Source organism: Stenotrophomonas sp. Pemsol (assembly GCF_003586545.1).
Lineage (GTDB): Bacteria > Pseudomonadota > Gammaproteobacteria > Xanthomonadales > Xanthomonadaceae > Stenotrophomonas > Stenotrophomonas sepilia.
Genome location: NZ_CP025780.1, coordinates 1,428,926 through 1,486,596 on the forward strand (window position 1 = coordinate 1,428,926; position 57,671 = coordinate 1,486,596).

Here is a 57,671-nt window from a genome sequence, read left to right on the forward strand (position 1 = left end):
GCGGCCCACGCCGGCTCTCGACACCTACGCTGACAGATTTCCATCAGATAAGGCTTGGCAGCCGCATCCATGCGGCTGACACCCCGCACTCCGACACCGCCCCACCTCCGACAGATTCCGGCGGCTGTTGGTTGGTGTCGACCTTGGTCGACACGGTAGATCCAGGCCATGCGTGGATGCTCTTCATTCAATTCTCGAAATATTCGATTTCGATGGAGATTCATCCGCGCATGGCGTGGATCCACGACAGATCGCAGGACTCTGTCGAAGGCGGGGTAGGTCCGGTTGCGGGGGCGTGAGCCGCATGGGCCCGAGGCACGCCTCGGGCGGGTTGGGCAGGACGCCCAACCCCGGTCTTGCCGTGTGCGCAGGACAGCGCACACGAGCAAGCGGCGACCGAGCTTACATGGGTGAGGGCGCTTTGCTTGCGACGCACTGCTTCGCAAGCGCCCGAACGCACAGCCGCCAGCGGCTGGGCCGGGCCCCGGAGGGGTACTTGCAGCGGCCCCCGCCACCGGACCCACCCCGCCATCTCACAGAATGCACGCTGTTGCTGTTGCCGTGGAGGTTGCCGGCCAGCGGCCGGCACTACCGCAGGTGCCGGGCGCAGCCCGGCCGAACACCCCCAACAGGCAGCCGGCGCCCGGAACGGGTACCCTATGCCGCCATCAGATAGCCAATGTGACATGACCGACGCCATCGTCGCTCCGCAGTGGGCCTCCCGCCTGCGCGACATCGCCGACTTCCCCAAGCCCGGCATCCTGTTCAAGGACATCATGCCGCTGCTCGCCCACGGCGAGGACTTCCGCGGCGCGATCACCGCGATGGCCGACCGTTGGCGCGACCAGAAGCTGGACGCGGTGGTCGGCATCGAATCACGTGGTTTCATCCTCGGCGCCGCGATGGCGCTGGAGCTGGGCGTCGGCTTCGTGCCGGTGCGCAAGCCGGGCAAGCTGCCGGGCCAGGTGCTGCGCGAGGAATACACGCTGGAGTACCGCAGCGACTGCATCGAAGTGCACGCCGACGCGCTGCCGGGCGGTGCCCGTGTCGCGATCATCGATGACGTGCTGGCCACCGGCGGCACGCTGGTCGCTGCGTTGTCGCTGGTGCGCCGCCTGGGTGTTGAAGTGGTCGGCGCCGGTGTGCTGGTCGAGCTCGATGGCCTGGGCGGCCGGGCCCGCTGGGAGGCGGGCTTGCCACTGCACACCGAACTGGTGTTCTGATCGAAGGGTGAATGCCAACCAAGGTTGGCATCTACCAGAGCGAAGAGCCGGGAGCCGGTCGTTGCCAACCGTGGTTGGCAACCCGGCTTCAATCACATCATCCGCACGCGGAAGCGACGGCCCTTGATCTTGCCGGCTTCCAGCCTGGCGACGGCCTTGTTGGCCTGTTCACGCGCGATCGCCACGTAGGAGCGGGTCGGGAAGATCGCGATCTTGCCGATGAACTTGCTCGACAGGCCGGCATCGCCGGTCAGTGCGCCGAGGATGTCGCCCGGGCGCAGCTTGTCGGTCTTGCCGCCGTCAATCCGCAGGGTGCGCATCGCCGCCTGCGGCAACTCGGCCGGGCGCGAGGTCGCCAGTGGCGTCTTCTGCCAGTCCAGTGGCTGACCCAGCTGTGCTTCGATGGCTTCGGCGCGGGTCTTCTCGCGGCCGGCCACCAGGCTGATCGCCAGGCCGCTGGCACCGGCGCGACCGGTACGGCCCACGCGGTGCTGGTAGCTCTCCACGTCGGTCGGCAGTTCGTAGTTGATCACCGCCGCCAGCTCTTCCACGTCCAGTCCGCGCGCGGCGACGTCGCTGGCGACCAGCACGTTGCAGCTGCGGTTGGCCAGCCGCAACAGCACTTCCTCACGGTCGCGCTGCTCCATGTCGCCGTGCAGGGCGAGTGCGGAGAAGCCGAACTGCTGCAGCGAGTTGGCCACTTCGTCCACGTCCTTGCGGGTGTTGCAGAACACCACCGCCGATTCCGGCGCGTACTTCAGCAGCAGGCCGGCCAGCGCCTTCTGGCGATGCGCCGGTTCCACCTCGCAGAACAGGTGGCGGATGGCCGGTGCCTGGTCGGCACCTTCCACGGTCACCTCCACCGCGTCGCGCAGCAGGTCACGCGCCATGGCGCGGATGCTGTCGGGGAAGGTGGCGGAGAACAGCAGGCTCTGGCGATCCCTGTGGGTGCGGCCGGCGATCTCGCGGATCGGCTCCTCGAAGCCCATGTCGAGCATGCGGTCGGCCTCGTCCAGCACCAGCGTGCGCACCGCGCCAAGATTCAGCGCGCGCTTGCGTGCCAGCTCCTGCACGCGGCCGGGCGTACCCACCACCACGTGCGGGTCGTGGCCTTCCAGCGAGGCCAGCTGCGGGCCCAGCGGCACGCCGCCTACCAGCAGCAACAGCTTCAGGTTGGGAATGCCGGTGGCCAGCTTGCGGATCTGCTTGCCGACCTGGTCGGCGAGTTCGCGGGTCGGGCACAGGACCAGCGCCTGCACGCGGATCAGGCTGGGGTCGACGGCCTGCAACAGGCCCAGTCCGAAGGCGGCGGTCTTGCCGCTGCCGGTCGGCGCCTGTGCGATCACATCGTGGCCATCGAGGATGGCCGGCAGGCTCTGCGCCTGCACGGGGGTGAGGGTGGTGTAGCCGAGGGCGTCCAGGCCGGGCTGCAGGGCCGGGCTCAGCGGCAGGGTCGAGAAGTCAGTCATGGCGCATTGTACCTGCCTGCGCGGCAGCGCCCGTCCTGGGCCGCCATCCACGCATGGCGTGGATCTACGGGTGGGTGCCGACCGTTGGTCGGCACGCCCTGCTCAGCCCAGCACCGCCAACACACCCTGGTGGATCGCCAGGCCACCGAACAGCAGCCAGGCGAACAGGATCAGCGCCAGCAGCAGTGGCTTCAGGCCGGCCTGGCGCAGCGCCGAGACATGGGTGGTCAGGCCCAGCGCGGCCATCGCCATCGCCAGCAGCACGGTATCCAACTGCACCAGCCCGGCCTGCAGGCTGGCCGGCAGCAGGTGCAGTGAATTGAAACCGGCCACTGCCACGAAACCGAACGCGAACCACGGCACTACGATGCGCGCCTTGCTGCCGTCGGCGCCGGCCTTGCCGCCACGCGCCAGCCACAACGACAACACGACCAGGAACGGCGCCAGCAGCATCACCCGCACCATCTTGGTGATCACCGCGGTATCGGCGGCGGCTTCGCTGACCGCGCGGCCGGCGGCCACCACCTGCGCCACTTCGTGCACCGTCGCACCAGTGAACAGGCCGTACTGCCGCGCGTCCATCGCCAGCCAGCCGTGCGACTGCACCAGCGCATACAGCGCCGGGTACAGGAACATCGCCAGCGTGCCGAACACCACGACGGTAGAAACCGCGACAGTGACCTGCGCAGCGCGGCCACGCACCACCGGTTCGGCGGCCATCACCGCTGCCGCACCGCAGATCGCGCTGCCGGCGCCGATCAGCATTGCCGCCTCGCGTTCCATCTTGAACACACGTACGCCCAGCCAGCAGGCCAGGCCGAAGGTGCTGGCGACCACCAGCACGTCCATCAGCACGCCGCTGACGCCGACATGGCCGATGTCCTGGAAGGTCAGGCGCAGGCCGTACAGCACGATGCCGGCGCGCAGCAGCCAGTGCTTGGAGAAGCCGACACCGGCCGCGCTGCTCGGCGCCAGCCGCGGGTAGAGGGTGTTGCCGACCACGATGCCGGCCACGATGGCGACGGTCAGTGCACTCAGGCCATGCGCCTGCAACCAGGGAAGCTCGGCCAGGTACAGCGATGCCGCCGCGATCAGGCCCACCAGCAGAAGGCCGGGCAGGCGCGGCTGCCAGCGTTGGCGCAGGGCGGGCAGGGACCAGGAGGAGAGAGCGGGGGCGTTCATGGCAGGGGTAGGGCTGTAGTGACGGGGCAAGCGTGCGCCTTCGTCCATGACCTGTAAAACGAATAATATGGGTGAAACCTACCTATCAAGCGGGTAAATGCCATGCGCTTGACCTTGCGCCAGCTGCAAGTCTTCGTCGCAATCGCCGACCACGGCAGCACCACCGCCGCCGGCCAGGCCATCGCGCTCTCGCAGTCGGCCAGCAGCGCCGCCCTGCAGGAACTGGAGGCGCACTTCGGTACGCCGCTGTTCGACCGCATCGGCCGTCGCCTGGCGCTGAACGGGCACGGCCGCGCACTGCTGGAGCCGGCGCGCACCCTGCTGGTCAATGCCGCTGATCTGGAGCGGCAGCTGGCCGCCGGCGGAGACCCGTCGCAAGGGGCACCGCTGCGGTTGGTACTGGCCGCCAGTACCACCATCGGCAACTACCTGCTGCCGCAGCGCATCGCTGAACTGCTGCGGCAGGCGCCGCAGGCCGAAGTCGACCTGCGCATCGACAACAGTGCTGGCGTAGTCGCCGCCGTGCAGCGCCTGGACGTCGACGCCGGCCTGATCGAAGGCCCGTGCCATGAGCGCGGTTTGCAGGTCACGGCCTGGCAGCAGGATCCGCTGGTGATCGTCGGCGCCGCCGACGCCCCCCCGCGCTGGTCGCTGGACGAACTGCGCCGTGCCCGCTGGCTGCTGCGCGAACCCGGCTCCGGCACCCGCGGAGCAGTGGAACAGGCGCTGTTGCCGCACCTGCGCGGCTTTGCCCAGACCCTGCAGCTGGGCAATACCGAAGCGATCAAGCAGGCCGCCATCGCCGGTCTCGGCCTGGCCTGCCTTTCCCGCCACGCGCTGGAAGAGCCGCTGGCCCTGGGCCGGCTGCGCGTGCTGGAGACCCCGCTGCCGCCCCTGCAGCGCACCCTGTGGTTGGTACGGCATCCCGGCAAGCAGTGGCTGCCGGGGTTGCAGGCGTTGCTGGGGGACGTGGAGTAGCAGGGATCGGTCTTGCACTGCGCGAATTCCACGAAGGGGTCAGAGCCCGTTGCGCAGCAACGGGATCCGACCCCGACAGATCGACAGGCCTTGCAGCGCTCATCCACGCGTGGCCTGGATCTGCCGTGTCGACCAAGGTCGCCACCCACCCGCGCAGAATGCCGTTCCGACAGATCGCGGGAAACTGTCAGAGGCGGGGCGGTGTGGGTCTGCAGGACCGTTGGCGCCATGGATGGCGCCATCGAGCCCCCAAGGAGGGGTTTACGGCGTGTCCTGCAGACCCGCACCGCCCCGGCATCCCACAGGAAACCAGCTTTTGACGTTGCCGTTGAAGTTGCCGGCCAGCGGCCGGCACTACCGCCGGTGCCGGGTGCAACCCGGCCGACGCCCCCAACCCGTACAATATCCGGATGCCTCTGATTACTCTGCAGAACGTCGACTTCAGCGTCGGCGGCCCGTTGTTGCTGGAAAAGGCCGAACTGTCGATCGAGCCGGGCGAACGCATCGCCTTGATCGGCCGCAACGGCGCCGGCAAATCCACCCTGCTCAAGCTGCTGTCCGGCGATCACAAGCCCGATGACGGGGAAGTCCGCGTGCAGCAGGGCGTGCGCGTCACCCGCCTGGAGCAGGAAGTGCCACATGGCGCCGCCGGCTCGGTGTTCGACGTCGTCGCCGATGGCCTCGGTGAACTGGGCCAGTGGCTGGCCGAATTCCATCACCTGAGCCACGCCGAAGTATTTGATGGCGAAGCACTGGGCAACGTGCAGGCCAAGATCGACGCCGCCAACGGCTGGGGCCTGGATCAGCGCGTCAGCGAAACCCTGACCAAGCTCGACCTGGACGGCGAAGCCGAGTTCGGCCGCCTGTCCGGCGGCATGAAGCGCCGCGTGCTGCTCGCCCGTGCGCTGGTGTCCAGCCCCGACGTGCTGCTGCTGGACGAACCGACCAACCACCTCGATATCGAAGCCATCGACTGGCTCGAAGCGTTCCTGAAGGGTTGGAGCGGCAGCGTGGTGTTCGTTACCCATGACCGCCGCTTCCTGCGTGCACTGGCCACCCGCATCGTCGAGATCGACCGTGGCCAGGTCACCAGCTGGCCGGGCGACTGGGCCAACTACGAGCGTCGCCGAGAGGAGCGCCTCAACGCGCAGGCGCAGGAAAACGCGCGCTTCGACAAGCTGCTGGCGCAGGAAGAAGTCTGGATCCGCCAAGGCATCAAGGCGCGCCGCACCCGCGATGAGGGCCGCGTGCGCCGCCTGAAGGCGATGCGCGTGGAGCGTTCGCAGCGCCGTGATCTCAGCGGCAACGTCAAGATGGAAGCCGCACAGGGCATCAGCTCTGGCAAGAAGGTCATCGACGTCAAGGATATTTCGTTCGCCTTCGGTGAGCGCACCATGGTCCGCGACTTCACCACCACCATCATGCGCGGCGACCGCATCGGCCTGATCGGCCCCAACGGCAGCGGCAAGACGACGCTGCTGAAGCTGCTGCTGGGCGAGCTGCAGCCGGCCAAGGGCGAAGTCAACGCCGGCACCAACCTGCAGATCGCCTATTTCGACCAGTACCGCGCGGTGCTGCGCGAAGACTGGAGCGCGATCGAGAACGTGGCCGAAGGCCGCGATTTCCTCGAGTTCAACGGCAAGCGCAAGCACGTGCATGCCTACCTGCAGGACTTCATGTTCACCCCGGAACGCGCGCGTGCGCCGATTACCCGCCTGTCCGGTGGAGAGCGCAACCGCCTGCTGCTGGCCAAGCTGTTCGCGCAGCCGTCCAACCTGCTGGTGATGGACGAACCGACCAACGACCTTGACGTGGAAACCCTGGAGCTGCTGGAAGAGCTGCTGGGCGAGTACACCGGCACCCTGCTGCTGGTCAGCCATGACCGTGACTTCATCGACAACGTGGTGACCTCCACGCTGGTGATGGAAGGCGACGGCGTGATCGGCGAGTACGTCGGTGGCTACAGCGACTGGCAGCGTTATGCGGCCAGCATCGCGGCGCCTGCCTCGGTCCCCGCAGCCCAGCCGCCGGCCGCCGCCCCGGCCGCTGCCCCCCCGGCTGCCCCCAAGCGCAAGCTGGCCTACAAGGAAGCACGCGAGCTGGAGCAGCTGCCGAAGACCATCGAGAAACTGGAAGGCGACGTCGAAGGGTTGACCTCGGCGATGAACGACCCAGCGTTCTATACCCGCAGCAGTGCGGAAGTGACCGCGCACACCCAGCAGCTGGCCAAGGTGCAGGCCGAGCTGGATGCCGCGTACGCGCGCTGGGAAGAGCTGGAAGGCTGAGTATCGGTCGGCGCCAGCAGTGCGCCGATTGATCGGATGAAGAATCAGTAGATCCACGCCATGCGTGGATATGCGGATCTGTGCGGACCAACGGTCCGCACCCACCAATCAACGGTCCGTGCGGACCAGGGTCCGCACCCACCGGGGCCGGCCGTCATTTGACCCCGTGCAGATCCCGCAACTGGCTCGGCCGGCTACCGAAATACGCGGCCAGATCGGCGATGTCCTGATCGCTCAGGTCCTTCGCCTGCGGCGTCATCAGCGCATGCTGGCGGTCGCCGGCGCGGTAGGCCTGCAGCGCATGCGCCAGATAGTCGCCGTACTGCCCACCCAGCTTCGGATAGGTCGGATCGATCGGCGCATTGCCATCGGCCCCGTGGCAGTCGATGCAGCTCTGGTTGGTGGCCTTGCCCTTCACCTTGGCGCGGGCTTCACCGGCGGCCTCGTGGCCTGCCGGCAGGCCGGCGGAGGACGAAGAGCCGTGTTCGCCGCTGGCATGGCCCGGGTCGGCGGCGGATTTCTCGCTGTTTTCCACCTGCGACTGCGAACAGGCCGCCAGCAGCAGGGCAACGGACAGGGCGATGGCGTGACGCGTCGGATGCGCGGCTTTCGACATGGGCGGGCCTTACTTGACGGTGGACAGGTAAACAGAGAGATCGGCGATCTCCTGTTCGCTGAAACTCATCGACTGCGCCTGCATCGTCGGATGCCGGCGCTTGCCCTGGCGGTACTCGGTCAGGGCCTGGGCCAGGTACTGCTGGGTCTGGCCGCCGATCTTCGGCACCCGGTAGCTGGGGTAGGCGTTCTTGTAGCCGGTGATGCCGTGGCACCCCTGGCAGGTGTAGGCCAGGACACGGCCATTGTCGAAGTTGCCGGTGGGCGTGGCAGGCGCCGGCGCGGCGGCAGGCGCCGGGGTGGGTGTGGCAGGAGCGGGAGCGGGCTGTGCGGCGGCCCCAAGGGGCAGGAGGACGGCCAGAGCGAGACAAGCGGCGAGCGGCTGCGGGCGCATGGTGTCGTTTCCGGGGATTCGGGTCTGGTCGTTCCGGCGTGGGGTACGGAACGACCCGAGTATAGCCTCAGGTTTCATCTAGCTGAAATGGGGGCGGGCCGACCAGCGGCGTGAAGACACCATGACCTTTGGGATATGGTGTTGCCGTGAAGTGGTGCATTACTTTGCTACCACACCTGTCCACGCATCCTCCAGGGACCTGACGATGTCGCACCCAACCTTCCTGTCCGGCCGTCGCAGCGGAATCTGCGCTGCCGCACTGCTGATCTCCACCTCCCTGCTGCTGGGCGGTTGCGCCGCAGGGCCCAATTCCGAAGCCAAGGCTGCCGAGACCAAGGAGGAGAAGAAGGTCGACGCAGTCCCGGTCGAAGTGGCGGTGGCCAGCCATCGTGCGGTCGCAGCCAGCTACACCGGCACCGCGGCGCTGGAGCCACGTGCAGAGTCGCAGGTGGTCGCCAAAACCTCCGGCGTGGCCTTGGCGGTGCTGGTCGAGGAAGGGCAGCGGGTCACCGCCGGCCAGCCGCTGGTGCGGCTGGACCCGGACCGCGCGCGCCTGGCCGTGGCGCAGAGCGAAGCGCAGATGCGAAAGCTGGAAAACAACTACCAGCGCGCACAGAAGCTGGTCGGCCAGCAGATGGTCAGCGCTGCCGATGTCGACCAGCTGCGCTACGACCTGGAGAACGTCCGTGCGCAGTACCGCCTGGCTACGCTGGAGCTGTCCTACACCACGGTCGTGGCACCGATCTCGGGTGTGATCGCCTCACGCTCGATCAAGACCGGCAACTTCGTGCAGATCAATACACCGATCTTCCGCATCGTCGACAACTCGCGGCTGGAGGCCACGCTCAACGTACCCGAACGTGAGCTGGCCACCCTGCGTGCCGGCCAGCCGGTGACGCTGGCGGCCGACGCACTGCCGGGCCAGAGCTTCACCGGCACCGTTGACCGCATCGCGCCGGTGGTGGACTCGGGCAGCGGCACGTTTCGCGTGGTCAGTGCCTTCGATGGCGCCGCCCACGCGCTGCAGCCCGGCATGTTCGGCCGCATCCGCATCGATTACGACCAGCGTGCCGATGCGCTGGTGGTGCCGCGCCTGGCGTTGCTCGATGACGGTGAACCTGCGGTGTTCCGCGTGCGCGAAGGCAAGGTCGCACGCATTCCGGTCAAGCTGGGTTACGCCGAGGGCCCGTGGGTGGAGATCCGTGATGGCCTGGCGGCCGGTGATCAGGTGGTCACCGCCGGCAAGGTCGCCCTGCGCGACGGCACCACGGTGCAGGTGATCGCCGATCCGAAGGCGAAGGCGGTCGCGGCGGCCGCCAAGCCCGCAGACAAGGCCGGGAGCAAGCAATGACTGCCCCGGGCCACGACCACGGTGCCTCGCCGGCGAGCGACGGCGCCGCCGCCGGCATGCGCGGCGGCCTGGTGGAATTCGCCACGCGTCGCCGTGTGACCATCGCCATGTGCACGGTCACGCTGCTGCTGTTCGGCCTGATCGCGCTCGGCAACCTCAAGGTCAACCTGCTGCCCGACCTGAGCTACCCGACGCTGACCGTGCGCACCGAATACACCGGTGCGGCGCCGACCGAAATCGAAACCCTGATCACCCAGCCGGTTGAAGAAGCGGTGGGCGTGGTCAAGAACCTGCGCAAGCTGAAGTCGGTCTCGCGCACCGGCCAGAGCGATGTGGTGCTGGAGTTCGCCTGGGGCACCAACATGGACCAGGCCAGCCTGGAGGTGCGTGACAAGATGGAAGCGCTGAACCTGCCGCTGGAGGCCAAGGCTCCGGTGCTGCTGCGCTTCAATCCGTCCACCGAGCCAATCATGCGCCTGGTGCTGTCGAACAAGACGGCGCCGACCAGCGATGCCGATGCGGTCCGCGAGCTGACCGGCCTGCGCCGCTATGCCGATGAAGACCTGAAGAAGAAGCTGGAGCCGGTCACCGGCGTGGCAGCAGTGAAGGTGGGCGGTGGCCTGGAAGACGAGATCCAGGTCGACATCGACCAGCAGAAGCTGGCGCAGCTGAACCTGCCGATCGACACCGTCATCAAGCGTCTCAAGGACGAGAACATCAACATCTCCGGCGGCCGCCTGGAGGAGGGCTCCCAGCGCTTCCTGGTGCGTACCGTCAACCAGTTCGCCGACCTCGAGGAAATCCGCAACCTGCTGGTGACCACCCAGGCCGCCAATGGCAGCGCAGCCGACTCGGCGTTGCAGCAGATGTTCAACATCGCCGCGTCGACTGGTTCGGCTGCAGCCATCGCCGCCGCGTCGGCGGCACAGAGCGCATCGTCCGGTGGTGGCTCCAGCGTGGTCGCCAATGGCGTGCCGGTACGCCTGAAGGACGTGGCCACGGTGCGGCAGGGCTACAAGGAGCGTGAAGCGATCATCCGCCTGGGCGGCAAGGAATCGGTCGAGCTGGCCATCTACAAGGAAGGCGACGCCAACACCGTGTCCACCGCCGAAGCGCTGCGCAAGCGCCTGGAGCAGATCAAGGGTACGTTCCCGTCCGATGTCGAGCTGACCACCATCGAGGACCAGTCGCGCTTCATCGAGCACGCCATCGCCGACGTCAAGAAGGACGCGGTGATCGGTGGCCTGCTGGCAATCCTGATCATCTTCCTGTTCCTGCGCGATGGCTGGAGCACGTTCGTGATCAGCCTGTCGTTGCCTGTATCGATCATCGCCACGTTCTTCTTCATGGGCCAGCTCGGCCTGAGCCTGAACGTGATGTCGCTGGGAGGCCTGGCCTTGGCCACCGGCCTGGTGGTGGATGACTCGATCGTGGTGCTGGAGAGCATCGCCAAGGCCCGCGAGCGTGGCCTGGGCATCCTGCAGGCGGCCATTGCCGGCACCCGCGAAGTGAGCATGGCGGTGGTTGCCTCAACCCTGACCACCATCGCCGTGTTCCTGCCGCTGGTGTTCGTCGACGGGATTGCAGGACAGCTGTTCCGCGACCAGGCGCTGACCGTGGCGATCGCCATCGCGATCTCGCTGCTGGTGTCGATGACCCTGATCCCGATGCTGAGCTCGCTGAAGGGGCGGCCACCGCTGGCGTTCCCGGAAGAGGCGCCGAACGAAGCATGGCAGCCGCAGAAGCGCTGGCAGAAGCCGGTCGCGCTGGGCCGCCGTGGCGTGGTTGCCAGCGTGCGCTGGAGCTTCTATGCGCTGGCCTGGCTTGTCGTGCGCGTGTGGCGTGGCGTGGTGGCAGTGGTCGGCCCGGTGATGCGCAAGGCCAGCGACCTGGCGATGAAGCCCTATGCAGGCGCCGAGCGAGGCTACCTGCGCCTGCTGCCGAGTGCGCTGGCGCATCCCGGCAAGGTGCTGGGCGTGGCAGCCATCATCTTCGTGGCGACCATGGCGCTGGTACCGATGCTTGGCGCGGACCTGATTCCGCAGCTGGCGCAGGACCGGTTCGAAATGACGGTGAAGCTGCCGGCCGGCACGCCGCTGAAGCAGACCGATGCGCTGGTGCGCGAGCTGCAGCTGGCGCACGGCAAGGGGGAGGGCGTGGCCTCGCTGTATGGCGTCAGTGGCAGCGGCACCCGGCTGGATGCCAGTCCGACCGAAAGCGGCGAGAACATCGGCAAGCTGACTGTGGTGATGGAAGGCGGTGGCAACGCGCGCACTGAAGCGGCAATCACCGAACGCCTGCGCGGCACCATGAGCCAGCACCCGGGCGCCCAGGTCGACTTCGCGCGGCCGGCGTTGTTCAGCTTCTCCACGCCGTTGGAAATCGAACTGCGCGGGCAGGACATGGCGACCCTGGAAGTGGCCGGCCAGCGCTTGGCGGCGATGCTGCGCGGCAATGCGCACTACGCCGACGTGAAGTCGACGGTGGAAGAGGGCTTCCCGGAAATCCAGATCCGCTTCGACCAGGAGCGCGCGGGTGCGCTGGGCCTGACCACCCGCCAGATCGCCGACGTGGTGGTGAAGAAGGTGCGCGGCGACGTCGCCACCCGCTACAGCTTCCGTGATCGCAAGATCGACGTGCTGGTGCGTGCCCAGGAAGGTGACCGCGCCAGCGTCGAGAGCATCCGCCGGCTGATCGTCAATCCGGGCAGCACCCGCCCGGTCACCCTTGACGCGGTGGCCGACGTGGTCGCCACCACCGGCCCCAGCGAGATCCATCGTGCCGACCAGACCCGGGTGGCGGTGGTATCGGCCAACCTGCGCGACATCGACCTCGGCGCAGCCATGCGCGAAGTGCAGCAGATGGTGGCCGAGCAGCCGCTGGGTGCGGGCGTTGGCCTGCACATCGGTGGCCAGGGCGAGGAGCTGGCGCAGGCGGCGAAGTCGCTGATCTTCGCCTTTGGTTTGGCGATCTTCCTGGTCTACCTGGTGATGGCCTCGCAGTTCGAGTCGCTGCTGCACCCGTTCGTGATCCTGTTCACCATCCCGCTGGCGCTGGTCGGCGCGATCCTAGCGCTGATGCTGACCGGCAAGCCCATCTCGGTGGTGGTGTTCATCGGCTTGATCCTGCTGGTCGGCCTGGTCACCAAGAACGCGATCATCCTGATCGACAAGGTCAACCAGCTGCGCGAAGCCGGCGTGGCCAAGCATGAGGCGCTGGTGGAAGGTGCGCGCTCGCGCCTGCGCCCGATCATCATGACCACGCTGTGCACGCTGTTCGGCTTCCTGCCGCTGGCGGTGGCCATGGGCGAGGGCGCCGAAGTGCGTGCACCGATGGCGATCACCGTGATCGGTGGCCTGCTGGTGTCGACGCTGCTGACGCTGCTGGTGATCCCGGTGGTGTACGACCTGATGGATCGTCGCGGCGACGCCTACTACCGTGAGCGCGGCCGCAAGCATGCCGGTGAAGGCCTGCATGGCGACGAGGGCGGCACGGCAGGTGTGGAGGAGCCGGCATGAGCGTTGCCGAGTTCTCCATCCGCCGCCCGGTCACCACCATCATGTGCTTCGTATCGCTGGTGGTGATCGGCCTGATCGCTTCGTTCCGGCTGCCGTTGGAGGCGCTGCCGGACATCTCCGCGCCGTTCCTGTTCGTGCAGATCCCATACACCGGTTCGACGCCCGAGGAAGTGGAGCGGACCATCATCCGCCCGGTCGAGGAGTCGCTGGCGACGATGACCGGCATCAAACGCATGCGCTCATCGGCCACCTCCGAGGCGGCGCTGATCTACATCGAGTTCAGCGACTGGGACCGCGACATTGCCATTGCCGCGTCCGACGCGCGCGAGCGTATCGATGCGATCCGCAGCGACCTGCCCGACGACCTGCAGCGCTACAACGTGTTCAAGTGGTCCAGCAGTGACCAGCCGGTACTGAAGGTACGCTTGGCCAGTACCACCGACCTGACCACTGCCTATGACATGCTCGACCGTGAATTCAAACGGCGCATCGAGCGTATTCCCGGTGTGGCCCGCGTCGATATCACCGGTGCACCGCCGAACGAGGTGGAGATCGCCATCGATCCGAACCGGCTCAACGCGCATGGGTTGAGCATCAACGAGCTGAGCGAGCGCCTGCGCACGCTGAACTTCTCGATCTCGGCCGGTCAGATCGACGACAACGGCCAGCGCGTGCGCGTGCAGCCGGTGGGCGAGATCACCGACCTGCAGGAGATGCGCGACCTGGTGATCAACGCCAAGGGCCTGCGCCTGGGCGATATCGCCGACGTGCGCCTGAAGCCGGCGCGGATGAACTACGGGCGCCGTCTGGACGGCAACCCGGCGGTGGGCCTGGATATCTTCAAGGAGCGCAGTGCCAACCTGGTGGACGTGTCGCGCGCGGCGCTGGCCGAGGTCGAGGCGATCCGTGCGCAGCCGTCGATGCGCGACGTGCAGATCAAGGTGATCGACAACCAGGGCAAGGCGGTGACCTCGTCGCTGCTGGAGCTGGCCGAAGCCGGTGCGGTCGGCCTGATCCTGTCGGTGACGGTGCTGTTCTTCTTCCTGCGCCATTGGCCGTCGACGCTGATGGTGACCCTGGCCATTCCGATCTGCTTCACCATCACCCTGGGCTTCATGTACTTCGTCGGGGTGACGCTGAACATCCTGACCATGATGGGCCTGCTGCTGGCCGTGGGCATGCTGGTCGACAACGCCGTGGTGGTGGTGGAGAGCATCTACCAGGAGCGCGAGCGCATGCCGGGGCAGCCACGGCTGGCCTCGATCATCGGCACCCGCAACGTGGCCATCGCGCTCAGCGCCGGTACGCTGTGCCACTGCATCGTGTTCGTGCCGAACCTGTTCGGCGAGACCAACAACATCAGCATCTTCATGGCGCAGATCGCGATCACCATCTCGGTTTCGCTGCTGGCCTCGTGGCTGGTCGCGGTCAGCCTGATTCCGATGCTGTCCGCACGCATGGCCACACCCAAGCTGGTGCACTCGCAGACCGGCCTGATCGCGCGCCTGCAGCGGCGCTATGCACAGCTGCTGGACTGGTCGCTGCACCACCGCGGCTGGAGCCTGCTCGGCATCCTGCTGGTGGTACTGGTCAGCCTGGTGCCGATGAAGCTGACCAAGGTCGACATGTTCGGGGGCGAGGGCGGCAAGGACATCTTCATCGGCTACATGTGGAAGGGCGCCTACACCTACCGGCAGATGTCCGAGGAAGTGGCGCGCGTGGAGAGCTGGATCGACCAGAACCGCGAGCGCCTGCACGTGAAGCAGGTGTACTCCTGGTACAGCGAGCAGGAAGGCAGCTCCACGGTGGTCACCCTGGACGAGAAGTACGCCAAGGACATCAAGGCGCTGCAGGAAGAGTTGCGCAAGGGCCTGCCGAAGTCCGCCCGCACCGACTATTTCGTCGGTAACCAGGGCGGCGATGGCGGGGGTGGCGGCAACCAGGGCGTGCAGGTGCAGCTGGTGGGCGATTCCAGCTCGATGCTGCAGGAGATCGGCCAGGAAGTGGTGCCGTTGCTGGCGCAGCGTGCCGAACTGCGGGACGTGCGCATCGACAACGGCGAGAAGGGCGGCGAGCTGAAGGTACGCGTCGACCGTGAGCGTGCAGCAGCGTTCGGTTTCAACGCCGAACAGGTGGCCAGCTTCGTCGGCCTGGCGCTGCGCGGCGCACCGATGCGCGAGTTCCGTCGCGGTGACAATGAAGTGCCGGTGTGGGTGCGCTTTGCCGGCGCCGAGCAGAGCAGCCCGGAAGACCTGGCTGGTTTCAGCGTGCGTACCGGCGATGGCCGCAGCGTGCCGCTGCTGAGCCTGGTCACCGTGGACGTTGGTTCGTCGGCCACCCAGATCGGCCGTACCAATCGTCAGACGACATTGACCATCAAGGCCAACCTGGCCGGGAAGGTCACCGCACCGGACGGGCGCAAGGCGATAGAGGCCGTGCTCAAGCCGATGAACTTCCCGGCCGGCTACGGCTTCACCTTCGATGGCGGCGACTACGGCAACGATGATGAAGCCATGCAGCAGATGGTGTTCAACCTGCTGATCGCGCTGGTGATGATCTACGTGGTGATGGCGGCGGTTTTCGAGTCGCTGCTGTTCCCGGCGGCAATCATGAGTGGCGTGCTGTTCTCGATCTTCGGCGTGTTCTGGCTGTTCTGGATCACCGGCACCTCGTTCGGAATCATGTCCTTCATCGGCATCCTGGTGCTGATGGGCGTGGTGGTGAACAACGGCATCGTGATGATCGAGCACATCAACAACCTGCGGCGCAGCGGCATGGGCCGTACCCAGGCGCTGGTGGAAGGCTCACGCGAACGCCTGCGCCCGATCATGATGACCATGGGCACGGCGATCCTGGCGATGGTGCCGATCTCGCTGACCGACACGCAGATGTTCGGCAATGGCCCGGAGTACTCGCCGATGGCGCGCGCGATTGCCGGCGGCCTGGCGTTCTCGACCGTAGTCAGCCTGCTGTTCCTGCCGACGATCTACGCGGTGCTCGATGACCTGCGCAATGCCGTGACGCGGCTGATCCGCCGCGCGCGTGGAGTGGAGATGGTAGAGCCGGGCGCTGCCCGGCTGTAATGCACGTCAACGTGTTGTGGTGTGGGGGAGGCCGGTCGTAGTGGGGCGGCCTCCCCCTTTTTTCGGCTTGGGTCAGGCCTTGCGCAGGAACCAGGTCCGGCGCGTGTACTCGTGACCGAAATCCACCTGCCCGAACCGTGCGATCTCACGCTGGCCACGCCGGTAATAGCGCCACGGTGCTTTGGACAGCGGAGGAGTTTGCCCGTAGAAAACATCCATGTGGCCCACCGGCATCGACTTCGGCGTTACGTGCATGACCACGCTGCGACGCGTTCCGGCAGAGGGATGTGGCGCGCCGCCGTGGAACAGCTGCGGGTGCCAGACGATCACATCGCCAGGCTGCACGTGCACCGACTGCGGCTTCAGGCCAGCGTCTTCGCATTGACGCGCCACCGCATCCTGATAGGCGGTCCAGCCTTCCGGCGACATGGCGCTGATCGGGCCGTCGCCGAAGACAGTGCGTCGCAGCGCCTGCACGTCAATCGGCGGCAACAGGTGGCTGCCCGGAACCACGCGAAGGGGGCCATTGCTTTCATCAACCGCATCCAGTGCGGTCCACACTCCCATGTAGCGCTCGCCCGGAGAGGTGCAGAACACTGGCGTATCGCGATGCAAAGACTGTTCCGATCCGCGCTCGTAGTAGAGGCTGGTGTAGAGCGTGGTCGGTTCGCCGAGGAACCGGTCGCAGACGTCGATGGCCGGGTTGTCAGTGAGCAGGCGGGTCATCGCATCCACCGCCAGGTGCAGGTTGACGACCCGATACATGCGCTTGTGTTCGTCCAGGTTGCGCGACACCGCCTTTGGATTGCGCTGCTTGAAGCGCGCGATGCGCGCGTTGATGTCCTGGACCAGCGCGGGTGCGATGGCCTGGCGCACCACCACGAAACCATCGCGCATCAGCGCATCGTATGCATCCATTGGAGTGTTCCTTCCTAAAACGCTGAGTATAGGCACGAGCGCTGGGACGTCATCCCGCCACCTTTCCCCACACCTTGAACGTGGTCAGCCACAGGCCAAGCATGCTGCCGATGTTGGTCAGCATGAAGGTCAGCACCACGCGGGTAACGCGATTGCGGTACCAGCCCTTCAGGCTCTGCGCATCGTCGCGCAGCTTCAGGAAGTCCTCGTAGGCTGGCTTGCGCACACGCGCTTCCACCAGTGCCGAGAAGGCGCCGGTCGGGATGCTCAGGCGGAACGGCTTGAACGGGGCTACCGCGATCGCGGTGAGGATGCTCAGCGGGTGACCACCGGCCAGCAGGCAGCCCAGGCCGGCCAGGCCGCCGGTATACATCGCCCAGGTTGCCAGCAGCTCGGTGCCTACGCCCAGGCCGCCGCGGTAGAAGCCTACGCCGATGCCGGTCGCCACGATCGCCAGGATGCCCAGCGTGAACCACGGGATGTTGCGCTTCTTCGGCACCGCCTCCAGCTCGGCGCGCAGCGGCGCCGGTGCCTCGGTGTCGGTTTCCAGGTGGCGTGCCAGACCCGCCAGGTGGCCGGCTCCGACCACTGCCAGCACTTCGCGCTGGCGCGGGTCGTGTTCTTCGCGCAGGCGGGTGGCCATGTAGCGGTCGCGCTCGCCGATGATGGTTTCGTACAGCGCCGGGCTCTCGCTGGCGAACTCACCGAAGCTCGATTCCAGCATGTCGCCCTGTTTGAGCTTCTCGATCTCGTTCTCGCCCACTTCCTCGGACGAGAACAGGCCGGCGCCGAGGCCGGCAACCAGCTTCAGCTTGCCGAAGAAGCCCAGCCGTTGCGACGCGCGGCGGAAGGTCAGGCCAACCTCGCGGTCGATCAGGTGCACCGGCAGGTTGCGTTCGCGGGCGAGTTCCACCGCACGTTTCAGCTCGGCGCCGGGCTCGATGTCGAGTTGCTCGGCCAGGCGGCGCTGATAGGCGGACAGAGCGAGGTTGGCGGCGAACAGGGCGACGCGGCCCTTGCGGATCACCTCGACCAGGTCGAGCTTGGCGAGCGTGTCGGGGTCGCTCAGCGCCTGCAGGCGCTGCGGGTCCAGCTCGACGGCAACGGCATCGAAGCGGCCGCTGTCGATGGCTTTTTCAACGGCCTCGACGCTGGCGCGGGAGACGTGGGCGGTGCCCAGCAGGGTGTAGCGCACGCCGTCGCGTTCGACGACGCGCACCGGCTGGCCGGCGAACAGGTCGTCGCCGGTCTCGGGAAGGGTTTCGGTCATGGGTTCATTCATTGGAGGGTGCGGTGTCGGCGCCATCGCCGAGCGCGCGCTGCATCTGTACGGTGTCCAGCCAGCGGCCATGCTTGCGGCCGAGGCCACGGAACACGCCCACCAGCTCGAAGCCGAAGCGTTCGTGCAGCTTGATCGAGGCGGTGTTGGTCGGTTCGCCGATCACCGCCACCATCTGCCGGTAGCCACGTGCCACGCAGGCGTCGATCAAGGCCTGCAGCAGGCCGGTGCCGACACCCTTGCCCTGGAACGCGGCATCGACGTAGACCGAGTTCTCCACGGTCCACTGGTAGGCAATGCGGGTGCGATAGGTGTTGGCATAGGCATAGCCAGCCACCTGGCCGTCGATCTCGGCGACCAGGTAGGGGAAGCCACGATCAATGATGTCGCGCATGCGGCGCAGCATCTCGGTCGCGTCCGGGATATCGTACTCGTAGGTGTTGACGAAATCGGTCACTTCCACCGCGTAGATGGCGGTGATCGCGTCGATGTCGGCCGGGCCGGCATCACGGATGAGGACGGCCATGCGCGGGCTCCGGCTCAGTCGATGTAGCGCTTGAGCAGGTCGCCGTATGCATCGATGCGGCGATCACGCAGGAACGGCCAGATGCGGCGCACATGCTCGCTGCGCTGCAGGTCGACGTCGCACAGCAGCACGGTGGCCTCGGTGCCGGCCTCGGCCAGGAACTCGCCCTGCGGGCCGAGCACGTGGCTGTTGCCCCAGAACTGGATGCCCGACGCGCCCAGCGGCGAGGCCTCGTGGCCGACGCGGTTGCAGCTCAGCACCGGCAGGCCGTTGGCCACGGCGTGGCCACGGTGGCTCAGCACCCAGGCGTCGCGCTGGCGGGTCTTCTCGTCCTGCACGTCGTCCGGGTCCCAGCCGATCGCGGTCGGGTACAGCAGCAGCTCGGCGCCGGCCAGTGCCATCAGGCGTGCCGCTTCCGGGTACCACTGGTCCCAGCACACCAGCACGCCCAGGCGGCCCACCGAAGTATCGATCGGCTTGAAGCCGATGTCGCCCGGGGTGAAGTAGAACTTCTCGTAGAAGCCCGGGTCGTCCGGGATGTGCATCTTGCGGTACTTGCCGAGCAGGCTGCCGTCCTTTTCAAACACCACGGCGGTGTTGTGGTACAGGCCGGCAGCGCGGCGCTCGAACAGCGAGCCGACCAGCACCACGCCATGCTTCTTCGCCAGTGCGCCCAGGCGCTCGGTGCTCGGGCCCGGAATGGATTCGGCCAGGTCGAATTCGTCCACCGATTCGTGCTGGCAGAAATACGGGCCGTTGTGCAGTTCCTGCAGCAGCACCAGCTTGGCACCCTGCGCAGCCGCCTCGGCCACGCGTGCTTCGATCACCGCCAGGTTGGCGGCGGCATCACCGTGGTTGCGCTCCTGGATCAGGGCGACGGTAAGGGGGCTGCGCGAGTTCATGCGGGGCGTTCCTGCGGGGGAAAACCTGCATGTTAGCGCGGATGGGCGGCGACGGCGTGTTGCGCGCTGAATGGGTGATGGTCGTGCCGGCCGCTGGCCGGCATCCCCATCAATCCGTCAGGCATTGCCTGGTTGCCGGCCAGCGGCCGGCACTCCCTTTTCTCAGACCTTCAACAACCCGGCCGGCAGCTGCATGGTGATGCAGTGCAGGCTGCCGTTCTGCCAGATCAGCGAGCGGCAAGGCACCTGCACGATCTCGCGACCCGGATGCGCCTGGGCCAGCACATCACGGGCCAGGTCGTCGGCCGGGTCGCCATAGGCCGGCATCAGCACCGCGCCGTTGACGATCAGGTAGTTGGCGTACGACGCAGCAAGACGGCGGCCTTCGTCGATCACCGGCCGCGCCCACGGCAGCGGGAACAGGCGATACGGCTGGCCGTCCTTGGTGCGCAGCGCGGCCAGCTCGTTGCCCATCGCCTGCAGCTCGGCGTAGTGCGAATCGCTCTCGTCGTCGCAGGCCTGATAGACGATGCTGTCAGCGGAGGCGAAGCGGGCGAGGGTATCGATGTGGGCGTCGGTGTCGTCGCCTTCCAGGTAGCCGTGGTCCAGCCACAGCACGCGGTCCTGCTGCAGCCAGTCGGCCAGGTCGGCGCTCAGGCTGGCGCGGTCGCGGTCCGGGTGGCGTTCGTGCAGGCACTTCCAGGTGGTCAGCAGGGTGCCTTCGCCGTCGGTCTCGATGCCACCGCCTTCCAACGCGAACGGAATGCTGCGTACCGGGGCGTCGTTGAACACGCCAGCCTGGTCGAGCACACCCACCAGCTGGTCATCCAGGGTGGCGTCGAACTTGCCGCCCCAGCCAGTGAATCGGAAGTCCAGCAGCTGGAAACCGCCGTCGGCGCGGCGCAGGGTGATCGGGCCGGAGTCGCGCAGCCAGGTATCGTCGTAGGCGGCCGTGGTGAAGTGGACCTTGTCCATGTCGATGCGGTTGGAGCGCAGCCGCATTTCGGCATAGGTCTCCACATCGTCGTCGGCCACGCAGATCAGCACCGGCTGGAAGCGGGTGATGGCCGCGACCAGGGCGATGTAGGTCTCTTCCACCTGGCCCAGGCGGTCGGCCCAGTCGGTGTCGGCGGTAGGCCAGGCAATCAGGACGCCGCTCTGGGCTTCCCACTCGGCAGGAAAACGAAGGGTCTGGTTCATGGTCTCGCTACACAGGCCCGCCCAGGGCGGGTAAAGGGATCAACGGATCGGTGGTTTCGGGCCGATTTCGTTCGGGTCCGCCTGGTTGGCCACCACGTCGATCACCTTCTGCTTCTCGAAGTAGACGGTGAACTGCGGGTACACCCAGCGGTTGATGGTCGGCCATTGCCGCTTCTGCCCGCCACGCGGCTGCAGTTGTTCGCTTGGCGCGCCGAACTGCGCCTGCACCTGCTGCATGCTCTGGCCGCGCACGGGCAGGGCACCGGCCGGCTTCTCGCGGGCACGGTCGACAAGCAGGGTATCGGCCAGTGCCGGTGTGGCGGCGGCCAGGGTGGCCATCACGGCCAGGGCGGACAGGTAACGCTTCATCTCGATCTACTCCCCAGTGGTCAAGAAAGGCGATTACAGCAAAAACGGCAGGAAAAAGCCGCATAAACAAAAAACCGCCCGAAGGCGGTTTCTTGCATCGGGTCGGCCCCGCGTAGGGCCAGCCGCAGCCGGAAGGCTGTGAGGCTTAGCGCTGACGCGCCTTGAAACGCGGGTTCGACTTGCAGATGACGAAGATCTTGCCACGACGACGCACGACCTTGCAGTCACGGTGACGGGCCTTCGCCGACTTCAGGGAGGACAGGACTTTCATGGCATACCTCGGCGTAAACAGTAGTTGTTCGGGTGGAGCGTGGCCGCGATATGCGAAAGACAATCGGCAGTTGACGCTCGTTCAAGCCCGCCATTCTACCGGGCTTTTCCTCGTGGTTTCAAGTGGTTGCACAAAAGATCCCGCTGGGGGCGTCTGGCAGGGGCTAGAATGGCCTCTTCACACGCTCTGGGACCCCCATGAATCCACTCGCTCCCGTCCTGACCATCGACGGCCCATCCGGGGCCGGCAAGGGTACCATCAGCCGCATCATCGCGCGCAGGATGGGCTGGCATTACCTGGATTCGGGTGCGCTGTACCGGGCGGTGGGCGTGGCCGCAAGCTGGGCCGACATCGACACCTCCGACGCCTCCGCGCTGGTCCGCTGCACCTTCGACACCCACGTTCAGTTTGTCGAGCAGGGCGATGCCATGCGGGTCATGGTCAACGGCACCGATGCCACCGACGAGCTGCGCCTGGAGACCACCGGGGCGCTGGCCTCGGCCATTGCCGCCATCCCGGAGGTCCGGGCCGCCCTGAAGGAGCGCCAGCGCGCATTCAGGGAGCTGCCGGGCCTGGTCGCCGACGGCCGCGACATGGGCACGGTGATCTTTCCGGACGCCCCCTACAAGGTCTTCCTGACCGCCAGTGCCGAGGAGCGCGCAGAGCGCCGGCATAAGCAGTTGAAAGACAAGGGGGTTTCTGTTAACTTTGATGACCTCCTGCGCGAGATCATGGCCCGCGACGCCCGTGATGCTCAGCGTACCGTGGCGCCCCTGAAGCCGGCAGACGATGCTGTCCTCATCGACACCACAGGCATCGGCATCGATGATGTCGTTGCCCGAGTGATGGATCTGCTTCCGGTTCCGGCTGCCTGATCCGTTCGCGCGGGAGCACTGCCAGTCGCATCGGCAGTGGTCGCGCAAAGCAGTGCTGTACCCGCTCCGTCGCGCAATGATGCGTGGCGGTTTTCTTACTACACACGACCTGCGTTTCCGGGGTCGACCAACAGGCGGGCGGTCGCCATTCCCCTGAAGGGGACGCCACCGACCCATGTGTCCAACAGAGTAAATCTAATGACCGAATCATTTGCCGAACTGTTTGAAGCCAGCCAGGCCAACCTGGCCAAGCTGAAGCCGGGCGCCATCGTCAGCGGTACCGTTGTTGAAGTCCGCGGCGACGTCGTGGTGATCAACGCTGGCCTGAAGTCCGAAGGCATCGTGCCGATCGAACAGTTCCGTAACGACGCTGGCGAAATCGACGTCGCCGAAGGCGATATCGTCAAGGTCGCCCTCGACTCGATCGAGAACGGCTTCGGCGAAACCGTCCTGTCGCGCGAGAAGGCCAAGCGCGCGATGGTGTGGGACGAGCTGGAAGAAGCGTTGGAAAAGAACGAAACCATCACCGGCCGCATCAGCGGCAAGGTCAAGGGTGGTTTCACCGTGGACATCAAGGATGTCCGCGCCTTCCTGCCGGGTTCCCTGGTCGATGTGCGCCCGGTGCGCGATCCGGCCTACCTGGAAGGCAAGGAACTCGAGTTCAAGCTCATCAAGCTGGACCGCAAGCGTAACAACGTCGTGGTCTCGCGCCGCGCTGTCGTCGAAAGCGAGCACTCGGAAGAGCGCGAGCAGCTGATGGACAAGCTGCAGGAAGGCGCGATCCTGAAGGGTGTCGTCAAGAACCTGACCGATTACGGCGCGTTCGTGGACCTGGGCGGTATCGACGGCCTGCTGCACATCACCGACATGGCGTGGAAGCGCGTGCGTCACCCGTCGGAAGTCGTGAACGTCGGCGACGAGCTGGACGTCCGCGTGCTGAAGTTCGACCGCGAGCGCAACCGCGTTTCGCTGGGCCTGAAGCAGCTGGGCGAGGATCCGTGGGACAACATCGGCCGTCGTTACCCGGCCAACAGCCGCGTCTTCGGCAAGGTTTCCAACGTCACCGATTACGGTGCGTTCGTTGAGATCGAGCCGGGCGTCGAAGGCCTGGTGCACGTCTCCGAGATGGATTGGACCAACAAGAACGTCAACCCGTCCAAGGTTGTCCAGGTGGGTGATGAAGTCGAAGTGATGGTGCTGGACGTCGATGAAGAGCGTCGCCGCATCTCGCTGGGCATGAAGCAGGTTGCCGCCAATCCGTGGGAAACCTTCGCTGCCACCCACAAGAAGGGTGACAAGGTGTCGGGCCAGATCAAGTCGATCACCGACTTCGGCATCTTCATCGGCCTGGACGGCGGCATCGACGGCCTGGTCCACCTGTCCGACATCAGCTGGAACACCACCGGCGAAGACGTCGTTCGCAACTTCAAGAAGGGCGATACTCTGGACGCCGTCGTCCTGGCCGTCGATCCGGAGCGCGAGCGCATCTCCCTGGGCGTGAAGCAGCTGGAGCAGGATCCGTTCGGCCAGTACATGGCTGCCAATCCGAAGGGTTCCAAGGTCGAAGGCGTGGTGAAGGAAGTCGACGCCAAGGGCGCGATCATCGAGCTGGCTGACGGCATCGAAGGTTACGTCTCGGCCCGCGACATCGCCAACGAGCGCGTTGACGACGCCACCCAGCACCTGAAGGTCGGCGACAAGGTCGAAGCCAAGTTCGTGGGCATGGACCGCAAGGGCCGTACCCTGCAGCTGTCGATCAAGGCCAAGGACGACGCTGAAATGCGCGAAGTGCTGGAGGAATACCAGTCCTCTTCGGCTTCCAGCGGCACCACCCAGCTGGGCGCGCTGCTGCGTGCACAGCTGAACGGCAACAAGTCCGAGTAATCGGCCTTAGGCTGTTCGTTGTTTCCTGGACGGCCCGGGCATTGCCCGGGCCGTTTCAGGCTGAGATGCCCCTGATGTGAGCCGGTAATGACCAAATCCGAACTGATCGAAATCCTTGCGCGCCGCCAGGCGCACCTGAAGGCCGATGATGTCGATCTGGCGGTGAAGTCGTTGCTGGAAATGATGGGCGGATCGCTGTCCGCCGGGGATCGCATCGAAATCCGTGGATTTGGCAGCTTCTCGCTGCACTATCGTCCGCCGCGCCTGGGTCGCAACCCGAAGACCGGCGAATCGGTTGCCCTGCCGGGCAAGCATGTCCCCCATTTCAAGCCGGGCAAGGAACTGCGCGAGCGGGTCAGCAGTGTGCTGCCGCTGGACGCCGATCCGGCCTGAGCCTGCCGTCGCGCCACCGCGTGCGAATCCAGCCGCGAGTCGGATAAGCTACGGACTCCTGCCACTGGAGCTGTCGCATGAAGGTTTTTCGTCTGCTGGTCCTGCTGGCGGTACTCATTCTTGGGTTGATCATCGGTGCCATGAACATGGACGAGATGACCATCAACCTTGTTTTCACCCAACTGAAGACCTCGGTCGGCGTGGCAATCATTGCCGCATTGCTGATCGGCGTCATCGTCGGTGCTGGCCTGGTGCTGGTGAGCGTGGTCATTCCGCTCTACGGCCAACTGCGTCGCGCCAACAAGTCCGCTGCCGCTTCGCCGGCACCGGTTGCTTCCCCCCAATCTTTTGATGGACGTTGATCGAAGATGGATTTCGTCACCGAGTGGTTCTGGTTCTTCCTGTTCGTACCGCTGGCCGCACTGGCCGGCTGGGTGATCGGGCGGCGTGGTGGCCAACGCCACGGTGACAGCCAGGTCAGCCGCCTGTCGAGCACCTATTTCCGTGGCCTGAACTACCTGCTCAACGAGCAGCCGGACAAGGCCATCGAGCTGTTCCTGCACATCGCCGAGCTGGACAAGGAAACCTTCGAGACCCAGGTCGCGCTGGGCCATCTGTTCCGCCGTCGTGGCGAGGTCGACCGCGCCATCCGCCTGCACCAGGGCCTGGTCAATCGCCATGACCTGAGTGACGCACAGCGCGTGCAGGCCCTGCTGGCCCTGGGCGAGGACTACATGAAGTCCGGCCTGCTGGATCGTGCCGAGACCGTGTTCACCGAGCTGGCCCAGCTGGATCAGCGCGCACCGCAGGCGCTCAAGCACCTGATCGGCATCTACCAGGCCGAGCGCGATTGGGAAAAGGCCATCGACAACGCCACCCGGTTCGAGGATGTCACCGGCGAGCCGATGGGCAAGCTGATCGGGCAGTTCGAGTGCGAACTGGCCGAGCGATTCCGTGGCGCCGGCAAGCTGGAAGAGGCGAGGGCAGCGATCGCCCGTGCCTACCAGGCCGATGCGATGTCGGTGCGCGCCGGCATCATCGAGGGCCGGTTGGAAACCGACGCGGGCAATCCTGAGGCCGCCGTGCGCGCCTTCGAGCGCGCCGCGCGCAACGACCCCGAATACCTGCCGGAACTGCTGCCGGCGTTGATGCAGAACTATCGCAAGGTGGGCGATCTGGCAGGTGCGCGCGCGTTCCTGTCGGAGATGACAGAGCATTACCGTGGCATTGCCCCGGTGCTGGCGCTGACCCGGTTGATGGAAGAGCAGGAAGGCGTGGCCCCGGCGCGTGCCTACCTCGGCCGCCAGCTGAAGGATCGCCCGTCGGTGCGTGGCGAGTCCGCGCTGATCGACCTCACCCTGGCCGAGGGCGCCGATTCCACAGCCACCCTGCATGACCTCAAGCACATCACTGACCAGTTGCTGGTGCGCAACCCGGCCTATCGCTGCACCCGCTGCGGCTTCGGGGCGCGTACCCACCACTGGCAGTGTCCGAGCTGCAAGGAGTGGGGGACGGTCAAGCCGCTGCTGAACTACGCGGTGCTCTGATCCATGCCCTGGCTTGTGATGGGCGCGCTGCTGGCGCTCGCCCTGCTGAGTGCGGTGCTGACCTGGGCGGCACGCGGCTATGCGCTGCGCCAGCAGTTGATGGACCAGCCCGGCGAACGCCGCAGCCATAGCGTCGCTACGCCGCGCGGTGGCGGCATCGCCATCGTCATCAGCCTGCTGGTGACTGCAGCCGTGGCCATCTGGGCCTGGCCCGAGAGCACGCCGACAGTACTGGTGGCCAGCCTTGGGCTGGTGCTTGTGGCCGGTATCGGCTGGTGGGACGACCACAAGCCCCTGCCAGCGATGCGTCGCCTGCTGGTGCATTTCATCGCCGCGACGCTGCTGGCCGGCCTGGTGAAGGTGAATGGCGGCAGCTGGCTGTTGGCGGCGCTGGTGCTGCTGTTCACCGCCTCACTGATCAACATCTGGAATTTCATGGATGGCATCAACGGCATTGCCGCCAGCCAGGCCGTCGTGGCGATGCTGGGGCTGGCGCCGGTGCTGCCGTGGCCGTACTCGCTGGCTGCCGTGGCCCTGGGCCTGGCCTGCCTTGGATTCCTGCCGTTCAACTTCCCTCGGGCCCGGATCTTCATGGGCGATGTCGGAAGCGGCGCGTTGGGGTACGCGGTCGCAGCGGTGCTGGCGCTCGCCAGCGTGCGTACCGATATCAACTGGATCCTGCTGCTGGTCCCGGTTTCGCCGTTCCTCGTGGACGCGGGCTTCACACTGCTGGCGCGCATCATTTCGGGACAACGCTGGATGGAACCCCATACCCAGCACGTCTACCAGCGCGCGGTGCAGGCAGGAGCCAGTCACCCCCAGGTGACAGGGATGTACTTTGCTTTGGGCCTGTTCAGTATTACAGTGTTCAATGTCTGCTCCAATTTGCAGCCGAGGTGGGAGGCTGCCGTGGCGATCGCGTGGTTCACCGCGCTGAGCGTCCTCTGGCTCCTCCTGCGCAATGGAATGCGCTACCGACAAGGAAATACCTGACTTATGGCTTCACCCTGGCGGGACAGAATCCTCGGCCTGATGCCGCGTTCGGCCATTGTCTGCCACGACCTCTTCATGGTCTGGGCATGCTGGCAGTTGCTCCATGCAGGGCGTTACTCGATCCTGCCCAACGCTCCGGCGCTGCCCCTGTGGAACGTCGATACCACCCTGGTCCTGCTGCTGCAGGGCCTGGTGTTCTGGCGCGTGGGCCTGTATCGCGGGCTGTGGCGGTTCGCCAGCGTCAGCGACCTGCTGAACATCTTCAAGGCCAGCTTCATCGGCATGGTCGCCATCGTTCTGGTGCTGATGTGGAAGCGCTTCGACGGCGTGCCGATGTCGGTGCTGGTGATCTATCCGTTCGCGCTGTCGGCCCTGCTGGGCGCACCGCGCCTGCTGTACCGGGCCTGGAAGGATTACCAGGCACTGCAGTCCGATTCCAGCGCCCGCCGCGTGCTGATCCTCGGTGCCGGCCAGGCGGCGGAAACACTGGTGCGCGACCTGCGTCGTTCTGGCAACTTCGAGCCGGTCGGCCTGCTCGACGATGCACCGCACCTGCGGGGTGCCAAGCTGCAGGGCCTGCCGATCCTCGGCACCCTGGATGACGCCCCGACGGTGGTCCGCGAGACCGCTGCCAAGCTGCTGGTCATTGCCATGCCGTCACTGGACGCCGCAGGCATGCAGCGCGTTGTCGCGATCTGCGAAAGCACCGGCGTTCCGTTCCGTACCGTGCCCAAGCTCAGCGACATCCTGCAGGGCCAGTCGCTGCCAGGCCAGCTGAAGGAAGTGGCGATCGAAGACCTGCTGGGCCGCAAGCCGATCATGCCGGACTGGAACCTGATCCGCGGCTGGTTGGGTGGGCGCACTGTGATGGTTACCGGCGCCGGTGGTTCGATCGGCTCGGAGCTGTGCCGCCAGTGCGCGCGGCATGGTGCCGGTCGCATCATCCTGCTGGAGATCAGCGAGCTGCTGTTGCTGACCATCGAAGGCGAGCTGCGGCGCAGCTTCCCCGATGTCGAGATCGAGGCGGTGCTGGGCGACTGCGGTGACCCGGCGGTGATCCGCCACGCGCTGTCGCTGCACCCGGTCGATACCGCCTTCCATGCCGCCGCCTACAAGCACGTGCCGGTGCTGGAGCGCCAGCTGCGCGAAGCGGTGCGCAACAACATCCTGGCGACCGAGAACGTCGCCCGCGCGTGCCTGGAAGCCCGCGTGGAGCATTTCGTGTTCATTTCCACGGACAAGGCGGTCGACCCGGTCAACGCGCTGGGCGCGAGCAAGCGCTACGCCGAGATGATCTGCCAGTGCCTGGACCAGAAGTCCACGCATACCCGCTTCGTCACGGTGCGCTTCGGCAACGTGCTGGCGTCGGCCGGCAGCGTGGTGCCGCTGTTCCGCGAGCAGATCCTGCGCGGTGGTCCGGTCACGGTCACCGACCCGGAAGTCAGCCGTTACTTCATGACCATCCCCGAGGCCTGCCAGCTGATCCTGCAGGCGGCGGCGTCGGCGTCGCATGGTGCGATCTACACTCTGGACATGGGCGAGCCAGTGCCGATCCGCGTGCTGGCCGAACAGATGATCCGTTTGACCGGCAAGCAGCCGTACAAGGACATCCAGATCATCTATACCGGCCTGCGCCCGGGCGAGAAGCTGCACGAGACCCTGTTCTATTCGGACGAAGACTACCGTTCGACCGCGCACCCGAAGATTCTCGAGGCCGGCGTGCGTACGTTCTCGCGCGACCTGGTGCTGGGCAACGTTCCGCGCCTGCGTGAGGCGATTGCCAGCTACGACACTGCCAGCATCCAGGAAATCCTGTTTGCGACGATGCCGGAATTCTCGCCAATCGAACAGGATGCTTACATTTCATCCGCTAAAGTCGTGCCCTTTCCGGCACGTGAGGCGAACAGGCACCAATGAGCAAGCGAATTCGCAAGGCAGTTTTCCCGGTGGCAGGACTGGGAACGCGTTTTTTGCCAGCAACCAAGACTGTGCCGAAGGAGATGCTGCCGATCATTGATCGGCCGCTGATCCAGTACGCTGTTGATGAAGCCATCGAAGCCGGCTGCGACACGCTGGTGTTCATCACCAACCGCTACAAGCACGCGGTTGCCGATTATTTCGACAAGGCCTACGAGCTGGAGCAGAAGCTCGAGCGCGCCGGCAAGCAGGAGCAGCTGGAGCTGATCCGGCATGTGCTGCCCAACGGCGTGCGCGCGATCTTCGTGACCCAGGCCGAGGCGCTGGGCCTGGGGCACGCAGTGCTGTGTGCCAAGGCTGTGATCGGTGACGAGCCGTTCGCGGTGCTGCTGCCCGACGATCTGATCTGGAATCGCGGTGCCGGTGCGCTGAAGCAGATGGCCGACCTCAATGAGGCCAGCGGTGCCAGCGTGATTGCGGTCGAAGACGTGCCGCACGAAAAGACCGCCAGCTACGGCATCGTCGCCACTGAGGCGTTCGATGGCCGCAAGGGCCGCATTTCGCAGATCGTCGAGAAGCCGAAGCCGGAGGACGCGCCGAGTGACCTGGCGGTGGTCGGCCGCTACGTGCTGAGCCCGAAGATCTTCGAACTGCTGGAACAGACCCAGACCGGTGCCGGCGGCGAGATCCAGCTGACCGATGCGATTGCCGAGCTGCTGAAGACCGAAGAAGTCGATGCTTATCGTTTCGAGGGTACCCGCTTCGACTGCGGTACGCACCTGGGTCTGGTGGAGGCGACGATCCGCTTCGCGCTGGACAACCCGAAGCTGGCCGGCCCGGCGCGGGAGAAGCTGGCGGCGATGCTGGCGGAATAAGGGTTCTATCAAGCGCTCCGTCAGCGCTTTGATTGATACATGGGGGAGGGGGCGGATGGCCCTCTCCAAAACACGCCAAAGCCCTTCCATGGTGCTCGATGGCGCCATCCATGGCGCCAACGGTTTTGGAGAGGGCCATCCGCCCCCTCTCGACAGTTTCCTGCGGGCGCGGACGGGAAGGGCGGAATCAAAGGCGAGAGCAACAAGCAAAAAAGGCAGCCAATGGCTGCCTTTTTTGCTTGTTGGGGTCAGATCCCTTTGCGCAGCAAAAGGATCTGACCCCGGCCTTTGACCCTGCCTTTGCTCATCCCTCCGCCGCGGGGAGGCTGGAAGGGCCGGGTTGGCAGGGCTGCCCGGGACCGTTGGCGCCATGGATGGCGCCATCGAGCCCCCATGGAAGGGTTCACGGCGTGTCCCGGGCAGCCCTGCCAACCCGACCCACGCCATGAAGCCCAACGAGGCAACGCCTTGAACCTTACAGCGCCTCGAAAATACCCGCCGCGCCCATGCCGGTGCCGATGCACATCGTCACCATGCCGTACTTCTGCTGGCGACGACGCAGGCCGTGCAGCAGCGTGGCGGTACGGATCGCGCCGGTCGCGCCCAGCGGATGGCCCAGGGCAATGGCGCCGCCCAGCGGGTTGACCTTGCTCGGGTCCAGGCCGCAATCACGGATCACCGCTAGCGACTGCGCGGCGAAGGCTTCGTTCAGTTCAATCCAGTCCAGCTGGTCCTGGGTCAGGCCGGCCTGCTTCAGGGCCTTCGGGATCGCGGCGATCGGGCCGATGCCCATCACTTCCGGGCGCACGCCGGCCACCGAGAAGCTGACGAAACGCGCCAGCGGGGTCAGGCCGTAATCCTTGATCGCCTGCTCCGAGGCCAGCAGCACGGCACCGGCGCCATCGCTCATCTGCGACGAGTTGCCGGCGGTGACGGTGCCGCCGAACTGGCCGTTGCGGAATACCGGGCGCAGCTTGGCCAGGCCTTCAGCGGAGGAGTCCGGGCGCGGGCCTTCGTCGGTGTCGGCCACCTTGTTGCGGGTGATGATGCGCTGGCCGTCGGCCAGGTCCGGCAGGTGCGAGACGATCTCGTACGGGCTGATTTCGCCCTTGAACTCGTCGTTCTGGATCGCGGCCATGGCCTTCTGATGCGAGGCCAGGGCGAACGCGTCCTGGTCTTCGCGCGAGACCTTCCACTCTTCGGCCACCTTCTCGGCGGTGATGCCCATGCCGTAGGCGATGGCGACGTGGTCATTGTCGAACACGCTCGGTGCCATGGCGATCTTGTTGCCCATCATCGGCACCATCGACATCGACTCGGTACCGCCGGCCAGCATCAGGTCGGCGTTGCCCAGGCGGATCGCATCGGCGGCCTGCGCCACGGCCTGCAGGCCGGAGGAGCAGAAGCGGTTCACGGTCTGCGCGGCGATGGTGTTCGGCAGACCGGCCAGCAGCACGCCGATGCGCGCCACGTTCATGCCCTGCTCGGCTTCCGGCATGGCGCAGCCGATGATGGCGTCATCGATGCGGTTGACGTCCACGCCCGGGGCCTGGGCGACGACGCTGCGCAGCACGTGCGCAAGCATGTCGTCGGGGCGGGTGTTGCGGAACATGCCCTTGGGCGCCTTGCCAACCGGGGTACGGGTGGCGGCGACGATGTAGGCGTCCTGGATTTGCTTGGTCATTGCAATGATCTCTTGAATAGGGATTGGAAGAGGTTGCCGGCCAGCGGCCGGCACTACCGATGTCTTCCGTCAGTTCCGCAGCGGCTTGCCGGTCTTCAGCATGTGCGCGATGCGGGCCTGGGTCTTTTCCTGCTGGGCCAGTTCGACGAAGTGCTTGCGCTCCAGGGTCAGCAGCCACTCTTCGTCCACCAGGGTGCCGCGGTCGACCTTGCCGCCGCACAGCACGGTGGCGATGCGCTCAGCAATCTCGTAGTCGTACGGGCTGATGAAGCGGCCTTCCAGCATGTTGACCAGCATCATCTTGAAGGTGGCGATGCCCACGTCACCGGCGACCTGGATGCGGCGTGCCGGCAGCGGCGGACGGTAGCCCGCTTCGGCCAGGGCGCGTGCTTCGGCCTTGGCGATGTGCAGGGCCTCGTAGCTGTTGAACACCACCTTGTCGGTGCTGCGCAGCAGGCCCAGTTCCTTGGCGTTGACCGCCGAGTTGGAGACCTTGGCCATCGCCACGGTCTCGAAGGTCTTCTTCAGTTCGGCGAACACGTCGCCACCCGGGCCTGCGGCCTGCGAGGCGCGCACCGCCAGTTCCTTCAGGCCGCCACCGGCCGGCAGCAGGCCGACACCGGCCTCGACCAGGCCGATGTAGCTTTCCAGGAAGGCCACGGTCTTGGCGCTGTGCATCTGGAACTCGCAGCCACCACCCAGCGCCAGGCCACGCACGGCGGCAACCACCGGCACCAGCGAGTACTTGATGCGCTGGCTGGTGCGCTGGAAGTTGGCAACCATTTCTTCGAACTGTTCGACCTTGCCGGCCTGCAGCAGGCCCAGTGCACCGGCCAGATCGGCACCGGCAGAGAAGGGCTCCTTCTGCTGCCAGATCACCAGGCCCTGGAAGTCCTTCTCGGCGCGGCTGACGCATTCCTGCAGGCCGTCCAGCACCTGGTCGGACACGGTGTTCATCTTGGTCTTGAAGCTGACCACGGCAATGCCATCACCGTCGTGCCACATGCGCAGGCCGTCGTTCTCGAACACGGTCTCGCCCGGCGCGAACTTCTCGCCCAACAGCGGATCCGGGAAGCGCTGGCGCTGGTACACCGGCAGCGACGAGCGCGGCAGCTTGGCGTTGCGCGACGGGCTGTAGCTGCCTTCGGCGGCGTGCACGCCATCGCGGCCATCGAACACCCAGTCCGGCAGCGGTGCGTTGCTCATGCTCTTGCCGGCCACGATGTCATCGGCGATCCACTGCGCGACCTGCTTCCAGCCGGCGGCCTGCCAGGTCTCGAACGGGCCCAGCGACCAGCCGTAGCCCCAGCGGATGGCCAGGTCGACGTCGCGCGCGGTCTCGGCGATGTCGGCCAAGTGGTAGGCGCTGTAGTGGAACAGGTCACGGAAAGTCGCCCACAGGAACTGCGCCTGCGGGTGCTGGCTGTCGCGCAGCTTGGCGAACTTCTCGGCCGGGTTCTTGATCTTCAGGATCTCGACCACTTCCGGGGCGGCGGTGCGGTCGGCCGGGCGGTAGTCCTGCTTCTCCAGGTCCAGCACGACGATGTCCTTGCCGACCTTGCGGAAGATGCCGGCGCCGGTCTTCTGGCCCAGTGCGCCCTTGGAAATCAGCGCGTCCAGCCACTTCGGCGACTTGAAGAACTCATGCCACGGGTCGTTCGGCAGGGTGTCGCCCATGGTCTTGATGACGTGGGCCATGGTGTCCAGGCCGACCACGTCGGAGGTGCGGTAGGTGGCCGACTTCGGGCGGCCGACCAGCGGGCCGGTCAGGCCGTCCACTTCGTCGAAGCCCAGGCCGAACTGCTGGGTGTGGTGGATGGTCGACAGGATCGAGAACACGCCGATGCGGTTGCCGATGAAGTTCGGGGTGTCCTTGGCGTACACCACGCCCTTGCCCAGGGTGGTGACCAGGAAAGCTTCCAGGCCTTCCAGCACGGCGTCGTCGGTGGTGGTGGCCGGGATCAGCTCGGCCAGGTGCATGTAGCGCGGCGGGTTGAAGAAGTGCACGCCGCAGAAGCGGTGCCGCAGCTGTTCGGGCAGCACGTCGGCGAGCTTGTTGATGCCCAGGCCCGAGGTGTTGGAGGCCAGCACCGCGTGGTCGGCCACGAACGGGGCGATCTTCTTGTACAGGTCCTGCTTCCAGTCCATGCGCTCGGCGATGGCCTCGATGATCAGGTCGCAGTCCTTCAGCTGCTCCAGGCCGGAGTCGTAGTTGGCCGGGGTGATGGCTTCGGCCAGCGACTTGCTGGCCAGCGGCGCCGGGCTCAGCTTGCCCAGGTTGGCGATCGCCTTCAGCACGATGCCGTCGGCCGGACCTTCCTTGGCAGGCAGGTCGAACAGCACGGTGTCGACGCCAGCGTTGGTGAGGTGGGCGGCGATCTGGGCACCCATGACGCCGGCACCCAGCACGGCGGCGCGGCGGACTAGCAGGGAATTGGACATGGTGTAGGGCCTTTGTTGGTCAGCAGTTACTGGGTGGAATCAAACGGAAGCGGGCAGGGCGCTGGCGCGTGCGGCGGCGCGGAACCCGGCTTCGGCGAAATGGATCAGTTCGTGGGCGGCATGGGCACGATGCGCCGCTTCGGTGACACCGGCGGGACGCTTGATCAGCCCGAAATCGGCCATGGCATAGGTGAGCGAGCCGGCCAGGAAGTCCAGGCGCCAGTACAGCTCTTCCTTGCTCAGGTCCGGCACGCACTCGCCGATGGCCTTGCCGAACGCACGCAGCACGTGGCCGTAGTGGTCGGACAGGAACTTGCGCAGGTTGTCGTTCTTCTCGGCGTAGGCGCGGGCGATCACGCGCACGAAGGCGCCGCCGTTCTGGCGGTCCTGGGCCAGCGCCAGCGCCGGCTCGACGAAGGCGGCCAGCACCGGGCGCAGTTCGCCCGGGTGCTCGGCGCGGGCACGTTCGAGCTGTGACAGGCGGGCGCCGGTCATCTCGTCCATGCGGCGGCGGAACACCTCGTTGACCAGGTTTTCCTTGGAGCCGAAGTGGTAGTTGACCGCAGCGATGTTGACATCGGCCTGGCTGGTCACCTGGCGCAGCGAGGTGCCGGCGAAGCCGTGCTGGGCGAACAGCTCCTCGGCCGCGCCGAGGATCCGGTCCTTGGTCGAGAAGTGGGCGGGTTTGGCCATCGGCGGGCGGACCTTAATCAAACGATTGTTTGATACTAGGACCAGACGGTAGCGTATGGCATTTTGCAGTGCAGCAAAAATGGCTCGGACGGTCAGAATCCGCTCAGCTGGGTGAATGGGGTAGGGGTCGGATCCCCGCAGGGGCTCCGACCCCGATGCTGGGCCCGAGATGGGGTCAGAGCCCCTGCGGGGATCTGACCCCTGCCGTAAGGGTTTGTCGGCCGACGGCCCTCTACCACCCCGCGGCTTTATCTTTTACAATTCGCCTACGTTTATCAGGCTAAGCCCGCGTCCCGACGCGGGTTTTTTTCATGTTACCCTTCGGGCCATCAGCGGCCCGATTCCATTGGAGACATCCCATGGCGCTGGAGCGCACCCTTTCGATCATCAAGCCGGACGCCGTTGCCAAGAACGTCATCGGCGAAATCTACGCCCGCTTCGAGAAGGCCGGCCTGAAGGTCGTGGCCGCCAAGTACAAGCAGCTGTCCCGTCGTGAAGCCGAAGGCTTCTACGCCGTGCACCGCGAGCGTCCGTTCTTCAACGCGCTGGTCGAGTTCATGATCTCCGGCCCGGTGATGATCCAGGCCCTGGAAGGCGAGAATGCCGTCCTGGCCCACCGCGACCTGCTGGGCGCCACCAACCCGAAGGAAGCCGCGCCGGGCACCATCCGCGCCGACTTCGCCGAATCCATCGATGCCAACGCCGCCCACGGCTCGGACTCGGTCGAGAATGCCGCGATTGAGATCGCCTACTTCTTCGCCGCCACCGAAGTCGTCTCGCGCTGAGAGTAATGCCGTGAACGAGGTCGTACAGTCCCCCGCCATCCAGCCGCTGCCGAAGTCGGCGCCCACGGCTGGCAAGCAGAACCTGCTCGACCTTGATCGCGCGGGCCTGGAGAAGTTTTTCGTCGAGGTTCTCGGCGAAAAGAAGTTCCGCGCCCATCAGGTGATGAAGTGGATCCACCATCGCTACGTCACCGATTTCGATGAAATGACCGACCTCGGCAAGGTCCTGCGCGCCAAGCTGCAGGCCCATGCCGAGGTGCTGGTTCCCAACATCGTGTTCGACAAGCCCTCCGCCGACGGTACCCACAAGTGGCTGCTGGCAATGGGCGTGGATGGCAAGAACGCCATCGAGACCGTGTACATCCCGGACAAGACCCGCGGCACGCTGTGCGTGTCCTCGCAGGTCGGTTGCGGCCTGAACTGCACGTTCTGCTCCACCGCTACCCAGGGCTTCAACCGCAACCTGACCACCGCCGAGATCATCGGCCAGGTGTGGGTTGCCGCACGCCACCTGGGCAACGTGCCGCACCAGATGCGCCGCCTCACCAACGTGGTGATGATGGGCATGGGCGAGCCGCTGATGAATTTCGACAACGTCGTGCGCGCCATGAGCGTGATGCGCGACGACCTGGGCTACGGCCTGGCCAACAAGCGCGTGACCCTGTCGACCTCTGGCCTGGTGCCGCAGATCGACCGCCTGTCTGCCGAAAGCGACGTGTCGCTGGCGGTGTCGCTGCATGCGCCGAACGACGCACTGCGCGAGACGCTGGTGCCGCTCAACAAGAAGTACCCGATCGCCGAGCTGATGGCCTCGTGCGCACGCTACCTGCGCGCCAACAAGCGCCGCGAGTCGGTCACCTTTGAATACACCCTGATGAAGGGCATCAACGACAAGCCCGAGCATGCCCGGGAGCTGGCCCGCCTGATGCGCCAGTTCGACAACGCGGTGCAGGCCAAGGATTCGGGCAAGGTCAACCTGATCCCGTTCAACCCGTTCCCGGGCACCCGCTACGAGCGTTCGGAAGAAGCGCACATCCGTGCCTTCCAGAAGATCCTGCTCGACAGCAACGTGCTGACCATGGTCCGCCGCACCCGTGGCGACGACATCGACGCCGCCTGTGGCCAGCTCAAGGGCCAGGTGATGGACCGCACCCGCCGCCAGGCGGAGTTCAACAAGACGCTGCAGGCGGGGAAGGGGAGCGATGCCGCGGCCTGACCGCCTCTGGCTGGTTCTGTTCGCAGGCATGCTGGCCGTTGCGGTCGGCGGCTGCAAATCCCATCCCAAGGCCAAGCTCGGGCCGAGCCAGGCGCCGGTCTATTCGGTGGCTGACCCGGAAAGCGTGCGGCGCGAAGTGCGCTGGCGCGACCTGTTGACCCTGGCGACCCGTGACCTGCAGGTCGGCAATCTCGACGCCGCCGAGCGCAAGGTGCGCGAAGCGCTGAAGCTGGCGCCCGAGGCGCCCGATGCGCTGGTGCTGCAGGCCGGCATCGATGACCGTCGTGGCCGCACCCGCCAGGCGGGCGAGAATTTCCGCAAGGCCGCCGAGCTGGCGCCGCAGCGCGGGGACGTGCTCAACAACTACGGTGCCTGGTTGTGCCAGCAGGGCCAGCCGGCCGAATCGCTGGTCTGGTTCGACCGGGCGCTGCAGGCGCCGGGCTATGCCACCCCGGGCGAAGCGCAGGCCAATGCCGGTAGCTGCGCACTGGACGCTGGGCAGCTCGAACGTGCCGAGCGCGACCTGCGCGCGGCACTCGTCGCGGCGCCGGCCAACCCGGTTGCGCTGGAGTCGATGGCCCAGCTGAGCTTCCGCCAGGGCCGCTACATGGAGGCCCGGGCGTTCGCCGAACGTAGGATTGCGGCTGCACCCGCAACGCGTTCCGTGTTACAACTTGCGTCTCAAATCGAAGTGAAGCTGGGCGATCGGGCGGCATCTGATCGTTATCTGCAGCGGATTCGACAGGAATTTCCGCAGGAAGCGGGCTCCTAACTCCAGGGTTGATGCATTGTGATTGATGACCAGACTGTGAGCGCTCTCGAGACTGCGGCCGGCTGCGGCACCCGCCTGCGCCAGGCCCGTGAAGCGGCCGGACTGACCCTCGAAGATGTCGGCTCGCGCCTGCGCATGCCGGTCCAGGTGGTCAAGTCGCTGGAAGAGGAACAATGGCAGAAGCTGGGGGCGCCGGTGTTCGTGCGCGGCCAGCTGCGCAGCTATGCGCGCCTGCTCGACGTGGACGTGGGCGAGCTGCTGGAACAGGCCCAGGTCGGCCCGGTGGTTCCGCCCACCCTGGTCAGCCATACCCATACCCCCCGTGCGCGCCGCATTGCCGAGAACCTCGGTCGGCGCGTGCTGTATGTCGGCATCACCGCCGTGCTGGCGGTGCCGGTGTGGTTCGCCACCCGTGGCCACTTCGACGGCAGCGCGACCCCGTCGCCGAGCACCGCCTCGCTGGACGTGATCCCGGCCGCCGTGCCGGTCACGCCGTCCGCAGCCGGCAGCGAGATGGCCGCCCCGGCCGAAGCGACCACGTCCCCGGCCAGCAAGCCGGCGGCCACCCCTTACGTCGCCTCGCTGGCCCCGGTGCCGCGCCCGGCGCCGGCCCCGGCTGCCGGCAATGCGCTGGAAATGCAGTTCAGCGGCGACAGCTGGGTCGACATCGGCGGCCCGGACGGCAGCACCGTCGAGAAGGCACTGATCAAGTCCGGCGAGACCCGCAGCTTCACGCCGGGCCAGGTGACCCGGGTGACCCTGGGCAACGCCTCGGCGGTCCAGGTTCAGCAGAACGGCGCTATCGTCGATCTGACCCCCTACCAGCGAGCCAACGTGGCACGCTTTCAGGTATCCTCTGAAGGCTCCGTAGTCCCGGTTTCGCACTGAGGCGCGGTTTCACCACCTTCGATTAAACCCAATGGTCCCTCCCGACGGGCGGGGCGAGAGTACGCATGGCGATCGACGATCTGCTCGACGAGCACGAACAAAGTGAACGCGTCCGCAGCTGGCTGCGGAAGAATGGCGCCAGCATCCTCGGTGGCGTAGTCATCGCCATCGGTGCCATTGCCGGCTGGCAGTGGTACCAGAAGGAGCAGGGCAGCAAGCTGGCCTCGGCCAATGTCGAGTACCAGAAGGCCCTGCAGGGCCTGCAGCAGAACAAGCTTGACGACGCCGCCAAGGCGGTCAAGGCGCTCGAAGCCGGCCCGTCCAGCATCTACGGCGACCTCGCGGCGCTGCAGCTGGCCAAGGCCCAGGTCGACGCCGGCAAGAACGAAGAGGCACTGGCCACCCTGCGCAACGTGAAGGTCGAAGGCGACCTGCAGCGCGTGGTCGACCAGCGTGTGGCCCGCCTGCTGGTGGCCACCGGCAAGAGCGACGAGGCCATCAAGCTGCTGGGCAGCGCCACCGACAGCAGCAGCCTGGAAATCCATGGCGATGCGCTGATGGCGCAGGGCAAGCGTGACGACGCCCGCGTACAGTACGAGAAGGCGCTGAAGACGCTGGACGTGGCAGCGCCGCAGCGGCGCCTGCTGGAAACCAAGGTTATGGACGCCGGCGGCACCGTTGCCGCCCCTGCGGAGTCGGTTTGATGAGTCAGAAGGTCATGATCACCCGCGTCGCCACCGTGCTCCTGATGGGCATGGCCCTGACCGGCTGCGGCACCATGAAGGGCTGGTTCGCTGGCAAGGACGCGGCGGCGAAGAAGGCACAGGAACCGGCTGAGCTGGTCAAGTTCGAGCCGACCGTGAAGGTCAGCAAGATCTGGTCAGTCAACCTCGGCAAGGGCGAGCGTCGCATCGGTGTGCGCCAGGGCCCGGCGGTGGCCAACGGCCACGTGTTCGCTGCGGCGATCACCGGTGGCGTGCACGCCATCGACCTGCAGACCGGCAAGAAGGTCTGGACCTGGGAGCCGAAGAAGGAAAAGAAGAAGGCCAAGCTGCGCCTGTCCGGCGGCCCGGGTGTCGGTGAGAACCTGGTCGTGATCGGCACGCTGGATGGCCAGGTCATCGCTCTGGACATCAACGACGGCAGCGAGAAGTGGCGCGCCCGTGTTCCGGGTGAAGTCATCGCCGCGCCGGCCGTTGCCCAGGGCATGGTCTACGTGCGCAGCAACGACGGTCGTGTGACCGCCTTCGATGTCGGCAACGGCACCCAGAAGTGGTTCAACCCGAGCGAGCTGCCGGCGCTGACCGTGCGCGGCAACGCGCCGGTGGTGACCGGCCCGGGCGTGTTGTTCATCGGCAAGGACGAGGGCGCGGTTGCGGCCCTGGCCCAGCAGGATGGCCGCACGCTGTGGGAACAGAACCTCGGCAACGGCGAAGGCCGCACCGAGCTGGAGCGCATGGCGGACGTCGACGGCGCACCGGTGCTCGACGGCAACACCCTGTACGTGAGCAGCTTCAAGAACCAGACCATGGCCATCGAAGGCCCGACCGGTCGCCCGCTGTGGGCGCGCGACCATGGCGGCGCAGGTGGCGTGGCGGTATCGTCCGGCAATGTGTTCGTGACCGACAACAAGGGCGGCGTGTTCGGTCTGGACAAGGCCAGCGGCGCAGCCATGTGGTCGCAGACGGCACTGGCCCGTCGCTCCCTGACCGGCCCGGCACTGCACGGCGACTACGTCGTGGTCGGTGACTACAAGGGATACGTGCACTGGTTGCAGGCCTCCGATGGTGCGATGGCGGCACGGGCAAAAAGTGGCGGCGACGCCCTGCTGGCCCAGCCGGTCGTCGTCGACGGGGTGCTGCTGGTGCAGAACGTGGATGGCAAGCTGACCGCCTTCCGGTTGGCAAACTAAAAAATTGGAGTAATCGCGATGCTGCCTCTGGTCGCCCTGGTTGGACGGCCGAATGTCGGCAAGTCGACTATTTTCAATGCGCTTACGCGCACCCGTGACGCGCTGGTCCATGACCAGCCCGGCGTCACCCGCGACCGCAACTACGGTGTCTGCCGCCTCGACGAGGACAACCATTTCCTCGTCGTGGATACCGGTGGTATCGCCGGGGAAGACGAAGGCCTGGCCGGCGCCACCACGCGCCAGGCCCGTGCGGCCGCGGCCGAAGCCGACCTGATCCTGTTCGTCGTCGATGCCCGCGAGGGCACCTCGGCGCTGGACGACGAGATCCTGGCCTGGCTGCGCAAGCTGTCGCGCCCGACGCTGCTGCTGATCAACAAGATCGACGGCACCGACGAGGACAGCGTGCGTTCCGAGTTCGCCCGTTATGGCTTCGGCGAGATGCTGACCGTCTCGGCTGCGCATCGCCAGGGTCTGGACGACCTGCTGGACGAAGTGATCCAGCGCCTGCCGGAAGAAGGCAGCGGCGAAGAGCTGGACAACGACCCGAACCGCATCCGCATCGCCTTTGTCGGCCGCCCGAACGTGGGCAAGTCGACCCTGGTCAATCGCATCCTCGGCGAGGAGCGCATGATCGCCTCCGACGTGCCGGGTACCACCCGCGACTCGATCGCGGTGGACCTGGAGCGCGACGGCCGTGAGTACCGCCTGATCGACACCGCCGGCCTGCGCCGTCGTTCGCGCGTGGATGAGGTCGTCGAGAAGTTCTCGGTGGTCAAGACCATGCAGTCGATCGAGCAGTGCCAGGTGGCCGTGCTGATGCTCGACGCCACCGAAGGCGTGACCGACCAGGACGCCACCGTGCTCGGTGCCGTGCTCGACGCCGGCCGCGCGCTGGTGATCGCCATCAACAAGTGGGATGGCCTGACCGAGTACCAGCGCGAGCAGGCGGAAACCATGCTGTCGCTGAAGCTGGGCTTCGTGCCGTGGGCCGAATCGGTGCGCATCTCGGCCAAGCATGGCTCGGGCCTGCGTGAGCTGTTCCGTGCGGTGCATCGTGCGCACGAATCGGCGAACAAGACCTTCACCACCAGCGAAGTGAACAAGGCGCTGGAAGTGGCCTACGAGACCAACCCGCCGCCGACCATTCGCGGCCACGTCTCCAAGCTGCGCTACGTGCACCCGGCCGGTTCCAACCCGCCGACCTTCATCGTGCACGGTACGCGCCTGAAGGAACTGCAGGAGTCGTACAAGCGCTACCTGGAGAACTTCTTCCGCAAGCGCTTCAAGCTGATCGGCACGCCGGTGAGCTTCATCTTCCGCGAGGGTACCAACCCGTACGAGGGCAAGAAGAACGTCCTCACCGAGCGGCAGGTCAAGGCCAAGCGGCGCTTGATGAAGCACGTCAAGGGCAAGTGATTCACGAAAAAGGCGGCCGCAGGGCCGCCTTTTTTGTTCGCGCCCCTACCGGTAGTGCCGGCCGCTGGCCGGCAACCTCGGGTCGTCCGGTGCGTTCATGGCCATGCCGGCCAGCGGCCGGCACTACCCCATGTTTGCAGGTATCGGTCAAGGCGGCTTGCCGCCGCGTGCGCGATAATGCGGCCATGAGCATCCAAGAGCTTTCCCCCGCGCAGGCGTGCGAGCGCCTGGCCCACGGCGCCGTGCTGATCGATGTGCGCGAGGCGCATGAACGGGCCGGCGGGATGGCCGAGGGCGCGCGCGGCGTGGCCAAGGGCGAGCTGCATGCCGACCCGGCCGCGCATCTGCCGCGGCGCGACCAGGAGATCCTGCTGATCTGCCAGAGCGGCAAGCGCTCGGCCGATGCCGTGCAGTTCCTGCTGGAGGCCGGCTACACAAACGTCGCTTCCGTGACGGGCGGTACCGTGGCCTGGCGCGAGCAGTCGCTGCCCTTGGTGCAGCCGCTGGCCAGCGCCGCCGACCGCGACTTCTTTGATCGCTATTCGCGGCACCTGCTGCTGCCGCAGGTGGGCGAAGCCGGCCAGCGCCGGCTGCAGCAAGCGCGCGTGCTGGTACTGGGCGCGGGCGGGCTGGGCGCACCGGCTGGTTTCTACCTGGCAGCGGCTGGGGTAGGGCACCTGCGCCTCGCCGACCACGACCGCGTGGAGCGCAGCAACCTTCACCGGCAGATCGTGCACACCGAGGCCAGCGTCGGCCAGCTCAAGGTCGATTCCGCTCGCGAGCGCCTGCTGGCGCTGAATCCCTCCATCGAGGTCGAGGCGGTGCCGGAGCGGGTGACCTCTGAGAACGTGGATGCGCTGCTCGCGGGCGTGGACGTTGTGCTGGATGGCTCGGACAACTTCCCGCTGCGCTACCTGCTCAACGACGCCTGCATCAAGCACGCCAAACCGCTGGTGTATGCCGCCATCGAGCGCTTCGACGGCCAGGTAAGCGTGTTTGACGCCGGCCGCCAGCGCGGCGTGGCGCCGTGCTACCGCTGCCTGTTCCCGGAACCGCCGCCGCCGGAGTTTGCGCCGAACTGTTCCGAGGCCGGTGTGCTGGGCGTGCTGCCTGGCCTGGCCGGCGTGCTGCAGGCCACCGAGGTGCTGAAGCTGCTGCTGGGCATCGGCGAGCCGCTGGTGGGCCGCCTGCTGCGCTTCGATGCGCTGGGCATGCGCTTCCGCGAGACCGGCATCCGGCCGGACCCGCACTGCCCGGTGTGCGCGCCGGGTATGCCGTTCCCGGGATATATCGATTACGCCGCGTTCTGCCGGGGTGGGTGAAGCTGGCCGGGGATTCATCCACGCATGGCGTGGATCTACCGGGGCGCGGCGGCTGTGCGTCATCCACGCATGGCGTGGATCTACTGTAGAGCCGAGCCCATGCTCGGCTGCTTCTGGCCTCGGCACGAAGAGCAGCCGAGCGTGGGCTCGGCTCTACAGGTCATGGCGCCCACCCAAGCATGTGCATGGTTTCGGGATGATGCTGGGAGTCACTCCCTGCATCGTTCCACTTCCAAGACAATCCGGCGCAACATGCGTGCTATTGCCGTCATCGGCATTGCTCTATTGTTGAACCCGATTCTGGATCTTGGGGAACACACCGCATGGCGGTAGAAGCAGCGACCAGCGAGCTGGTCAAGGTCGTGGCCCTGTTGGGCGCGGCGGTGGTGATGGTGCCTTTGTTCCGCCGGGCCGGCCTGGGCTCGGTGCTGGGCTACTTCGCCGCTGGCCTGGCGATCGGACCGTTCGGGCTGGGCTGGTTCTCCGACCCGCAGGCGATCCTGCATACCGCCGAGCTCGGCGTGGTGATGTTCCTGTTCGTGATCGGCCTGGAAATGCGGCCCTCGCACCTGTGGAGCCTGCGCAAGGAAATCTTCGGGCTGGGCACGCTGCAGATCGTCACCTGCGCGCTGGTGCTGACCAGCATCGCCAAGCTGTTCGGCCTGCCGTGGCAGGTGGCCTTCATCGGTGCCACCGGTTTCGTACTCACGTCCACCGCAGTAGTGATGCAGCTGTTGGCCGAGCGCGGCGACATTGCGCTGCCGTCGGGGCAGAAGATCGTCTCCATCCTGCTGTTCGAAGATCTACTGATCGTGCCGTTGCTGGCGCTGGTGGCCTGGATGGGCCCCAGTGCGGGCAGTGCCGATGGCGAGGGTTCGCGCTGGCTGTCGGTGGCGATCGGCGTGGGTGCCATCGTCGGCCTGGTGCTGGTCGGCCGCTTCCTGCTCAACCCGCTGTTCCGCGTGCTGGCCGAATCGAAGGCGCGCGAGGTGATGACCGCCGCCGCGCTGCTGGTGGTGCTGGGCGCGGCGCTGCTGATGCAGCTGTCGGGCCTGTCGATGGCGATGGGCGCGTTCCTGGCCGGCGTGCTGCTGAGCGAGTCGACCTTCCGCCACCAGATCGAAGCGGACATCGAGCCGTTCCGCGGCATCCTGCTGGGCCTGTTCTTCCTCAGCGTGGGCATGGCGCTGGACCTGGGCGTGGTGGCGGGCAACTGGCAGCTGATCCTGGGCCTGGTGCTGGCGTTGATGGCGGCCAAGGCGCTGTGCATCTACGTGGTCGCACGCATCATGGGCAGCGACCACGCGCAGGCGCTGGACCGTGGCGTGCTGATGGCGCAGGGCGGCGAATTCGCCTTCGTGCTGTTCTCCGCCGCCGCATCGGCCGGCGTGATCAACCTGGAGATCAATGCCAACTTCACTGCCGTGGTGGTGCTGTCGATGGCGCTGACCCCGCTGGTGGTGCTGCTCTACAAGCGCATCGCGCCGAAGCCGACGGTGAACATGGATGGCGTGGACGAGGCCGATGGCCTGTCCGGCAGCGTGCTGCTGATCGGCTTCGGCCGCTTCGGCCAGGTCGCCAGCCAGTCGCTGCTGGCGCGCGACGTGGACGTGACCATCATCGACAACGATGTGGAGATGATCCAGAGCGCGGCGCGCTTCGGTTTCAAGATCTACTACGGCGACGGTACGCGACTGGACGTGCTGCATGCCTCGGGCGCGGCCACCGCACGTGCGATTGCGGTGTGCGTGGACAAGGCCGAGGCGGCTGACCGCATTGTTGAGCTGGTGTCGCACGAGTTCCCGCAGGCAAAGCTGATGGTGCGCTCGTTCGACCGCGAGCATTCGCTGCGGTTGATCCATGCCGGTGTTGATTTCCAGATCCGCGAGACGTTTGAATCGGCGGTGCTGTTCGGCCAGGCCGCGCTGGTGGAACTGGGTGCGGACGAGGACGATGCGATCGAAATTGCCGAGCAGATCCGTCGGCGCGACGCCGAGCGCTTCGAGCTGGAGATTGCCGGTGGTGGTCTGAATGCCGGCGCGAAGATGGTGTTCGGCAACTCCGGCCAGGGCGTGCCGACGCCGACGCCGTTCACCGCGCCGAAGCGGGCAAGCAAGACGTTGAACCCGCAGGACGTGCCGGAAGAGGAAGAATAAAGCCCGGTAGTGCCGGCCGCTGGCCGGCAAATGTGCAAACGTTCCGACGACATGAGGGTGCCGGCCAGCGGCCGGCACTACCGTGTGGGGAATTGCCGAAGCCGGCGGTTGGTAATGCCAGCCGCTGGCCGGCAGATGCGCGAACGTTCCGACGTCATGAGGTTGCCGGCCAGCGGCCGGCACTACCGGTGCGCGGAGTCGGCGCACGGCGGTGGGCGAGGGGGCCTGAATCAGGGACAATAGCGTCCCCGCCGCCCCACGCCTGCCCCCGATGAACGATTCCGCCCCCCAGCATCCTGCCCGCATCCTTGATGGCCGCCGCATCGCCGAGGACCTGCTCGACAGCCTGAAGGTGCGCGTCGACGCCCGCATGGCCGCCGGTGGCAGCCGCCCGGGCCTGGCCGTGGTGCTGGTGGGTGGCGACCCGGCCTCGACGGTGTACGTGCGCAACAAGCGCCGTGCCGCCGAGAAGGTCGGCATCGAAGCACATGACTACGATCTGCCGGCCGGTACCACCGAGGCCGAGCTGCTCGACCTGATCGACCAGCTCAACGCCGATCCGAAGATCAACGGCATCCTGATCCAGCTGCCGCTGCCGGGCATCCCCGACGCGCGCCGGCTGATCCAGCGCATCGACCCGCGCAAGGACGTGGACGGCTTCCACCCGGAAAACGTCGGCCACCTGGCCCTGCGCGAGTTCGGCCTGCGCCCGTGCACCCCGCGCGGCATCACCACGCTGCTGGGCCACACCGACCAGCCGGTGCGCGGCCGCAACGCCACCATCGTGGGCGTGAGCAACCACGTCGGCCGCCCGATGGGCCTGGAGCTGCTGATCGCCGGCTGCACCGTCACAAGCTGCCACAAGTTCACCCCCAAGGACGTGCTGGAACAGGCCGTGCGCAATGCCGACATCCTGGTGGTGGCGGTGGGCCGCCCGGGCATCGTGCCGGGCGAGTGGGTGAAGCCGGGCGCGGTGGTGATCGACGTGGGCATCAACCGCTTGGATGACGGCCGGTTGGTGGGCGATGTCGGGTTTGAGGCCGCCGCCCAGCGGGCCAGCTGGATCACCCCGGTGCCGGGTGGTGTGGGCCCGATGACCGTGGCCACGTTGATGCAGAACACCCTGGAAGCGGCGGAAGCGCTGAGCTGACCTCACCTGGGGCTGTTCTCAGGTGCCTGAGGGATAGTGCGGACCAACGGTCCGCACCCACCAAAGGCGCTTCAGGGCTGGCTCGGGTGATCCTCTCAAGGTGGGTGCCGACCGTTGGTCGGCACAATGCCGGTGCACAGGTATATGAAGGCAGTGCGGACCAACGGTCCGCACCCACCAAAGGCGCTTCAGGGCTGGCTCGGGTGATCCTCTCAAGGTGGGTGCCGACCGTTGGTCGGCGCAATGCCGGTGCACAGGTATATGAAGGCAGTGCGGACCAACGGTCCGCACCCACCAAAGGCGCTTCAGGGCTGGCTCGGGTGATCCTCTCAAGGTGGGTGCCGACCGTTGGTCGGCGCAATGCCGGTGCACAGGTATATGAAGGCAGTGCGGACCAACGGTCCGCACCCACCAAAGGCGCTTCAGGGCTGGCTCGGGTGATCCTCTCAAGGTGGGTACCGACCGTTGGTCGGCACAATGCCGGTGCACAGGTGTATGAAGGCAGTGCGGACCAACGGTCCGCACCCACCGAGGCAGGTTCTAAACCCTCCTGAACCGATCACCGCCCGCGCGACACTGCGTCGCATCTACCCCCTGCCACGCGGCGCGAAAACAGGGTAAAATGTCGCGCTTCCCCACATCTCGGGTATGCCGATGCTGCGCATCCAGGCTGAAGCACTCACTTACGACGACGTCTCGCTCGTCCCCGCCCACTCGACCATCCTGCCCAAGGACGTCAACCTCGAAACGCGGTTGACCCGAGACCTGAAGCTCAAGCTTCCGATCCTGTCCGCCGCGATGGACACCGTCACCGAAGCCCGCCTGGCCATCGCCATGGCCCAGCTCGGCGGCATGGGCATCATCCACAAGAATCTCAGCCTGGAACAGCAGGCCGCGGAAGTGGCCAAGGTCAAGAAGTTCGAGGCCGGTGTCATCCGCGACCCGATCACCGTCGGTCCGGAAACCACCATCCGCGACGTGCTGGCCCTGACCCAGGCGCACAACATCTCCGGCGTGCCGGTGGTGGGCAGCGACGGCCAGCTGGCCGGCATCGTGACCCACCGCGACATGCGCTTCGAGACCGAGCTGGACGATCCGGTCCGCCACATCATGACCAAGAAGGATCGCCTGATCACGGTCAAGGAAGGCGCCGCGTCCGACGAAGTGCTGCAGCTGCTGCACCGCAACCGCATCGAAAAGGTGCTGGTGGTCAATGATTCGTTCGAGCTGCGTGGCCTGATCACCGTCAAGGACATCCAGAAGAACACCGACTTCCCCAATGCTGCCAAGGATCTGTCGACCCGCCTGCTGGTCGGCGCTGCCGTCGGCGTGGGTGGCGATACCGATCGCCGCGTGGAAGCGCTGGTCGCCGCCGGCGTGGACGTGATCGTGGTCGATACCGCGCACGGCCACTCGCAGGGCGTGCTGGACCGCGTCAGCTGGGTCAAGAAGAACTTCCCGAACGTGCAGGTCATCGGTGGCAACATCTGCACCGGCGAAGCCGCACTAGCGCTGCTGGACAGTGGCGCGGACGCAGTGAAGGTGGGCATCGGCCCGGGCTCGATCTGCACCACCCGCGTCGTTGCCGGCGTCGGCGTGCCGCAGGTCACTGCCATTGATCTGGTGGCCGAAGCCCTGCAGGACCGCATCCCGCTGATCGCCGACGGTGGCATCCGCTACTCGGGCGACATCGGCAAGGCGCTGGCCGCCGGTGCCTCGACCATCATGGTCGGCGGCCTGCTGGCCGGTACCGAGGAATCGCCGGGCGAGACCGAGCTGTACCAGGGCCGTTCGTACAAGAGCTACCGCGGCATGGGTTCGCTGGCTGCCATGGAGAAGGGGTCGAAGGACCGCTACTTCCAGGACGCCGCCACCGCCGACAAGCTGGTGCCGGAAGGCATCGAAGGCCGCGTGCCGTACCGCGGCCCGGTGGGCGGCATCATCCACCAGCTGATGGGTGGCCTGCGCGCCACCATGGGCTACGTGGGCTGCGCCACCATCGACGAGATGCGCAGCAAGCCCAAGTTCGTGAAGATCAGCGGCGCCGGCCAGCGTGAGAGCCACGTCCACGACGTGACCATCACCAAAGAGCCGCCGAACTACCGCGCCTGATGCGCTTGCGAACTGCTCTTGCGATTACGGGCAGCCTGCTGATGGCAGGCTGTTCGGTGTCCGAACCGCCGCCGCGCTCCGGGTCTCCGGGCGCGGCGGTTTCGCAAGTGCAGCACGTGCAGGCGTGCCAGAACGCGTTCTCGCTACCGAAGGGCTGGCAGGTGCAGGCCGCTGGCGCGCAGCGTTGGCTGCTGAAAGGCAGCGGTGAGCGCCCGCTGCAGGTCACGCTGCAATGCATTACCGAGCTGCTGCACGGGCCGGATGATCCGGTGCTGACGCCAGTACTGGGCGCGCTGGAGCCCGCACGGATGAGCGTGCAATGGGCGTCCTGGGGCGCTGCAGATTCGGGCTTCTCGATGGCCGCACTGCAACGTCGCCTCGTACCTGGCACCGAAGTGCAGGAAATCGCCGAGCTGCCGCGCGCTGACCGCGCCAACCCCAACGCACCGCATGGCCTGCTGATGCTGCGCTGGGACGAGGAAGACCCCTCACATATTCAACAACGCGAGGCGTTCATCGCCACGCTGACACAGAGCCTTGAAGCGCCGGGCGCTGCGAAAAACACCACTGGAACGGCACCATGACCAACATCCATAACGACAAGATCCTCATCCTCGATTTCGGCGCGCAGTACACGCAGCTGATCGCCCGCCGCATCCGCGAGCTGGGCGTCTACTGCGAAATCTGGGCCTGGGACCACAACCCGGCCGAGATCGCGGCGTTTGGCGCCAAGGGCATCATCCTGTCCGGCGGCCCGGAATCGACCACGCTGCCGGGTGCCCCGGCCGCACCGCAGGAAGTGTTCGACAGCGGCCTGCCGATCTTTGGCATCTGCTACGGCATGCAGACCCTGGCCGCGCAGCTGGGCGGTGCCACCGAAGCGGCGGACCAGCGCGAATTCGGCCACGCCGAAGTGAACGTGATCAACCCGGATGCACTGTTCAAGGGCCTGAGCGACCACGGCGGCGAGCCGAAGCTGAATGTCTGGATGAGCCACGGCGACCACGTCTCCGTTGCACCGCCGGGCTTCACCATCACCGCCACCACCGACCGCATTCCGGTGGCCGCCATGGCCAATGAAGAAAAGCGCTGGTACGGCGTGCAGTTCCACCCGGAAGTGACCCACACCCTGCAGGGCCAGGCGCTGCTGCGCCGCTTCGTGGTGGACGTGTGCGGCTGCCAGACCCTGTGGACCGCCGCCAACATCATCGACGACCAGATCGCTCGCGTGCGCGAGCAGGTGGGCGATGACGAAGTGATCCTGGGCCTGTCCGGTGGCGTCGATTCGTCGGTGGTGGCGGCGCTGCTGCACAAGGCCATCGGCGAGAAGCTGACCTGCGTGTTCGTGGATACCGGCCTGCTGCGCTGGCAGGAAGGCGACCAGGTGATGGCGATGTTCGCCGAGCACATGGGCGTGAAGGTGGTGCGCGTGAATGCCGCCGACCGTTACTTCGCTGCGCTGGAAGGCGTAAGCGACCCGGAAGCCAAGCGCAAGATCATCGGCAACCTGTTCGTTGAGATCTTCGACGAAGAATCGAGCAAGCTGAAGAACGCCAAGTGGCTGGCGCAGGGCACCATCTACCCGGACGTGATCGAGTCGGCCGGCAGCAAGACCGGCAAGGCGCATGTGATCAAGAGCCACCACAACGTGGGCGGCCTGCCGGAGCACATGAAGCTGGGCCTGGTGGAGCCGCTGCGCGAGCTGTTCAAGGATGAAGTGCGCCGCCTGGGCGTCGAGCTGGGCCTGCCGCGCACCATGGTCTACCGCCATCCGTTCCCGGGCCCGGGCCTGGGCGTGCGTATCCTGGGTGAAGTGAAGCGCGAATACGCCGAGCTGCTTGCCAAGGCCGATGCCATCTTCATTGATGAGCTGCGCAAGGCGGATCTGTACGACAAGACCAGCCAGGCGTTTGCCGTGTTCCTGCCGGTGAAGTCGGTGGGCGTGGTGGGCGACGCGCGTGCTTACGAGTGGGTGATTGCGCTGCGGGCCGTGGAGACGATCGACTTCATGACGGCGCATTGGGCGCATCTGCCGTATGAGTTCCTGGGGACGGTTAGTAATCGGATCATCAACGAGTTGCGGGGGGTGTCGCGGGTTGTTTATGACATCTCGGGGAAGCCGCCGGCGACCATTGAGTGGGAATGAGTTGAAAGAACGAGGGCGCCGAGAGGCGCCCTTGTTGTTTGTGGGCTTCTCATTTTCCTGTTTCAACTCAACGGGGGCGATGCATCTACCGGTGTGGCATGTGTGTCGGAGGCGGGAGGTGGACGGCTTGCCGTGGGAGGTGGTCGGCGCATACAAGTCGATGGTAGTTTGCTTATGAAGCGACCTGCCAGGATGGTATCTGCCAGCTTGTCGGTCGGTGCAATCACATAGCTTCCAAGGGGGCTGCGCTACATGCGAATTGGCGATTAGCCGCTTGGCCGGACAAGATGAGCGGCAAGTTGAAGGTCCAATTTGTGATGGGCATAATTCCAGGGGTTGTAAAACTACTTGTCGAAAAAAGGGGGGGGTATGACATTTGAGGACTATTACAAGCGATTGGGTTTTGTAAAGTATCCATTCGGAGTATTTACTTCTGAGGGAGAGCTGGATTTTTTTGACGGAATTTATCTTCCTCCAGATAATCATTCCGTTATTTTAGAAGGGCTAAAGAATACGTCCGCGATTGTCGTTGGTGAGCGGGGGACTGGAAAAACGGCACTTAGTATTGATCTGGGTGATCGGTTGGCTAGTGATAAAAATTTGTTGGTTAGAGTTGAAGAGTTCTCAGATCTCAAGATCAATTACGAGCCGAACGATGCCTATAGGTTTATAACTGAGCGAATTGTGGCAAGTTTCTTCTTGAGTTATGCAAAAAGGCAGTCAAGTTTATGGTCCCTTTCAAAGGAGGACAGGCTTGATTTATCCATGTTTCTCCACGAGTACCTTGGTGCGAGTACGAAGGCTCTGCTTCTTGAAAAGCTAAAGAGGATACAGAATGGGCCGTTTAAGAGGTTCTTGATCGGCGCTTACAACTCAGTCCGAGTAGTGCTCAATTATGGCCTGAAGGCGGCCACAATGGCTGTTAGTGATGCACTAACCAAGCATTTTTCTTCCTTGCCTCCAATCGAAACGGGGAGTGCTGAGTATTTTGGACGCATCACGGCAGAGGTGGATACGTCATTCGAACAGGGGCAGCGACAATATTTCTATTTGGAGAAAATATGTGCGCTGGCCGTAAGGGCTGGATTTGAGAAGATTTATGTATTTGTTGATAAGATCGATGAGGATCCACGATTCCAGAATGATGCGGAGGATATTGCTGATTTCCTTCGGCCGCTCGCTTCGGACAATAAAATTCTTACATCGAATAGATTCCATACTGTTCTGTTTGCTTGGAGTACGCCGTTCAATTACATTCGTGAGGGTGTTCGCACTCAAAAGCTGTCATTTACATCACTCACATGGGATCGATCCAGCTTAGAGAAGGTTCTTGAGAGGCGGCTTGCTAAATTCTCAGATGGGGCCGTAGGGCTGGAGCTGCTTGATGAGGCTTCGATTGAATCGAAAAATCTTGTATTCGATATGTGCAATAGAAATCCTCGTGATCTCTGGCATATCATGGATAAGTCATTTCAGGAGCAGTACAAGATTGACCCGTCTGAAAAAATTGGTGATACAGCCATATTGTCGGCCGTCCGGCGATTTGTGATGGAATTCAATTATTATGAGTATTATCCCCGCAAGTCAAATGCGAGATCTAATTCCATGGATGTTTATAAGTACATTAAGCATCTTCAGAAGCTAGATGGGGCGCGCTTTACGAAGGATCGATTGAGTACTTTGGCTGGAACTGGTGGCTCCACTAATAATTATGTGGTCGCCATGGAAAACATGGGGCTTATACGAAACACGGGTGATAAGGCACAGGGTGGGGCCGTGGTTTATGAAATTTCGGATCCAAAGGTAAAATATGCTATGGAAAGTGGGATTCAGATAGGTGACTAGAGCTTTTGTTTTGGTTGGGGTTTGTTGCGAAGTTCTTGCTGCGAAATAAGGCTTCTGAGTTTCCGGTTTGTTTACTAGTATTAATCTTGGGGGTGTTGAAATGCCAATTAGTAAAGGAATGTTGCGGCAGTATCTGTGGACCGTTGCTGTTAATCTTGGCCTTATGAACCAAGAGGTGGCTGATTCTTTGATGAGCTATAATCGAGATGTTTTTGTTCGACTTCTTCGGGCTCGAATTGACGAGCTTGATGTGGAATCCAGATCAGATTTGGCATTCTTCTCGCCGGATTATTACGTGGCGAGTATTGGGAGTGTGAGTCATGTTCTTAATAACTTGGATAGAATTTTGGCTGAGGTTTGATGGTTGATTCCAGGCCGAAACTGTTCTGGGACGGGCCTGCAGTTGTCAGTCACCCTTTGGAATCGCGTAGAAAGTTCGGCAGAGGATATTGAGGGGTATAGCTTTTGCTCTGAAATATCACTCCGGCCGAACTTCCCGATTAGCCCACTCGGCCAGCCCACGGCAAGCCAGAAACAGCCCATCCACAACCCCCTCATCCAAATGCCGCTCCGGCTCCGCTGCCACCCGGCAGCGGTCCGCTGCGTGCAGCAGCTCTAACACCGTCAGCAGCCCCACCAACGCGCGCTCGGTCCTCGCCAGGCTCACGCGGCGGCCGGGTGAAACGTCGTTCTCCGGCCAGGGCAGCCCATCAGCGCCCTCGCAGCCGCGCATGCGCTTGAGGATGCCAAGCAAGGAGTTCAGGTCGGGCAGTGGGGTGTCGTCGTTGATGGGTTCAACAACGGTGTACGAAGAGAAGGTGTCGGAGTCGTTCATGGCGTCGGTTTCCTTGGCTGTGCTTAACAGCGCCACCGCGTGAGCGGGGTGGCGGACGATGCGTGGCTGCAAACCGGTTGATGCAGCGCTATTGGCCGGTGAGTCCGAAGACTCCCACGCACCGCCCGCCAGAAAGGCCGACGGATTGCCCGCCGGCACCGGTTAAGGACGGTGCCGACGGGCAAGCGTAAACAACTTGCGCGTGCATCAAACGGGTTTGCAGACCCGTTGCCACCCGTTGTCGGTGGCGCGTCATGGTGTTTACGCGGTCGCTTCGAATGCAAATTGAAATTCGTGAAGAAATCGCGTGATTCGAGAGCGAAGAACTATTGTTGCACGCGCCATTCGTGCAGCACGCGACGTCACAAGACGCATTCGTGCAGATGCTCTGCTTATTGCGAATCAAAGTGGCGCAATCGCCCGTGCCGCAAGCGAATAGTGCGATGGCTTTCTTTGCAACAGTTCTTAGTCCGCATCGGGTGGCCACGCCGCCTGATCTGCCGCGCGGTCCGAAAATCGGTTCAAACCCGACACCGCAAGAAGGAATCGCATCCTTAGCCGATGCCATCCCCAACCACCGCCGCATTCCCCACCAGCAACTCAATCATCGCCCGGGCCGCCGCCGACTGCCGCCGGTGCGGCGCATAGATCACCGAGAACGGTCTTGACCGCCCTCGCAGCTGCGGCAGCACTTCCACCAGCTGCCCACGCTGCAGCCGCTCGCGCACAATGAACGCATAGCTCTGGCAGATGCCGATGCCCTGTTCGGCCAGCGACACCACGCCCAGCACATCGTCGGAGGTCTCGATGGACGAGCGCGGCAGCCAGTCCACGTCGCGCCCGCCGTCGCGGAAGATCCAGGGCGCCAGCCGCCCGGTGCGCGGCATCACGAAGGGCAGGCACAGGTGCTGCTGCAGGTCGTCCAGCGTCTGCGGCGTACCCCGGCGCTGCAGGTAGTCCGGCGCGGCCACCAGCAGCAACGGGGCGTCTTCCAGCTTCCGCCCCACCAGCCCGCTGTCCGGCAGCTGGCCCAGGCGGATGGCCAGGTCGAAGCCTTCGGCCACCAGGTCCACGTTGCGGTTGGTGATGTTCAGTTCCACCTGCACCTGCGGGTACTGCTGCGCAAAGCGCGCCAGCACGGGCGGGAGCCGGTAGTGGCCATAGGTGGTGGGCACGCTCAGGCGCACGCGGCCGGCCAGCGCACCGTCCTGGGCCAGTACGTCGCGCTCGGCGTCGTCCAGCAGGCTGAAGGCGGTGCGCACCTGTTCCAGATAGAGCCGCCCGGCGTCGGTCAGGCCCACGCGGCGGGTGGTCCGCTGCAGCAGCTGCCGGCCCAGCCGCGCTTCCAAGCGGGTGACCGCGCGGCTCAGCACCGAGGGCGTGGTGGACAGCGCCACCGCGCCAGCAGTGAACGAGCCGTGCTCGACCACCGCCAGGAACACCTCCACATCGCCCAGGTAGTCGAACTTGCGACTCATTTGGCTCTCCGGGGAACAGATGTTTTGCGATGGCGCCAATTTATCGCCGCTGGGGCGATGAATAAAGTGGCGGCCATTCCCCGATAGGAGCGACCCCATGAACCTGATGACCCGGCTGGCCGCAGCGCTGGCCCTGACCCTGGCCGCCAGCGGCGCGCATGCCGCCAACGTGCTGGTGGTGCTGTCCGACGAAAACCACCTGGACCTGAAGGACGGCAAGGTGCTGTCCACCGGCTTCTATCTCAACGAGCTGATGCAGCCGGTCAAGCTGCTGCTGGACGCGGGCCACGAGGTCACCTTCGCCACGCCGCAGGGGCGGGCGCCGACGGTGGATGCGTCCTCGGTGACGCCGGCGTACTTCGGCAACGATGCCGCACAGCTGACGCTGCACAAGGACTTGCTGGAGAAACTGGCGCTGACCTCGCCGACGGCCTCGCCGGTGGTCAGCCTGGCGCGCATCGAGCAGCAGGGCTACGCACGTTTCGATGCGGTCTACATTCCCGGTGGCCACGCGCCGATGCAGGACCTGCTGAAGAGCCCGGCGCTGGGCCGGCTGCTGGCCGACTTCCACCAGCGCAACAAGACCACCGCGCTGGTCTGCCACGGGCCGATCGCGCTGCTGTCCACGTTGCCGGATGCTGCGGGTTTCGCGAGGACGCTGGAGGCGGGTGCGATGCCGGCCACGCCGAAGTGGATCTACAGCGGCTACCAGATGACGGTGATCAGCAATCAGGAAGAAGAGCAGGCCAAGCCGCTGCTGGGTGGTGGCGAGATGAAGTTCTACCCGCAGACGGCGTTGCAGCGGGCGGGTGCGAAGTTCAGCAGCAACACCACGCCGTGGACCGGGCATGTGGTGGTGGACCGCGAGCTGATTACCGGGCAGAACCCGGCGTCGGCGCTGGAGGTGGGGCAGCGGTTGGTGGAGCGGTTGAAGTAGGGCGGGGCCTGCACAGCAGGCTGCCAGCCTTGTGGGCCGAGGGGCCAGCGCCTCGGCCTGTCTGTGGAAGTGCCAGCGTGGTCGGCAGAGAGGGCATCAGCCCTTCGCGAGCGCTGCCCCTGACAGATCTTCAATCTGGGAAAGCGCGTGACGCGTCGCAGTCCAATCGCCGGCGTGCCTGATCGCCACACCTCCGGCCGCTGTCCAGGCATCACAGTTCGCTTCGAAATCGTCGATCAGAACATCGCCTGGCTGGTGCATGAAAAGAGGCTTGTGCCTGCCGCCGAGCACAGGCAACACCAGGCAGGTTGCTGACAGGTGCTCGCGGACCCACTGCCGCTTCTGCATGGCAGCGAGTGGGTAGTTCGATTTCGGGCAGGCCGTGAGAATCACCGGGTTCAAGTGGTGGATGCTGTGGAAAAACTCCACTGCGCCTTGCATCGGCGGAAGGTCGCGGAAGAATGACGGGTGGCTGTTGATGTGCCCCCACATTTCATCATCGGCAAGCACGCGGTGGTCCAGGCCAAACAGGGCGGGAAATGCCGCGTCGAAGTCGGCCATTACGCCATCAAGATCTACGTAGATGGTGCGTCTGGATGCACTCGATCCACCGGTGTGCTGGTTCGCGAGCGGGTCCATCATCGGTATTGACTTCACATCATCAGCGTTCATTTACGCGCTCTCCTTTCAAGAGTGGGCCTTCTTCTTCATCGCTTCCCCAGTAGCGGGGCAAAGTGTTTGGCGATTGCGACAGACGTGGCGGCAATCGCGATGCCGACTGCGCCGGCACGGCTGAAGGGGGCGGCGACCCACGGATGCCGCAATCGCATGCTGGAGATGCGGCTTATGTCGCGGCGCTTCTTCAAAGGCCTGCCGGGTGGCTGACCTGGCCCTTGGCCAAGACGCACGGCCCGCAGCTGCTGGCTCATTCCGCCAACCAAGGAGCAATCTGGCGCGCTGGTGGTTGGATACTCCCCAAGCGCTACGGAAAGGCCGAACGGGGATATACCTGTTGCGCTCGTTCCAGACTGATCCAGGAACGTCACTGAACATGGATGTCCAGGCGCACTCAATATATCACGCCGACCAGCGCCAGCGGCTTGAACCCGCTCGATCTCCAGCAGTTTGATTGGGCATGGCAAGGCCGACATGGCACCATGACGGCCTTGCCTCGTCCCTTCGGGAGGGGCCGATTTCCCAGGGAAGCCCTCGAACACGACATGCGAACGTCCTTCTTCATCCTCTCCGCTCTGTGCCTTGGCTTGCTGTCCGGCTGTGCCAGTGGCCCGGAAGAGCACGCCTCAAGCCGCGAGATCATCAGTGCGTTCGTGGCCGACGACGGCCAGCTGTACCTGCTGCCGCGCTATGACGAGCCGATGCGCTTCAATGCCGCACCGTTCCGCGAGTACCGCGCGCTGATGGACAGTCCGCTGCGCGAGGCGGTGGCCTGCGCGCAGATGTACTTCCATGAAGACTGGCGCGACCCGGCCAACAAGGCCAAGGTGCACGGCAGCTATGCGCTGCTGCTGCGGCCGGAGCAGGTGACGGCGCAACAGGCCGCGCAGTTCAAGCTGGAGCGGATCGAGGTCCCCCCGCGTGAGGCCAAGGCCGTGGAGGAGCGGGCGCGCTACTACCTGCCGATGGACCGGACCCGCTACGCGCTGGCGTTTGATCGCGCCTGCAATCTTTCAAGGAAGGGCGGCAGCTATTACAGCGCGCTGTTCGAGGGCGACGGCGAGCGGGTGAAGTTGCCGGATGCTGCGGCGCTGGCAGAGAAGGGGAAGCTGGCACAGCCGATCAATGCGCGGGCGCAGCGGATCCTGCCGGAGAGGGAG

General features: G+C 65.4%; 47 protein-coding genes and 1 pseudogene (1 of these 48 cut by a window edge). 31 read left to right on the forward strand and 17 right to left on the reverse strand.

The features are described 5' to 3' along the window. Both PEM_RS20395 and PEM_RS06680 read left to right on the forward strand, forming a co-directional pair. Positions 1 to 299, forward strand: a pseudogene (locus PEM_RS20395) (hypothetical protein); the annotation flags it as partial. 387 nt (positions 300 to 686) lie between these two features. Continuing rightward, positions 687 to 1,223 carry an adenine phosphoribosyltransferase gene (locus tag PEM_RS06680; RefSeq protein ID WP_005416213.1) on the forward strand — a complete coding sequence of 179 codons (537 nt, stop codon included), beginning with the start codon at positions 687 to 689 and terminating at the stop codon, positions 1,221 to 1,223. A gap of 92 nt (positions 1,224 to 1,315) precedes the next feature. On the opposite strand, the gene dbpA is transcribed toward PEM_RS06680, so the two are convergent. Continuing rightward, a complete protein-coding gene (gene dbpA / locus PEM_RS06685) occupies positions 1,316 to 2,692 on the reverse strand; it encodes an ATP-dependent RNA helicase DbpA (RefSeq protein ID WP_053501266.1) in 1,377 nt (458 codons plus the stop codon). Positions 2,693 to 2,794: 102 nt separating this feature from the next. After that, complete coding sequence (locus tag PEM_RS06690; RefSeq protein ID WP_005416215.1) at positions 2,795 to 3,874, reverse strand: YeiH family protein; 1,080 nt, start codon at positions 3,872 to 3,874, stop codon at positions 2,795 to 2,797. A gap of 102 nt (positions 3,875 to 3,976) precedes the next feature. Here PEM_RS06690 and PEM_RS06695 point away from each other — a divergent pair, with 102 nt between their 5' ends. Then, positions 3,977 to 4,852 carry a LysR substrate-binding domain-containing protein gene (locus PEM_RS06695; protein WP_111126934.1) on the forward strand — a complete coding sequence of 292 codons (876 nt, stop codon included), beginning with the start codon at positions 3,977 to 3,979 and terminating at the stop codon, positions 4,850 to 4,852. Positions 4,853 to 5,262: 410 nt separating this feature from the next. After that, positions 5,263 to 7,137: an ATP-binding cassette domain-containing protein gene (locus PEM_RS06705; protein ID WP_111187551.1), complete on the forward strand. Its 1,875-nt coding sequence runs from the start codon at positions 5,263 to 5,265 to the stop codon at positions 7,135 to 7,137. A 154-nt stretch (positions 7,138 to 7,291) separates the two neighbouring features. Here the strand turns inward: PEM_RS06705 and PEM_RS06710 are convergent, their stop codons facing one another. Both PEM_RS06710 and PEM_RS06715 read right to left on the reverse strand, forming a co-directional pair. Continuing rightward, complete coding sequence (locus tag PEM_RS06710) at positions 7,292 to 7,753, reverse strand: cytochrome c (protein WP_111127789.1); 462 nt, start codon at positions 7,751 to 7,753, stop codon at positions 7,292 to 7,294. Between the two features lie 9 nt (positions 7,754 to 7,762). Next, the gene (locus PEM_RS06715) at positions 7,763 to 8,146 is read right to left on the reverse strand and encodes a c-type cytochrome (RefSeq protein ID WP_005416219.1); all 384 of its coding nucleotides are present in this window, start codon (positions 8,144 to 8,146) and stop codon (positions 7,763 to 7,765) included. A 205-nt stretch (positions 8,147 to 8,351) separates the two neighbouring features. On the opposite strand from PEM_RS06715, the gene PEM_RS06720 reads away from it, so the two are divergent. From PEM_RS06720 to PEM_RS06730, 3 genes are read left to right on the forward strand one after another with little or no spacing between them, the layout of a single operon-like run. Then, a complete protein-coding gene (locus PEM_RS06720) occupies positions 8,352 to 9,497 on the forward strand; it encodes a MexH family multidrug efflux RND transporter periplasmic adaptor subunit (RefSeq protein ID WP_005416220.1) in 1,146 nt (381 codons plus the stop codon). Then, positions 9,494 to 13,015 (forward strand): efflux RND transporter permease subunit, encoded by a 3,522-nt coding sequence (locus PEM_RS06725; RefSeq protein WP_053499673.1) that lies wholly within the window; start codon positions 9,494 to 9,496, stop codon positions 13,013 to 13,015. Before PEM_RS06720 ends, PEM_RS06725 begins: the two co-directional genes overlap by 4 nt. Further along, the gene (locus PEM_RS06730; protein ID WP_065185171.1) at positions 13,012 to 16,098 is read left to right on the forward strand and encodes an efflux RND transporter permease subunit; all 3,087 of its coding nucleotides are present in this window, start codon (positions 13,012 to 13,014) and stop codon (positions 16,096 to 16,098) included. The genes PEM_RS06725 and PEM_RS06730 overlap by 4 nt, the downstream gene beginning before the upstream one ends. Positions 16,099 to 16,170: 72 nt before the next feature. Here the strand turns inward: PEM_RS06730 and PEM_RS06735 are convergent, their stop codons facing one another. The 7 genes from PEM_RS06735 to ykgO all read right to left on the reverse strand — a co-directional run bounded on the left by PEM_RS06735 (position 16,171) and on the right by ykgO (position 21,563). Next, on the reverse strand, positions 16,171 to 17,016 hold the full coding sequence (locus tag PEM_RS06735) for a phytanoyl-CoA dioxygenase family protein (RefSeq protein WP_005416223.1): 846 nt from the start codon (positions 17,014 to 17,016) through the stop codon (positions 16,171 to 16,173). A 49-nt stretch (positions 17,017 to 17,065) separates the two neighbouring features. Further along, positions 17,066 to 18,298: a TraB/GumN family protein gene (locus PEM_RS06740; RefSeq protein WP_005416224.1), complete on the reverse strand. Its 1,233-nt coding sequence runs from the start codon at positions 18,296 to 18,298 to the stop codon at positions 17,066 to 17,068. Further along, the gene (locus PEM_RS06745) at positions 18,291 to 18,821 is read right to left on the reverse strand and encodes a GNAT family N-acetyltransferase (RefSeq protein WP_005416225.1); all 531 of its coding nucleotides are present in this window, start codon (positions 18,819 to 18,821) and stop codon (positions 18,291 to 18,293) included. The genes PEM_RS06740 and PEM_RS06745 overlap by 8 nt, the downstream gene beginning before the upstream one ends. A gap of 14 nt (positions 18,822 to 18,835) precedes the next feature. Then, the gene (locus tag PEM_RS06750; protein ID WP_005416226.1) at positions 18,836 to 19,723 is read right to left on the reverse strand and encodes a carbon-nitrogen hydrolase; all 888 of its coding nucleotides are present in this window, start codon (positions 19,721 to 19,723) and stop codon (positions 18,836 to 18,838) included. Positions 19,724 to 19,885: 162 nt separating this feature from the next. After that, complete coding sequence (locus PEM_RS06755) at positions 19,886 to 20,923, reverse strand: agmatine deiminase family protein (RefSeq protein WP_005416227.1); 1,038 nt, start codon at positions 20,921 to 20,923, stop codon at positions 19,886 to 19,888. A 39-nt stretch (positions 20,924 to 20,962) separates the two neighbouring features. Then, positions 20,963 to 21,292, reverse strand: coding sequence for a hypothetical protein (locus tag PEM_RS06760; protein ID WP_005416228.1), 330 nt, complete (start codon positions 21,290 to 21,292; stop codon positions 20,963 to 20,965). Positions 21,293 to 21,437: 145 nt separating this feature from the next. Beyond that, the gene (ykgO, locus tag PEM_RS06765; protein WP_005409283.1) at positions 21,438 to 21,563 is read right to left on the reverse strand and encodes a type B 50S ribosomal protein L36; all 126 of its coding nucleotides are present in this window, start codon (positions 21,561 to 21,563) and stop codon (positions 21,438 to 21,440) included. Positions 21,564 to 21,760: 197 nt separating this feature from the next. On the opposite strand from ykgO, the gene cmk reads away from it, so the two are divergent. From cmk to galU, 8 genes are all read left to right on the forward strand, one after another. Further along, positions 21,761 to 22,438: a (d)CMP kinase gene (gene cmk / locus PEM_RS06770; protein ID WP_049411481.1), complete on the forward strand. Its 678-nt coding sequence runs from the start codon at positions 21,761 to 21,763 to the stop codon at positions 22,436 to 22,438. A 198-nt stretch (positions 22,439 to 22,636) separates the two neighbouring features. Continuing rightward, entirely contained in the window at positions 22,637 to 24,322 is a 1,686-nt protein-coding gene (gene rpsA, locus PEM_RS06775) for a 30S ribosomal protein S1 (RefSeq protein ID WP_005416230.1), read from the forward strand. Between the two features lie 87 nt (positions 24,323 to 24,409). Continuing rightward, on the forward strand, positions 24,410 to 24,715 hold the full coding sequence (locus tag PEM_RS06780; protein ID WP_005409286.1) for an integration host factor subunit beta: 306 nt from the start codon (positions 24,410 to 24,412) through the stop codon (positions 24,713 to 24,715). Positions 24,716 to 24,792: 77 nt separating this feature from the next. Continuing rightward, positions 24,793 to 25,077: a LapA family protein gene (locus tag PEM_RS06785; protein WP_061477908.1), complete on the forward strand. Its 285-nt coding sequence runs from the start codon at positions 24,793 to 24,795 to the stop codon at positions 25,075 to 25,077. A gap of 6 nt (positions 25,078 to 25,083) precedes the next feature. Continuing rightward, positions 25,084 to 26,262 (forward strand): lipopolysaccharide assembly protein LapB, encoded by a 1,179-nt coding sequence (gene lapB, locus PEM_RS06790; RefSeq protein WP_005416232.1) that lies wholly within the window; start codon positions 25,084 to 25,086, stop codon positions 26,260 to 26,262. A 3-nt stretch (positions 26,263 to 26,265) separates the two neighbouring features. Further along, positions 26,266 to 27,255, forward strand: coding sequence for a glycosyltransferase family 4 protein (locus PEM_RS06795; RefSeq protein WP_032954119.1), 990 nt, complete (start codon positions 26,266 to 26,268; stop codon positions 27,253 to 27,255). A 3-nt stretch (positions 27,256 to 27,258) separates the two neighbouring features. Continuing rightward, positions 27,259 to 29,172 (forward strand): nucleoside-diphosphate sugar epimerase/dehydratase, encoded by a 1,914-nt coding sequence (locus PEM_RS06800; protein ID WP_061477906.1) that lies wholly within the window; start codon positions 27,259 to 27,261, stop codon positions 29,170 to 29,172. Next, a complete protein-coding gene (gene galU / locus PEM_RS06805) occupies positions 29,169 to 30,047 on the forward strand; it encodes a UTP--glucose-1-phosphate uridylyltransferase GalU (protein WP_032954121.1) in 879 nt (292 codons plus the stop codon). The genes PEM_RS06800 and galU overlap by 4 nt, the downstream gene beginning before the upstream one ends. A 475-nt stretch (positions 30,048 to 30,522) precedes the next feature. On the opposite strand, the gene PEM_RS06810 is transcribed toward galU, so the two are convergent. The 3 genes from PEM_RS06810 to PEM_RS06820 all read right to left on the reverse strand — a co-directional run bounded on the left by PEM_RS06810 (position 30,523) and on the right by PEM_RS06820 (position 34,866). Further along, entirely contained in the window at positions 30,523 to 31,731 is a 1,209-nt protein-coding gene (locus PEM_RS06810; protein ID WP_111129450.1) for an acetyl-CoA C-acyltransferase, read from the reverse strand. Positions 31,732 to 31,800: 69 nt separating this feature from the next. After that, entirely contained in the window at positions 31,801 to 34,173 is a 2,373-nt protein-coding gene (locus tag PEM_RS06815) for a 3-hydroxyacyl-CoA dehydrogenase/enoyl-CoA hydratase family protein (protein WP_111129448.1), read from the reverse strand. 39 nt (positions 34,174 to 34,212) lie between these two features. Continuing rightward, positions 34,213 to 34,866 carry a TetR family transcriptional regulator gene (locus tag PEM_RS06820; RefSeq protein WP_005416238.1) on the reverse strand — a complete coding sequence of 218 codons (654 nt, stop codon included), beginning with the start codon at positions 34,864 to 34,866 and terminating at the stop codon, positions 34,213 to 34,215. A 359-nt stretch (positions 34,867 to 35,225) separates the two neighbouring features. Here PEM_RS06820 and ndk point away from each other — a divergent pair, with 359 nt between their 5' ends. The 14 genes from ndk to PEM_RS20245 all read left to right on the forward strand — a co-directional run bounded on the left by ndk (position 35,226) and on the right by PEM_RS20245 (position 52,586). Continuing rightward, positions 35,226 to 35,651 (forward strand): nucleoside-diphosphate kinase, encoded by a 426-nt coding sequence (ndk, locus tag PEM_RS06825; protein WP_005409295.1) that lies wholly within the window; start codon positions 35,226 to 35,228, stop codon positions 35,649 to 35,651. A gap of 10 nt (positions 35,652 to 35,661) precedes the next feature. Then, complete coding sequence (gene rlmN, locus PEM_RS06830) at positions 35,662 to 36,867, forward strand: 23S rRNA (adenine(2503)-C(2))-methyltransferase RlmN (RefSeq protein WP_005409296.1); 1,206 nt, start codon at positions 35,662 to 35,664, stop codon at positions 36,865 to 36,867. Next, positions 36,854 to 37,639 (forward strand): type IV pilus biogenesis/stability protein PilW, encoded by a 786-nt coding sequence (gene pilW / locus PEM_RS06835; RefSeq protein WP_005416239.1) that lies wholly within the window; start codon positions 36,854 to 36,856, stop codon positions 37,637 to 37,639. The genes rlmN and pilW overlap by 14 nt, the downstream gene beginning before the upstream one ends. Positions 37,640 to 37,657: 18 nt before the next feature. Beyond that, entirely contained in the window at positions 37,658 to 38,527 is an 870-nt protein-coding gene (locus PEM_RS06840) for a RodZ domain-containing protein (RefSeq protein ID WP_111129446.1), read from the forward strand. A gap of 65 nt (positions 38,528 to 38,592) precedes the next feature. Next, positions 38,593 to 39,231: a tetratricopeptide repeat protein gene (locus PEM_RS06845; protein ID WP_014036903.1), complete on the forward strand. Its 639-nt coding sequence runs from the start codon at positions 38,593 to 38,595 to the stop codon at positions 39,229 to 39,231. Continuing rightward, positions 39,231 to 40,439: an outer membrane protein assembly factor BamB gene (gene bamB / locus PEM_RS06850; protein ID WP_005416243.1), complete on the forward strand. Its 1,209-nt coding sequence runs from the start codon at positions 39,231 to 39,233 to the stop codon at positions 40,437 to 40,439. The genes PEM_RS06845 and bamB overlap by 1 nt, the downstream gene beginning before the upstream one ends. A gap of 18 nt (positions 40,440 to 40,457) precedes the next feature. Continuing rightward, the gene (gene der, locus PEM_RS06855) at positions 40,458 to 41,855 is read left to right on the forward strand and encodes a ribosome biogenesis GTPase Der (RefSeq protein ID WP_005413118.1); all 1,398 of its coding nucleotides are present in this window, start codon (positions 40,458 to 40,460) and stop codon (positions 41,853 to 41,855) included. Between the two features lie 185 nt (positions 41,856 to 42,040). Continuing rightward, positions 42,041 to 43,177: a molybdopterin-synthase adenylyltransferase MoeB gene (gene moeB / locus PEM_RS06865; RefSeq protein WP_111129442.1), complete on the forward strand. Its 1,137-nt coding sequence runs from the start codon at positions 42,041 to 42,043 to the stop codon at positions 43,175 to 43,177. 323 nt (positions 43,178 to 43,500) lie between these two features. Continuing rightward, positions 43,501 to 45,333, forward strand: coding sequence for a monovalent cation:proton antiporter-2 (CPA2) family protein (locus PEM_RS06870; protein ID WP_065185161.1), 1,833 nt, complete (start codon positions 43,501 to 43,503; stop codon positions 45,331 to 45,333). Between the two features lie 271 nt (positions 45,334 to 45,604). Continuing rightward, positions 45,605 to 46,483: a bifunctional methylenetetrahydrofolate dehydrogenase/methenyltetrahydrofolate cyclohydrolase FolD gene (gene folD / locus PEM_RS06875; RefSeq protein ID WP_111187543.1), complete on the forward strand. Its 879-nt coding sequence runs from the start codon at positions 45,605 to 45,607 to the stop codon at positions 46,481 to 46,483. A gap of 654 nt (positions 46,484 to 47,137) precedes the next feature. Further along, entirely contained in the window at positions 47,138 to 48,595 is a 1,458-nt protein-coding gene (guaB, locus tag PEM_RS06880) for an IMP dehydrogenase (protein ID WP_032958143.1), read from the forward strand. A 116-nt stretch (positions 48,596 to 48,711) separates the two neighbouring features. Further along, positions 48,712 to 49,179, forward strand: a complete 468-nt coding sequence (locus PEM_RS06885) for a hypothetical protein (protein ID WP_240431593.1) — start codon at positions 48,712 to 48,714, stop codon at positions 49,177 to 49,179. Further along, entirely contained in the window at positions 49,176 to 50,741 is a 1,566-nt protein-coding gene (guaA, locus tag PEM_RS06890; RefSeq protein ID WP_019661318.1) for a glutamine-hydrolyzing GMP synthase, read from the forward strand. The genes PEM_RS06885 and guaA overlap by 4 nt, the downstream gene beginning before the upstream one ends. Before the next feature lie 369 nt (positions 50,742 to 51,110). After that, positions 51,111 to 52,586, forward strand: coding sequence for a hypothetical protein (locus PEM_RS20245; RefSeq protein ID WP_146256619.1), 1,476 nt, complete (start codon positions 51,111 to 51,113; stop codon positions 52,584 to 52,586). Between the two features lie 478 nt (positions 52,587 to 53,064). Here the strand turns inward: PEM_RS20245 and PEM_RS06900 are convergent, their stop codons facing one another. Further along, positions 53,065 to 53,421, reverse strand: coding sequence for a hypothetical protein (locus tag PEM_RS06900; protein WP_111129075.1), 357 nt, complete (start codon positions 53,419 to 53,421; stop codon positions 53,065 to 53,067). A 554-nt stretch (positions 53,422 to 53,975) separates the two neighbouring features. Further along, positions 53,976 to 54,899, reverse strand: coding sequence for a LysR family transcriptional regulator (locus PEM_RS06905; RefSeq protein WP_111129073.1), 924 nt, complete (start codon positions 54,897 to 54,899; stop codon positions 53,976 to 53,978). Positions 54,900 to 54,996: 97 nt separating this feature from the next. Between PEM_RS06905 and PEM_RS06910 the strand changes: the two genes are divergently transcribed. Next, a complete protein-coding gene (locus PEM_RS06910) occupies positions 54,997 to 55,836 on the forward strand; it encodes a type 1 glutamine amidotransferase domain-containing protein (RefSeq protein ID WP_111129072.1) in 840 nt (279 codons plus the stop codon). 96 nt (positions 55,837 to 55,932) lie between these two features. Here the strand turns inward: PEM_RS06910 and PEM_RS06915 are convergent, their stop codons facing one another. Next, the gene (locus PEM_RS06915) at positions 55,933 to 56,508 is read right to left on the reverse strand and encodes a hypothetical protein (protein WP_111129070.1); all 576 of its coding nucleotides are present in this window, start codon (positions 56,506 to 56,508) and stop codon (positions 55,933 to 55,935) included. A 548-nt stretch (positions 56,509 to 57,056) separates the two neighbouring features. On the opposite strand from PEM_RS06915, the gene PEM_RS06920 reads away from it, so the two are divergent. After that, a protein-coding gene (locus PEM_RS06920; protein WP_111129069.1) for a hypothetical protein crosses the window boundary here: on the forward strand, positions 57,057 to 57,671 show its 5' portion. The gene runs 117 nt beyond the window's last position; the window shows 615 of its 732 coding nt (coding positions 1-615); its start codon is at positions 57,057 to 57,059; the stop codon falls past the right edge of the window.

Coding starts and splice junctions, on each gene's coding strand:
- PEM_RS06900 (WP_111129075.1), bottom strand. CDS start 53,421: ATGAACGACTCCGACACCTTCTCTTCGTACACCGTTGTTGAACCCATC.
- PEM_RS06845 (WP_014036903.1), top strand. CDS start 38,593: ATGGCGATCGACGATCTGCTCGACGAGCACGAACAAAGTGAACGCGTC.
- PEM_RS06800 (WP_061477906.1), top strand. CDS start 27,259: ATGGCTTCACCCTGGCGGGACAGAATCCTCGGCCTGATGCCGCGTTCG.
- der (WP_005413118.1), top strand. CDS start 40,458: ATGCTGCCTCTGGTCGCCCTGGTTGGACGGCCGAATGTCGGCAAGTCG.
- guaB (WP_032958143.1), top strand. CDS start 47,138: ATGCTGCGCATCCAGGCTGAAGCACTCACTTACGACGACGTCTCGCTC.
- PEM_RS06710 (WP_111127789.1), bottom strand. CDS start 7,753: ATGTCGAAAGCCGCGCATCCGACGCGTCACGCCATCGCCCTGTCCGTT.
- PEM_RS06810 (WP_111129450.1), bottom strand. CDS start 31,731: ATGACCAAGCAAATCCAGGACGCCTACATCGTCGCCGCCACCCGTACC.
- PEM_RS06795 (WP_032954119.1), top strand. CDS start 26,266: ATGCCCTGGCTTGTGATGGGCGCGCTGCTGGCGCTCGCCCTGCTGAGT.
- guaA (WP_019661318.1), top strand. CDS start 49,176: ATGACCAACATCCATAACGACAAGATCCTCATCCTCGATTTCGGCGCG.
- PEM_RS06730 (WP_065185171.1), top strand. CDS start 13,012: ATGAGCGTTGCCGAGTTCTCCATCCGCCGCCCGGTCACCACCATCATG.
- ndk (WP_005409295.1), top strand. CDS start 35,226: ATGGCGCTGGAGCGCACCCTTTCGATCATCAAGCCGGACGCCGTTGCC.
- PEM_RS06720 (WP_005416220.1), top strand. CDS start 8,352: ATGTCGCACCCAACCTTCCTGTCCGGCCGTCGCAGCGGAATCTGCGCT.
- lapB (WP_005416232.1), top strand. CDS start 25,084: ATGGATTTCGTCACCGAGTGGTTCTGGTTCTTCCTGTTCGTACCGCTG.
- PEM_RS06870 (WP_065185161.1), top strand. CDS start 43,501: ATGGCGGTAGAAGCAGCGACCAGCGAGCTGGTCAAGGTCGTGGCCCTG.
- PEM_RS06735 (WP_005416223.1), bottom strand. CDS start 17,016: ATGGATGCATACGATGCGCTGATGCGCGATGGTTTCGTGGTGGTGCGC.
- dbpA (WP_053501266.1), bottom strand. CDS start 2,692: ATGACTGACTTCTCGACCCTGCCGCTGAGCCCGGCCCTGCAGCCCGGC.
- PEM_RS06745 (WP_005416225.1), bottom strand. CDS start 18,821: ATGGCCGTCCTCATCCGTGATGCCGGCCCGGCCGACATCGACGCGATC.
- PEM_RS06750 (WP_005416226.1), bottom strand. CDS start 19,723: ATGAACTCGCGCAGCCCCCTTACCGTCGCCCTGATCCAGGAGCGCAAC.
- ykgO (WP_005409283.1), bottom strand. CDS start 21,563: ATGAAAGTCCTGTCCTCCCTGAAGTCGGCGAAGGCCCGTCACCGTGAC.
- PEM_RS06905 (WP_111129073.1), bottom strand. CDS start 54,899: ATGAGTCGCAAGTTCGACTACCTGGGCGATGTGGAGGTGTTCCTGGCG.
- PEM_RS20245 (WP_146256619.1), top strand. CDS start 51,111: ATGACATTTGAGGACTATTACAAGCGATTGGGTTTTGTAAAGTATCCA.
- bamB (WP_005416243.1), top strand. CDS start 39,231: ATGAGTCAGAAGGTCATGATCACCCGCGTCGCCACCGTGCTCCTGATG.
- pilW (WP_005416239.1), top strand. CDS start 36,854: ATGCCGCGGCCTGACCGCCTCTGGCTGGTTCTGTTCGCAGGCATGCTG.
- PEM_RS06780 (WP_005409286.1), top strand. CDS start 24,410: ATGACCAAATCCGAACTGATCGAAATCCTTGCGCGCCGCCAGGCGCAC.
- PEM_RS06690 (WP_005416215.1), bottom strand. CDS start 3,874: ATGAACGCCCCCGCTCTCTCCTCCTGGTCCCTGCCCGCCCTGCGCCAA.
- PEM_RS06725 (WP_053499673.1), top strand. CDS start 9,494: ATGACTGCCCCGGGCCACGACCACGGTGCCTCGCCGGCGAGCGACGGC.
- PEM_RS06820 (WP_005416238.1), bottom strand. CDS start 34,866: ATGGCCAAACCCGCCCACTTCTCGACCAAGGACCGGATCCTCGGCGCG.
- PEM_RS06740 (WP_005416224.1), bottom strand. CDS start 18,298: ATGAATGAACCCATGACCGAAACCCTTCCCGAGACCGGCGACGACCTG.
- PEM_RS06715 (WP_005416219.1), bottom strand. CDS start 8,146: ATGCGCCCGCAGCCGCTCGCCGCTTGTCTCGCTCTGGCCGTCCTCCTG.
- PEM_RS06915 (WP_111129070.1), bottom strand. CDS start 56,508: ATGAACGCTGATGATGTGAAGTCAATACCGATGATGGACCCGCTCGCG.
- rpsA (WP_005416230.1), top strand. CDS start 22,637: ATGACCGAATCATTTGCCGAACTGTTTGAAGCCAGCCAGGCCAACCTG.
- PEM_RS06680 (WP_005416213.1), top strand. CDS start 687: ATGACCGACGCCATCGTCGCTCCGCAGTGGGCCTCCCGCCTGCGCGAC.
- cmk (WP_049411481.1), top strand. CDS start 21,761: ATGAATCCACTCGCTCCCGTCCTGACCATCGACGGCCCATCCGGGGCC.
- PEM_RS06755 (WP_005416227.1), bottom strand. CDS start 20,923: ATGAACCAGACCCTTCGTTTTCCTGCCGAGTGGGAAGCCCAGAGCGGC.
- PEM_RS06760 (WP_005416228.1), bottom strand. CDS start 21,292: ATGAAGCGTTACCTGTCCGCCCTGGCCGTGATGGCCACCCTGGCCGCC.
- PEM_RS06705 (WP_111187551.1), top strand. CDS start 5,263: ATGCCTCTGATTACTCTGCAGAACGTCGACTTCAGCGTCGGCGGCCCG.
- moeB (WP_111129442.1), top strand. CDS start 42,041: ATGAGCATCCAAGAGCTTTCCCCCGCGCAGGCGTGCGAGCGCCTGGCC.
- PEM_RS06910 (WP_111129072.1), top strand. CDS start 54,997: ATGAACCTGATGACCCGGCTGGCCGCAGCGCTGGCCCTGACCCTGGCC.
- folD (WP_111187543.1), top strand. CDS start 45,605: ATGAACGATTCCGCCCCCCAGCATCCTGCCCGCATCCTTGATGGCCGC.
- PEM_RS06785 (WP_061477908.1), top strand. CDS start 24,793: ATGAAGGTTTTTCGTCTGCTGGTCCTGCTGGCGGTACTCATTCTTGGG.
- PEM_RS06815 (WP_111129448.1), bottom strand. CDS start 34,173: ATGTCCAATTCCCTGCTAGTCCGCCGCGCCGCCGTGCTGGGTGCCGGC.
- PEM_RS06695 (WP_111126934.1), top strand. CDS start 3,977: ATGCGCTTGACCTTGCGCCAGCTGCAAGTCTTCGTCGCAATCGCCGAC.
- galU (WP_032954121.1), top strand. CDS start 29,169: ATGAGCAAGCGAATTCGCAAGGCAGTTTTCCCGGTGGCAGGACTGGGA.